Source organism: Gottfriedia luciferensis, assembly GCF_001712755.1.
Lineage (GTDB): Bacteria > Bacillota > Bacilli > Bacillales > Bacillaceae_G > Gottfriedia > Gottfriedia luciferensis_B.
Genome location: NZ_MDKC01000013.1, coordinates 173,014 through 230,684, shown reverse-complemented (window position 1 = coordinate 230,684; position 57,671 = coordinate 173,014). Strand labels below are relative to the sequence as shown.

Here is a 57,671-nt window from a genome sequence, read left to right as displayed (position 1 = left end):
GCTCCAAGTGCAGCAAGCTTTTCATGAAAATTTACATAACCACGATCTAAATGTTTTAATTCAGTAACACGAGTATATCCATCTACAACAAGACCAGCAAGGATAAGTGATGCAGCAGCACGTAAATCCGTAGCAGCTACTTCTGCTCCTTGAAGATCATTTGGTCCATGAATAATAGTTGATCGACCTTCAATTTTAATATTTGCATTCATGCGTCGGAATTCTTCCACATGCATAAAACGATTTTCGAATACTGTTTCAGTAATCATGCCTGTTCCATTAGCTTTTAATAGAAGTGCCATCATTTGTGATTGCATATCTGTTGGGAAGCCTGGATGAGGCATTGTTTTGATGTCTACAGGTTTTAAATTGTCTGTACCAATTACACGAAGACCTTCTTCCTCTTCGATAATTGTTACTCCCATTTCACGCATTTTCGCTACAACTGAGCTTAAATGTTCTGGAACCGCATTTTCAATTAGTACGTTTCCATTCGTAATTGCTGCTGCTACCATAAATGTTCCAGCTTCAATACGGTCTGGAATAATGTGATGAGTTGTACCAAATAATGTTGGTACACCTTCAATTCGAATAGTGCCTGTTCCAGCACCACGAACTTTACCACCCATTGCATTAATGAAATTTGCTAAGTCAACAATTTCAGGTTCTTTTGCAGCATTTTCAAGAATTGTTGTTCCTTCTGCAAGTGCTGCTGCAGACATAATATTTTCTGTTGCACCTACGCTTGGGAAATCTAAATAGATTTTAGCTCCTTTTAAACGACCGTTTGATTTTGCTTCTACAAAACCATTACCAACCGTAATTTGAGCTCCCATCGCTTCAAATCCTTTTAAGTGCTGTTCAATTGGTCTAGATCCAATCGCACATCCACCTGGTAGCGCTACACGTGCATGACCATTTCTTGCTAAAAGTGGTCCCATTACAAGAATAGATGCTCGCATTTTACGAACATATTCAAATGGTGCTTCAACATGTAAATCCTTTGAAGCATCAACTGTTACTGTATTATTTTTGAACCCAACCTCTGTATTTAAATTACGAAGAACTTCGTTAATCGTGTAAACGTCAGATAGAGTTGGTACGTCATGAATTATATTTTTTCCTTCACTAGCTAGTAGCGCTGCAGCAAGAACTGGTAAGACAGCATTTTTTGCACCCTCTACACGAACTGTGCCTTGAAGCTGTTTCCCGCCACGGACAATGATTTTATCCAAACTTTTCCCCTCCGTGTCCTAAAATAGATCTATCAATATTCTACTGTTATAATCGGTGTGCCAATAATAATTGTCGTTGATTTATCAACATTGTTTTCACGTATTGCAATTTGTAAATTAATTTTTTTGCCATTTGCAACCAGAGCGTCATTCCACTGTTCAGTATATGCTGAAACAGAGACGAATGCCCCTTCTTTTATTTCTTCAATTTTTGTTGCTTTAAAAGTCCCCAAAAAATCATTTTTTATACCCTGCAAAACACCTTCAAGTTTACCACCCATTGTCCCCTTTATACAAGTAAAAAAAGTAGGTTCTTTACTAAAAATATTTTCCAATGAGTTCTTGATCAGTTTATTTGTTTCTTTTTCAGCATGCTGGTCCCATTTAGTCCCACTAAGTTCATAAATTACATAGCTGCTGTTATTGCCAGTAGATGTAACAACGATTCTTTCTGTGACCAATTTATGGTTAAACGTACCAATTATTTTATTACCATTGTCAGTTTTCGTCCACTTAAAATTTTTAAAATCATTTTTATATTTACTGATTATTTTGGACACCGAAGTATTCATTTTAGCTTCTCTTGCGTATAAATTCCAACTTGTAACCGAAATGTCTTTTTTATTTAATACGTCTGCAAAACGGTTCAATTGGCCTACACCAGTGTCAGCCATACCGATCTTACCCCAATTAAAAAATAGTGCAGAAGCAAAAGTAATAGTAATTAAAAATAAGTACATAGTCTTTTTCATAAATAATCCCCTCTCTTACTTCCATTTTTCACAGGTAGAGAGGGGTTTATACGATACATCGTAACATACTTTTTGACAAATTATTTCAATAAATATGTAATGTTTTTTGTATATTGAAGATAGTCTAAGAAAAAACTACTTACAGCAGAGGAAATTGTAATCGTCAATAGCACCATAAAAAGTCGAATTTGGGCGACATGACCTTTTTTCATAATACTCTCCCACTTAATTGCGGTTAAAGCCCACCAAGTTAAAATAATGAAAAATAAATGGACAATTATTGCTAATAACGCTTCTGTCCCAACTAAAGCTTCCAATTTTTCGTCCTCTTTTCGCTCGATTTTTATAGAAAAACTTTCAGATTGCCTAGTTGCATTTTTAGCTTATGTTTTTTTAGTACAAGCAATTTCAAACAGTCTGAAAAACTAATTTTATACTTTTTCTACAAATTAAAAAGTGTAGGAATCAACCTACACTTTTAATTTAAATATATTTTACGCCATAAAGAAGTCTTTCACAATGTCTAGCTTATGAAATACATCTAATGCTAATGATGGTTTAATCCCCAATACAATTGTTAAAACAGCACAAACCAATACAACGAATAGATGTGTCTTAGGAAGTACAATTTTACGTTCTTCACCACTTCTAAAGAAAATATTTTGAAGGATGCCAAAATAGTAAAAATAAGATACTACTGTAGTTAAAAGTAGAATTCCACCTAATACATAATATCCTTTAACTTGCACGAAAGCCCCCAAGAAAATATTTAACTTCCCTATAAACCCTGCAGTTAATGGAATACCTGCTAGCGATAACACAAATATTGTCATTGTAATCGCTAAAAATGGATTCGTTTTAATTAACCCTGCAAATGATGATAAAGAGTCAGATCCCCTTTGTTGTTGTACATTGTAGACAATTGTTAAAATACCGATTGTCATGAATGTATAAGCTAATAAATAGAACCAGATTCCCTCAAACATGAATGGCGAAATACTTACAAATGCAACTAGAACATAACCACCGTGTGCAATACCTGAGTAAGCAAGTATACGCTTTAGACTGTTTTGTTTTAAAGCAATTGTATTACCAATAATCATCGATAACGCAGCCAATGTAGCAACAACTGGTTGCATTACTTCAAAAACAGATTTTTGTTCCTTCATCAATAATGCACCCGTGAAAATTGCTAAGAAGATGCGAAGTACGATAATAAACCCACCTGTTTTTGAAACTGTTGCTAAAAATGCTGTTACAGGGGTTGGAGCACCTTCATATACATCTGGAGCCCACATATGGAACGGAACAGACGCAAGTTTAAATGATAATCCAACAAATACTAGCACAAATGCTAAGATCATTAGAAATCCATTACTGCTCGGAATTCCTTGTTGAAGTGCCAAATTCATTTCAGTAATATTTGTTGTACCTGTTAAGCCATAAGTATAGCTTAGTCCGAATAATGTTATTGCAGTTGAAATACCGCCGTTAATTACATACTTGAGTGCAGCCTCAGAAGAGCCTTCTCTTCTCTTTTGAATGCCAACTAGAATATAAGATGAAATCGAAAGTAGCTCTAATCCAACAAATAATGTGATTAAATCACTACTTGAAGCCATATACATTGCTCCTATTAACGCTGTAATAAACAATGTGTAGTATTCTGAGCGCTCCGCAATCGATTTATCTCCAAGAGCAAGTAATAAAACTAAGATTGCTCCTATTAATAAAATCGTTTTAAAGAGAAGCCCAAATGAATCAAATTTAAATGATCCCGCTAATAGGCTTATTGGTTTATGTGAATAAAGCGTAATTAACCATACTAGTGATCCAACAACGCTTAGTAAACCAACCCAACCGACTATTTTACGACTCGCATTTTTAGGTAGTAAGAGTTCAAGGATTAATAGAAGAAGCGCAGCAGCTACTAGAATAATCTCAGGACCCATTGTTCCCCATTGAAATTCAGATAATGCTTTCCATGTCATCTTCTATACACCTCTAATCCCTTGAATGATAAAATCCACTGATGAAACAATCATATCGTTTACGAAAGCCGGGTACACACCAAGCAGGACAATCGCAAATACTAAAATAACTGAAGCGATTGCTTCACGTTTTGACAAATCAGTGAATGATGAAATAAATTCACTACTTTTACCGAAGCTTAATTGTAAAATTGCTCTTAAAATATAAGCTGCAGTTAAGATGATTCCTAACGTACCTACAGTTGCAATTGCTTTATGAGATTGGAAAAGACCAACAAATGATAGCCATTCTCCTACGAAACCTGATAGACCTGGTAATCCTAGCGATGCCATACCGCCAAAAAGTAATAAGCCGGCAAGTCTTGGAGTTGATTTTGAAAGACCAGAAATACGGTCAAAACTAGTAGTATCACCTCGGTTTTCTAACATGCCAACTATTAAAAATAGAAGTGCTGCAATTAAACCGTGAGATACAGATTGTAAAATTGCTCCTTGAATTCCAGCGCTATTCATTGCTGCTAATCCAATAATAACAATCCCCATGTGTGAGAAACTTGAATAGGCCAATACAGAACGTAATTCCTTTTGGATTAAAGCAATATAAGCCCCGTAAAGTAAATTAATTACACCAATAATCGCAAGAGCCGTCGACATTTTTTCAAATTGCTCTGGGAAAATCCCTAAAGCAAAACGAATTAAACCGTAAGTTCCAATTTTTAATAGGATACCAGCGTGAATGATTACTACAGCAGGATTTGCTTGAGTATGAACATTCACCATCCATCGATGGAACGGGAATAATGGTAGTTTGATTGCAAATGCAATTAATAAACAAATTAATAGAACCATTTTTAAATGCTCTGAAATTGGACTAATTGTTTGTTGTCCCATTGGAATGATATTAGCTAAAACTTCATAATTTGTTGTACCTGTGCGAGCAAATAGGACAGCAATAACAAATAATAAAAATGCTGATCCTAATCCGTTATAAATTAAGAATTGGTATCCAGCACGTTCACTATCAAATCGGCCCCATTTGCCAATTAAGAAGAACATTGGAACTAGCGTTAATTCAAAGAATAAGAAGAATAACACTAAGTTCTGAGCTGCAAATACCCCAAACATACCTACTTGTAAAATAAATAGAAGTTGATAGAAGCCTTTTGAGCCTTTATTAATAGAGTAACCTGCTATTACAGCGATTAAGGAGATAATACCAGTAAGTAAAATCATCACTAATGATAGACCGTCTACTCCAAGCTCAAACTTAACTTGAAACAATCTAGTTGATCCAGCGAAAAATTTTCCAAATGAAAACCAATCATATGAAATATTCCAATCTTTTAAACTAGAATGATTATGACCTGCTATATAAGCTAGTATAGTAACTGCAAATGATAAAACCGAAGTCAATAATGCCCAAAGCTTATAAGAATTCTTTGGCGCAAAAGAAACTAGTAATAATCCCAATAAAGGTGAGAAAACAACCCATAATAAGAAATGAGACATCATAAGTTGTACCCCCCTGTCACAACGATTGCTAATAAAATTAGAGCAAGACCAAGTAATGTGATAAATCCATAAGTTTGAACTTGACCACTTTGAAGCCTTGAACCAATTCCACCGACACTACTTACAATTCCTTTTACTAGAACTGCAAGCCCTTCAATTACAAAACGCTCAATAGCAAACATTACATGTCCAATTGCAAACATTCCTTTTACGATTGAACCGTTATATAATTCGTCAATATAATATTTATTAAGAAGAATTTCATAGAATAATCCATTTTCTTCTTGTTTAGTTTGCTGCACTTTTCTTCCATACATATTGTAAGCAAGCGTAATACCAGATAAAGAAACAAGCGTTGCTACGATCATAATCCAAACCGGTTCATGACTATGCTCTGCAATTGTAAATGGTGCTCCATCTAATAAAAACTCATTTAAGTGACGACCAAAGAAAGGTGTATTAATATAACCTGCGAATATTGCAAGGATCCCTAATAGTGACATTGGAAGGACCATTGACATTGGTGACTCGTGCGCACCTTTTGTCTTCTCTTCTCCAGTGAATACTAAGAAAAATAATCGGAACATATAGAAAGAAGTAAAGAATGCCGCAATTAAAGCTACTACGAATAAAACGTAATTTCCATTTTCCCAAGTTGCAGCTAAAATCTCATCCTTACTAAAGAAACCAGATAATAACGGTACACCTGTAATAGCTAATGTACCAATTAAGAATAGTGTAGATGTCCATTTCATTTTCTGACGTAATCCACCCATTTTAAAGATGTCTTGAGTGTGTACGGCATGAATAACACTACCTGCAGCTAAGAATAACAATGCTTTAAAAAACGCATGAGTTGTTAAGTGGAAAATGCTTGCTGTATAACCACCTACACCTAATGCAAGCATCATATAGCCTAATTGACTGACAGTAGAGTATGCTAGTACTCGCTTAATATCTCTTTGCACAAGACCAATACTAGCTGCAAAGATCGCAGTAAATCCTCCGACAATCGCAACTACCGTTAAAGCTGTACCACTAGCGATAAAGATTGGATAAGTTGTTGCTACTAAGTAAACACCGGCAGCTACCATTGTTGCTGCGTGAATTAATGCAGAAACAGGTGTTGGACCTTCCATCGCATCAGGAAGCCATGTATGAAGCGGGAACTGACCTGATTTACCCATTGCCCCTACGAAAATCAAGATCGCAATAAGTGTTAACATACCAGTACTCACTTGTCCACCTTGGATTACATTGAAAATTTGATCGAAATCAAAGCTCTTTGTTTTCCAAAATAAAAGTACCATCCCGATAAATAAACCAACGTCCCCTATTCTAGTCATAATGAACGCCTTTTTAGCCGCTGCTTTTGCTTCCTCTTTATAAAAGTAGAAACCAACAAGTAAAAATGAACCTAAACCTACTAACTCCCAGAATACATAAAGTTGTAGAATGCTAGGTGAAATGACAAGTGCTAACATCGCAAATGTAAATAAGCCTAAGTATGCGAAGAACACTGTAATTCGGTCATCCTCTTCCATATATGCTGTTGAATAAATATGTACTAATGTACTAACAAACGTAACGATTACTAACATTAACGAATTTAGTGCATTTACTACATATCCAACGTGAATATCGATATTTCCAATTGTTAACCAAGTGTATAGTTTCTGCACTGTATCCCCTTGTAGACGGTCAAATAAGACGAACAAGGAGATGATGAATGAGATTCCTGTTAAAGTTGCTCCTAAAATCCCACTACCTTTCTTTCCTTTTGTACCAGCTAATATTAGGATTAGAAAGGAAATTAGCGGAAGTACCGGAACAAGCCAAGCATACTGCATCATCAAATTCCACCTCCTATTTATCTTTTCAATGAATCAGCTTCATCGATATTGACTGTCTGACGATGACGATACCATGCAATTAGAATTGCCACGCCCACTGCAGCTTCAGCCGCTGCAACTGAAATCGTAAATAATGAAAAAATTTGCCCTGTTAACGACGGTGCTACCCCAAGCTTACTAAATGCTACTAAATTAATATTTGCGGCATTTAACATTAACTCAATACAAATTAACACGATTACTGTATTTCGTTTTGTTAATGCACCATATAATCCGATACAAAATAATATTAGCGCTAAAAGAAGATAAGCATTAATTGGAACTGAACTCATTCCTTCGTACCCTCCTCTTTTGAATCATCTGATTTTGCTAAAATGATCGCACCTACTAAAGCAATTAGTAATAAAACAGACATTACTTCAAATGGCACGATATGATTTGTAAATAATTGTAATCCAATATTTTTCGTATTATTTGTTGCTAAATCAACATCTGATTCGTCGATTGAAAGTCCATTTACACCTAAAAACATAACGACTCCAAATGCAACAATACCGATTAATGCCGCAATATTTCTCCAATTTCTTTTTGGTTTTTCACTTTCAATATCATGTTTCGTTAACATGATTCCAAAAATCATTAAGATTGTTACTGCACCTGAATAAATAAGAATTTGAACAACAGCTACAAATTCAGCTGATAGAAGGACATAAATCCCAGCAATACTAATAAATGTTAATACAAGTGAAAGCATCATATGCATAACTTTCGTTGAGTTTAACATCATTACGCCACCTAAAATGGCTGATAAAGAAAGAAGAAAGAAAGCAACTACAAAACCACTCATGCTTTATTCTCCTTTCGAATGTTTTGATCGTTTTCATCAAGCCATTGAAGGTCTTTAAACAATTCATCACGTGAATATTCAGCAAGTTCAAAGTTATTTGTCATAATAATCGCTTCTGTTGGACAAACTTCTGTACATAAATCACATAGAATGCAAATTTCGAAATTTATATCGTATGTGTCGATAATTTTTCCTTTTTTCGTAGGATCAGGATGTTTTTTTCCAGTTAATGTAATACAGTCTGTTGGACAAATTGCTGAACATTGATTACAAACAATACATTTTTCTGGATAAAACTTTTGAATTCCACGAAAACGATCTGGTAACGGAATCGGCTGATTTGGATAATCATATGTCACTTTCTCGCGCGTTAAATTTTGAAGAGTATATTTTAAACCTTTTACTAACCCAATCATGACTCACACCCCTTTAGATTGGTCTATTTGTTTAGAAGAACAAGCTTTTTACTAATGCAGTTATTAAAATATTAGCTAATGAAACTGGTAATAATACCTTCCAACCGAACTCCATTAATTGGTCAGCACGTAAACGTGGGAACGTTACACGGAACCAAATTAATAAATATAAAATTACACTAAATTTTAAAGAGAACCACACAGCTCCAGGAATAAAGTCTAGACCCGCAATTGGTTTCCATCCGCCTAAAAATAGAATCGTAATTAACGAACACATTGCAAAAAAGTAAACATACTCTGAAAGCATAAAGAATGCCCAACGGAATCCTGAAAACTCTGTATGATACCCTGCTACAAGCTCTGACTCAGCCTCTGGTAAGTCAAAAGGTGTACGGTTTAATTCAGCTACAGCTGCAATTAAGAAAACGATAAAAGCAATCGGCTGAGTTACAATGAACCATACATTATCTTGTGCATTAACAATATCATTTAAATTCAAGCTTCCAGTTAATAAAATAACACCTAATACGCTCATTACTAACGGAATTTCATATGAAATCATCTGTGCTGCTGCACGCATACCACCAATAAGTGAGTATTTGTTATTTGAAGCCCAACCCGCTGTGACAACACCAACTGTTGTTAATCCTGAAACAGCAATATAGTAAAGTAATCCAACACCTATATCAGCAAACTGTAAGTTCTCTGTGAAAGGTAGAGTTGCTAATACCATAAACGCTGGTGCAAATGCGATGATCGGTGCAAGTATAAATAATGGTTTGTCTGCCGCTTTCGGAATTGTATCTTCTTTTAAAAGTAGTTTTAATACGTCAGCAACAGTTTGAAGTAAACCATATCGTCCACCAACTTGGTTAGGTCCAATACGCCCTTGCATGAAACCCATTACTTTACGTTCTGATAGGATTCCAAATGTTACGAAACCTAAAACTACAAATAGAAAAATAACGCCTAAACCTAAATAGATGAGAAAATTTATCCAAGACGGTGTACTTTGTAGAAGATTTTCTATCATTATCCGTCTACCTCCCCAAGTACAATATCAATACCACCTAAAATAGTAATTAAGTTTGCGATGTTTTCACCTTTTAATAACTTTGGAAGAATTTGCAGGTTATAAAAAGATGGTCGTCTAAACTTCAAACGATACGGCTCTTTTTTTCCATCACTTGCAATATAGCAACCAATTTCTCCACGCGGTGACTCAATTCTAACGTATCCTTCACCTTTTGGGGCCTTGATGATTTTAGGAACTTTTGCTAAAATATCACCTTCAGCAGGAAATTGTTCAACAGCTTGTTCTAAAATCTTTAATGACTCTTCAATTTCTAGCATTCTGCACATATATCGATCCCATGCATCGCCAACTGTTCCCACTGGGACATCGAAATCAAAGCGATCGTAAATAGAGTATGGAGCATCTTTTCGTAGATCATATTTAACACCAGTACAACGAAGATTTGCACCACTTAATGAAAAATTAATTGCATCTTCTTGTGAATATGCACCAATACCTTTTACACGATTAATAAAGATTTCATTACCGGAAACTAAATCGTGATATCCTTTTAATTGCTCTCTCATATAAGGAATAAATTCTTTTACTTTTTCAATCCAACCTTCAGGAGCATCCCACTTAACCCCACCAACACGCATGTAGTTAAAAGTCAATCTCGCTCCACAAAGTTCGTTTAATAGATTGATAATCATTTCACGCTCACGGAAAGCATAAAGGAATGGACTTACTGCCCCAATATCTAGAAGGTTTGTACCCCACCAAACTAAGTGACTAGCAACGCGCCCTAATTCCATTGAAATAACGCGTAGATACTCTGCGCGATCTGGAACTTTAATATCCATCATTGTTTCAACAGCGTGACAGATAACATAGTTATTTGTCATTGCTGATAGATAATCCATACGGTCTGTATATGGAATAATCTGTGTATATTGAAGATTTTCAGCGATTTTCTCTGTACCACGGTGTAGATAACCGATGACAGGTGTCGCTTCTTTAATGATCTCTCCATCAATCTTTAACACAAGACGAAATACACCGTGTGTACTTGGATGCTGAGGTCCGACATTTAATAGCATTTCTTCCGTACGAATCATGGCTTATCCTACACCCCCTCGTCAAATTGAACGTAATCTTTTCTTAGTGGATAGCCAACCCAATTATCTGGCAGCAATATACGCTCCAACTTTGGATGTCCTTCAAACTGAATACCAAGTAAGTCGTAAGTCTCACGCTCTGGCCAGTTTGCACCTTCCCATATTGGAGTAATACTATCAACAATAGGTTGTTCACGGTCTGCTCTTACTTTTAAAGCGATTCCATGTTTACGTTCATATGAATATATGTAAGAGTAAACTTCCATGTACTCAATAAAATCAGTTCCGTGTAATCCAGATAAATAAGTAAATTGTAGCTGTTCATTACTCTTTAAGAACTGTGCTACTTTAAAATAAGCATCCCTTTCAATTGTAAAAGTTGGATCATGTTTAGAAAGCGTATTAATAATTGCTTCCTCAATAACATCCGCTCCAAACTCTTTTTCAATCAGTGCCTTTACTTCATCTAACAAAGATTGATTATGAGAAGGTTTTACTTCTTCAACTGGAGCCTCTTTACCACCGTCTGTTTTACCTTTTGCCTTTGCCGCTGCTGCTGCTTTTGCCTTCGCAATTGCAATCGCCTTCGCTTTTGCTTTTGCCGCTTCATCGTCTGAACCAGCAGTGTCTTCTCCACCCGCTGCTTTTTGTTTTGCCAATGCCGCTGCCTTTGCTTTTGCTGCCGCTACTGCTTTTGCCTTTGCTGCTGCAATTGCTTTCGCTTTTTCATCATCTGCACCTTCTGTTGGACCTTCTCCACCTTCTGCTGCTTTTTGCTTTGCTAATGCCGCTGCCTTTGCTTTTGCTGCCGCTACTGCTTTTGCCTTCGCCGCTGCTAAGGCCTTTGCCTTATCTTCATCAGAAGCCGCCTCTTGCTCTTCTGCTTGAGCCTGTTCGCCTGATTCCGCTGCTTTTTGTTTCGCAATTGCTGCTGCCTTTGCTTTTGCTGCCGCTACTGCTTTTGCCTTCGCCGCTGCTAAAGCCTTTGCCTTATCTTCATCAGAAGGCTCCTCTGACTCTTCTGCTTCAGTCTGTTCGCTTGCTTCTGCTGCTTTTTGTTTTGCGATTGCTGCCGCCTTTGCCTTCGCCGCTGCCACTGCTTTTGCTTTCGCTAGTGCAAGTGCTTTCGCTTTTTCATCTTCTGAAGCTGGTTCCTCTTGTTTAACTTCATTTTCAACAGTAGGCTCCTCAACTACAGGTACTTCTTCTTTTTGAACTTCAGTATTTTTTGCAGCTTCCTTTTCTGCCTTCAACTGTTCCATTTTTCGTCGAGCCGCTTCTTTAGCCCTCTCAGCTGCTTCTTTCTTTAACTGTTCTTTTGACTTATCTTCACTCACTTATTCGTCACCTGCTTTCCAGTTTTAGCTTCGTAACGAATCTTCTCTTTCAATTTGTTAATACCATAAATTAAAGCTGCTGGATTCGGAGGGCATCCAGGGATATACACGTCCACAGGAACAATCTGGTCCACTCCTTTAACAACTGCATACGAGTTAACATATGGTCCACCAGCAGTTGCACATGAGCCCATCGCAATTACCCATTTTGGTTCAGGCATTTGATCGTATAAGCGTTTAACAATTGGCGCCATCTTTTTCGTAACAGTTCCAGAAACAATCATACAGTCAGATTGACGAGGAGAAGTACGGAAAAATGATCCAAATCGGTCTAAGTCATAATGAGATGAACCTACACCCATCATTTCAATTGCACAACAAGCTAACCCGAATGTTAATGGCCACAACGAGTTACTTCTTGCCCATGCCTTCACTTCTTCCAAAGTCGTGAAAAAAATATTCTTTTGGAGTTCTTCCATTTCAGCAACAGAAATCCCATCTAACTTCATAACCATTTCAACACCTTCTTCTTCCAAGCATAAATAAGTCCAAGTAATAGCATAAGAATAAAAATAATCATCTCTACAAAAGCAAAAAGCCCTAATTGATCATATGCAACCGCCCACGGATATAAGAAAACAGTTTCAACATCAAAAATAACGAATAATAGTGCAAAAATGTAATATCCAGCGTGGAAACGAACCTTCGCATCATGAAATGGTTCAATACCACTTTCGTAGGTCGTTGCTTTTGCTTCAGTTGGTACATTCGGTCTTAAAATTTTACCTATTACCGAGAGTGCGACAACTGGAAGTGCAATTCCTATAACTAGAAACACAACTACGATCACATAATTATTTAAATAAGCATTCACGAAACTTGTCCCTCCTCTAACTACAGAGCTCTACATTATATACTTATTATAAATATAATGTATTTTTCATTAATTTTTACTATTCAGTTTTGTAATCGTATCCATTATAACAAATGTGACAAAAACGTGTCGATATTTATTGCCATTAATCTGAAAATTGAATGATATAGTTGGAAAATAAATTCCATTATTCTTAATTTATCTTATATGTATGTCGTTCTAATAAATTTCTAATCTTTCAATTGTCATTACCAGTTACTAAAATTGTATATCAGTATAAGAGTTATCCACAAATCCACAGAAAGTTATTCACAATTCCCACAAGTTAAAATATAGTGATAATTGTCGAAAAAAAAACCAGTTCAATACATGAACTGGCTCTTTTTTAAGATGCAATCGTTTCTGAAGATTGCTGTTTATTTTGATTTTTAGATTTAGATTTAGGTTGTGCAATCTTTCTGCTCTTTTTACTTCCCATAAAGAATGAAAGCACTAATGCTATACCTGATAATACAGTTGCAAAAATAAATGCATCATTGATCCCATTGATAGATGCTAATTTAGACGCCTGGCTATAAAGGGTTGTAACTGCTAAAGCCCCACCTTGAGAAGGCGTTACTCCAGCTGCGCCAGCTAACTGTGCGCCTGTTTGATGAACCCAATCCATAATGAAAGAATTCGTTGAAGTTACTTCATTTGAAAAGTCAGCCATGTGGTTTGTCGTTTGAGTCGTCATGATTGTAACAAGGACTGCTGTACCTACCGAACCTGCAACTTGTCGTAGTGTATTTTGAGTTGCAGTACCATGCGAAATCATCTTAAGTGGTAACTTATTTAAACCAGCCGTCATAATTGGCATCATAATAAATGACATACCGAATGAACGTAAAGTATAGAAAAACATAATTTTTAAATACGGTGTATCAATAGACAATTTAGTGAACTCATAAGTTGTAAATGTCATAATAAGTAAACCAAAAATGGCTAAAGGACGGATACCATATTTATCAAACAATTTACCCGTAAGTGGCCCGAGCGCACCCATTATCAATGAGCCAGGAAGCAATAATAATCCTGCTCTAATTGGTGTAAACCCACGAATGTTTTGTAAATAAAGAGGTAATAAAATCATCCCCCCGTATAAAGCAGTCGTAACAATTAAGTTAATTAATAATGTGTAAGTAAACGAGAAAGATTTAAATACTTTTAAATTTATTAAAGGTTGTTTAGCAGTTAATTCTCTCCACACAAATAAACCTAAACTGATACAGGCAATTACTAAAGAAAGAACTACTTCAGTGCTACCCCAACCTTTATTACCAGCTTCACTGAATCCATATAATAAACTTCCAAACCCAAGTGACGAGCTTATTACTCCCCAAATATCCAAAGTTGGGAATGAACGTTTACGTGAAATGTGAAACCAAGCATTAGACAAAATAATTGAAATGACACCTAACACTGCCATCCCGTAGAATAAGAAATGCCAAGAATAATCTTGAACTACATAACCAGTTATTGTCGGACCAATAGCTGGCGCTAGAATCATTGCAATCCCCATTAATCCCATTGCTGCCCCACGTTTTTCAGGCGGGAAGATCGTCATAAAGATATTCATACCAAGTGGCATTAAAATACCTGCCCCGACAGCCTGAACTACGCGACCTGCCATCATAATTGGGAAGTTTCCTGATAAAGCACAAATAATTGAACCTATTGTAAAGGCAATCATTGAAAAGATAAATAATTTTCGATAAGTGAATGTATCAACTAAGTAAGCACTGACTGGAATTAAAATACCATTCACTAACATAAAACCAGTAGATAACCATTGTGCGGTCGAAGTCGTTACATTAAAATCTGCCATCAACTTAGGTAAAGCAACATTTATTAATGTCTGATTTAAAATAGACACGAACATTCCTAGTAATAGTACTGTCAAAACTTTTCCCATGCTAAAGCTCTGTTTTTCACTTGACTCAGATGGGATTGATTTCTTTTGAATTTCTTCAGTTTTTTCTATTTTATTCGGTTCTTCCGATTGGACCATTTCTTCTCTTTTATCTATTTTTAGGTCATTTTCTTTATTTCTTAATACGATTCGATTAATAATAAAGAAAACAATTAAGCAAAACCCTCCATATGCTATGATCATTCCTGTAGACATAGAAATTCCTCCTTACTTATGGATACGAACAGAAGCATTCATTCCTGGAACAATTTCAAATGACTTATTATGATCTAAAGCAATTCTTACAGGTACAACCTGCTCAACTTTCGTATAGTTTGCATTAGAGTTTCCAGAAGGTAATAAACTAAATGTATTTGCAGTTGTTAATCCAACAAATTCAACAGTACCTGTTAAAGTAGTATCTGGATATGCGTCAACATACACATCAACCACTTGACCTTTTTTCACATCTTCTACTTCAGTTTCTTTAATATTTGCAGTAACCCAAAGGTTATCTAAGTTATATGCATAACCAAGAGTTGAACCTGTTCCAACCAATTGATCTTTAATTGCATTTGCTTGAACAATCGTAGCATATGTTGGTACTGAAACTGATACTTCATGTGCAGTATCTCCAGCAGTTTGAGGCGCAGTTAAAACTTTCCCGATTGATTCATTTGGTGAAAATGTTTTTCCGAAAGTACCTGACCATGACTCAAGCTTACCAGCAGCAGGAGATGAAATAACAATTTGTTGCCCATCTATTTTTGCATTATCAGTTTTGATATAATTTGTTGATTGATCATAATAGTAATAACCAGCAAATCCACCAGCAACTAATATGATTAAAGTAATTATGTTAACAAACACCATTTTCTTCATGTTCCCCATAAATAAAATTCCTCCTAAATTTTTAATCGTTTCTCTATATAGGTAACAAAAGTAAAGCAACACATTGTCGTTTTACTTCTCATAGTTTTTAATTATAATTGATTTATAAACGTACTCAACCGTTAATAATTAAAAAATTGTTGTTTAAGCAACACTCTATCATTAACTGTTTGATTTCTTAAAGTTATTTAATAAAGGAGTTTTAAAATGAGCATAAAAAATAATCTTGACCCTCGTGTCATTCGCACTAGACAACTTTTACAAGATGCATTAATTACGTTACTATCAGATAAAGAATTTGAAGCGATTAGTGTACAAGATATAACTAAAAAAGCAAATGTGAACAGAGCAACCTTTTATAGCCATTACGAAGACAAATACCAAATGATCCGCCAAATCGTTAGAGAAAAACTAGTTGATTTGGACAGCGCCATGAAAAATGTAGATTTTAGTAACTATGACGGAAACCCAAACTCACTCGATGAAATGGCCTTAAAATCCTACTTCCACCTATTCGAACATATCGAAAAAAACAGTTACTTCTACAAAGTCCTACTAAAACGACAAGGACCAAATATTTTTAGAAGAAAACTTTACGAAGTATTATCAACAACGTTCGAAAAAGGCATTGCATTCATACAACCAAAGAAGAATAAATACCTTGTACCAGGTGACCTACTAATAAGCTATATATCAGGCGCAACCCTCAGCGTAATTTCATTTTGGGTTGAAAATGACATGCCATACACAAAAAAACACATGGCAGAATACCTTTTAAAAATCTCAAGAAATGGAGTTTTAACAACAGCGGGATTGGAATTAAACTAAAAAGAGGATTGCTGTGACAACTCGTCTAAATAGTGTGTTTTGTCTTTTTTGTTCCTGATGATGGTAGGTTTAGTTTACGTAGGAGTCTTGAAGCTGAGTATATTGAAGTTATATGTAGGAATTCGCGAAGTTGGCTATTTTTAATGGTATTTCCAATTAATAAATAAAAATCATATAACGAATGTAAATGAGCATCTTTTGAAACGTTGAAGCATTGCGGGCAATACCAAGAACCCTTAGTTCTGAGCTAGAATACAATTTACAGTTGTCACAAATTACGCCAGTCAATAATTCATTTTTAGATATATTGTATTTCTCGAGTATATTTTGATCTAGTAGTTGATTTTGTTTTATTAAGAGCTTTGCTAACTTACGAATTTCTTTAGATGTGAAAATGTTTATATGCAACTTTTTTTCTAATTCCTCAAGTTTTCTGTAGAGTGAATCTGAATGAATAACCGTGTTAGCAATCTGTATTACATTAGATGATGCTTTTATGATCGATTTAGAATTACTTAATACAACCCATGGAATTATTGGGTAATTCATAAACTTATTTTGCTCTAACCAACTTCGAAGTTGCCGTTTTTGCCGCTCAACTTGAATAATTGGGTTCATGAAAGCTTCTTCCTTTCCCTCATTCATTCGAATAAGTTGATTGAAACTTTGATCAAAGTAAAGTATTCCAACTAAATTCTTCACTTCAATAATTAAAATAAAGCTTGGTGAAAGAATTATTGTATCGATTTGAAAAAACCGTTTTTCGTTGTCTAACAATCTTAAATCTTGAATTATAATATACCGTTCTTTATTGAAAAAACTCAAATGATAATCTAGTGATTTTTCACCATGAAACCCCGCTTTAAATTTTGCAAGATCATCCTCTATTCTTAATCTTTGGTTGTGCTCTTTGGGTAATCTTCTAAGTAGAGCTTCAAGTTTCCTAATAGTCAATGGAACAGTTCTTTCTTTCAAAATCATTTAATCACCTCTTTTTTATTTTATGATAAAGTTCGACATAATTTCCGTGTCACCTCCTAATCTTGATTGTGAAAAGTTAAAGTGAATTGGTATCTATTCTTCAGTTTTTTTATATGTTTTAAAGCAATATTGCCTTATTTTAATTAATTTTCTTGAAATATCGTACTAAATCTAGTCAAAATAATAATCTACAAGGAAAATTTTTGATTAATTTTAAATGGTAATGTACTTTATTTGCGATTCTTCTACTTTATATAGCGATTTCCTTATAAATAATTGCTATTTTGCTTTTTTATTTGTGATTCACAAAATTTATTTGCGGTTTGCCATTTTTAATTGCTATTTTCAATTTTTAATTGTGATTCTTCAATTTTATTTGCGGTTTTCATAATTTATTTGCGCACTTGTTTGAGTTATTGTCGATACTCATGATTTTATTTACACCGATCAGTTTTTCCTTCACTTAATTAAATTTATTTGCACGCTCAACCTAGTTATTTGCACTTTAATTATCCTTAATTGCACCCATCATCCTACTAACGACCCCACCCAACCCCACTCCCATCCAACAAAAAAAGAGCCCCAAAAAGGGCTCTATTTTTAATTACTTATATTGTGCTACGTTTAAACGGTTCATTGCTTTGTGTAAAGCAAGTTCTGCACGTTTGATATCTGTGTCAGGTCGTCTTTCTTGTAGACGTTTTTCTGCACGTTTTTTTGCTTCTACTGCGCGCTCAACGTCGATTTCAGTTGATGCTTCAGCAGATTGAGCCAATATTGTAACGGCTTCAGGTCGAATTTCAATGAATCCGCCACTAACTGCAACGTAATCAGTTCCAGCTGGTGATTTAATTTTAACAGGTGCTGTTGCTAACGGTGCCACAGTTGAAATGTGTCCAGGTAAAATACCTAGCTCACCGCTAGTTGCTTTCGTGCTAACGAATTCTGTTTCGCCTTCATAAGCCGGTCCATTCGGAGTGACGATACTGACTTTCATTGTCTTCATAGTGAACTCCTCCTGTCTAGCTTCGTGAGCTAATCAAGTTCATTCAAATAGAATGATGAACAAGCCTTTCGATTAGACAATTATTATACTAATGTTTTTGCTTTTTCTACTACTTCTTCAATGCGTCCAACAAGACGGAATGCATCTTCAGGAAGAGTATCATATTTACCTTCTAAGATCTCTTTGAATCCACTAACAGTTTCTTTAACTGGTACGTAAGAACCTTTTTGTCCTGTGAATTGCTCCGCAACGTGGAAGTTTTGAGATAAGAAGAATTGAATACGACGAGCACGAGCTACGACTAATTTATCTTCTTCTGATAACTCATCCATACCTAAGATTGCGATGATATCTTGAAGTTCTCTATAACGTTGTAAAGTTGATTGTACTTGACGAGCTACTTCATAGTGCTCTTCACCAACGATTTCTGGGTTTAATGCACGAGATGTAGATGCTAATGGATCTACCGCTGGGTAAATACCCATCTCAGATAAACGACGCTCTAAGTTAGTTGTTGCATCTAAGTGAGCGAACGCTGTAGCTGGTGCTGGATCCGTATAGTCATCGGCAGGAACGTAAATCGCTTGAATCGAAGTTACAGAACCTTTGTTTGTTGAAGTGATACGCTCTTGTAATTGACCCATTTCAGTAGCAAGAGTTGGTTGGTAACCTACCGCAGAAGGCATACGACCTAATAGGGCAGAAACCTCAGAACCTGCTTGAGTGAAACGGAAGATGTTATCGATGAAGAATAACACGTCTTGTCCTTGCTCATCACGGAAATATTCAGCCATTGTTAAACCAGTTAAGGCAACACGTTGACGTGCACCAGGTGGCTCGTTCATTTGTCCGAATACCATCGCTGTTTTCTTGATAACACCAGAGTCGCTCATTTCGTGGTATAAGTCGTTACCTTCACGAGTACGCTCACCTACACCAGCGAATACTGAGATACCGCCGTGCTCTTGTGCGATGTTGTTAATTAATTCTTGAATTAATACAGTTTTACCTACACCCGCACCACCGAATAGACCGATTTTACCACCTTTGATGTAAGGAGCTAATAAGTCTACTACTTTGATACCAGTTTCAAGGATTTCTACTTTTGTAGTTAATTCTTCAAATTTAGGTGCTTGACGGTGAATTGGGTCGCGACGTACGTCTTCTCCAAGTTCTTCGTCTAAGTCAATGTTATCACCTAACACATTAAATACGCGTCCTAATGTAGCGTCTCCAACTGGAACCGAAATTGGTTTCCCTGTGTTAACTGCTTCCATTCCACGTACTAATCCATCAGTTGAAGCCATTGCAACTGTACGAACAGTATCGTCACCTAAGTGAAGAGCAACTTCTAATGTTAAATCAATGTTTACTTCGTTTGCGTCGCCCGCTTCTTTACGAACACGTAACGCATTATATATTTGTGGTAATTGGCCGTTTTCGAACTTTACGTCTACTACTGGACCTAATACCTGAGTAATAATACCATTGCTCATCGCTTTTCCTCCTAGCATTGTTTCATTAAAAGCCGTTCAATTTATATAGCCGTTGTAAGCAGATTAGCCAAGTGCTGCTGCTCCACCGACGATTTCAGTAATTTCTTGTGTAATTGCTGCTTGACGCGCACGGTTATAGTGAAGAGTAAGCTTACTAATAACTTCTTTCGCATTATCAGTTGCACTTTTCATCGCTGTCATACGTGAAGCGTGTTCACTAGCTTTACTGTCTAATAATGCACCAAAGATTAAGCTTTCTGCATATTGAGGCAGTAACACTTCTAAGATTTCATCATCAGATGGTTCAAATTCGTAATTAGTTGTTGCCTTACCTGTGTCAATATCTGTTAAAGGTAATAGCTTTTTCTCAGTAACTTCTTGAGAAATCTTACTTACGAAATGATTATATGATAAGTAAAGCTCATCAAAAATGCCGTCTGTATACATTTGAACTGTACGATTAGCAAATTTTTGAATATCATCGAATGAAGGTTGATCTGGAAGCCCAAGAACCTCTTCAACGATTGGGTAACCTAAACGCTTAAAGTAGTCACGTCCAACTCGACCTAGTACAATAATTGCAAATTCATCATTTGATTTATGACGCTCTTTAATTGTATTTGTTACCGCACGTAATACGTTACTATTAAATGCACCCGCTAAACCACGGTCAGAAGTGATGACAATGTAACCAGTCTTTTTAACTGGACGAGTTACTAGCATCGGATGTCTACTGTTTACGCCTTTTGCCACGCTACCAACTACCTCTTGCATTTTTTCCATGTAAGGAACGAATTGCTTAGAGTTTTGCTCAGCACGGTTTAATTTCGCAGCAGATACCATCTCCATCGCTTTTGTGATTTGGCTTGTCTTTTTTGTTGAATTAATTTTTGTTTTTATATCGCGTAATGATGCCACAGGTTTTCACCACCTTTTGGTAAACAGTTAAATGAAGGACGAGCTAGAGCCCGATCCTTCAAATCCAGATATTTAAATCGCCTTCTTATTTAGAAGCAATAAAGTTCTTTTTAAAGCTTGTGATTGCAGCGTCAAGGTCAGCTTCGTTTGGTAATTTACCAGTATCACGAATAGCATCTAAAAGACCTTTTGCGTTAACGTCCATCCAAGCTAACATTTCTTCTTCAAAACGAGTAATGTCTTCAACTGCTACGCTGTCTAAGTGACCACGTGTTAACGCATATAAAGAAGTTACTTGTTTTTCTACTTTTAACGGTTTGTGTAAACCTTGTTTAAGGATTTCAACTGTACGAGCACCACGGTTAAGTTTAGCTTGAGTTGCTTTATCTAAGTCAGAACCGAACGCAGCAAATGCTTCAAGCTCACGGAATGACGCTAAGTCAAGGCGTAGAGTACCTGCTACTGATTTCATCGCCTTAGTTTGCGCTGAACCACCAACACGTGATACAGAAAGACCTGCATTGATCGCTGGACGTACGCCAGAGAAGAATAAGTCAGACTGTAAGAAGATTTGTCCGTCAGTAATCGAGATTACGTTTGTTGGAATATAAGCTGAGATATCACCAGCTTGTGTTTCGATGAATGGTAATGCAGTTAATGAACCGCCACCTAACTCATCATTTAACTTAGCTGCACGCTCTAATAAGCGAGAGTGTAAGTAGAATACATCCCCTGGATATGCTTCACGACCTGGAGGACGTTTTAATAGTAATGAAAGCTCACGGTAAGCTACCGCTTGTTTTGATAAATCATCGTATACTACTAATACGTGTTTACCATTGTACATAAACTCTTCACCCATCGTTACACCAGCGAAAGGAGCTAAGTATAACATTGGAGCTGGAGATGAAGCAGGTGCAGTTACAACGATTGTGTAATCTAATGCGCCATGCTTACGTAAAGTTTCAACAAGTCCACGAACTGTTGATTCTTTTTGACCGATTGCAACATAGATACAGATCATGTTTTGGTCAGCTTGGTTAAGGATTGTATCGATAGCAACAGCTGTTTTACCAGTTTGACGGTCACCGATGATTAACTCACGTTGTCCACGTCCGATTGGTACAAGAGCGTCAATCGCTTTGATACCTGTTTGTAAAGGCTCATGTACTGATTTACGTGCCATTACACCTGGAGCAGCATTTTCAATTGGACGAGATTTTGTCGTTTCGATTGGGCCTAAACCATCAACTGGTAGACCTAATGAGTTTACTACACGTCCTACTAATGCTTCACCAACTGGAACTTGCATGATGCGTCCAGTACGACGAACTTCGTCGCCTTCTTTAATGCCTGTGTAAGGTCCTAAGATGATAATACCTACGTTGTTTTCTTCTAAGTTTTGTGCTAGTCCCATAACGCCGTTAGAGAACTCAACTAGCTCTCCAGACATACATTGGTCAAGACCATGAGCACGAGCGATACCGTCACCAACTTGGATAACTGTACCAACATCACTAACTTCTATTTCAGTTTGGTAATTTTCGATTTGCTTTTTAATCAGCGCACTGATTTCTTCAGCTTTGATGCTCATGCATTTCACCCCTATCTACAAACTATTTTGCGATTAATTCACGTTCAATTCGAACAAGTTTATTTTTTAAACTGCCGTCAAAAATACGGTTTCCAACACGAACTTTATAACCACCAATTAAAGATGGGTCAATTTCGTTTTTCAAACGTATTGAGTTTTTACCTAATTTAGAAGCGAATAACGCTCCAATTTTATCTAGTTCTTCAGAAGACATTTCCGTTACAGAGTAAACTGTTGCATCTGCAATATTACGAGTTTCATTCGCAATTTTTACATATTCAGTTACTAAGTTAGAAATAGTGCTCATTCGCCCACGATCGACTAATAAACATACTAGATTTAATACCGTTTCAGAGATTGAAGCAAACGTGTCATTTAAGACAGACTTTTTGCTTTCTTTTGTGATACCAGGGTGTTGTAAAAACTTATTTAATTCTAAGTTTCCTACATACTCCTTTTTCACAACTTGTAAGTCATGTTCAACAGTTTCTACTAAATTTTGTTCAGTTGCTAATTCAAAAAGAGCGTTTGCGTAGCGTTTTGCAACTAATTCGTTACTCATTTAGCTTCGCCTACTTCTTTAAGATATTGATCAAAAATAGCAGATTGGTCTTCAGACTTCACTTCTTTTTCAAGTACTTTAGAAGCAATTAATACAGATAATGAAGCCACTTGTTGTTGAACTGATTGTACTGCAAGCTCTTTTTCACGTGTAATTTCACGTTTAGCACTTTCTTTCAAGTTTTCAGCTTCTGCTTTTGCTGCTGCAACGATTTCTTCACGTTGTACATCAGCTTGCTTTCTAGCTTTCTCAAGAAGCTCACGAGCTTCAGTTCGAGCAGCAACTAACTCTTGCTTTTGCTCTTCAACTAGTTTCATTGCATCAGCGTTGTTTTTCTCAGCTGAGTCTAATTGATTAGCGATGTGATCTTCACGTTGTTTCATAATTCCCATTACAGGTCCTAATGCATACTTACGTAATAAAGCAAGTAGGATTAAGAAGATTACTAATTGAAACGCTACATCGCCCCAAGGTATACCATGTCCGTTTGCTTCACCGATTACGAATAATGAACCGTTTAACACAAGCCTTCACTCCCTTCGAGGGTATCTTTTAATAATTTTTCTTTTTTATAACATAGCTTTGGACTCTTACCGACCTTAGCTTTAATTTCAAAATTCAATCTTTACAACAAAAGTGTCATAAAGGAATGGCGAAGTAAATGTGAACACAAACTTCGCCATTTTTTAACTACTTGTATAAATCTTAAGCTTTACCAAATGCCATGAATGCGATAACTACCGCGATGATTGGAAGTGCCTCAACTAATGCAACCCCGATGAACATTAAAGTTTGAAGAGTTGAACGTAATTCTGGTTGACGAGCAACACCTTCTACTGTACGTGATACAATTAAACCGTTACCAATACCTGCACCTAGTGCACCTAAACCTATTGCGATTGCCGCTGCGATTAAAGCCATTTTAAATTTCCTCCTTCTTAATCATAAGAAATATATTTTTTTTTATAATTTTTATCTAACTACCAATTTTAATGAGCAGATTAATGCTCGTCCGCCACTTTATGTGACAAGTAAACCATTGTTAACATTACGAAGATAAACGCTTGGATTGAACCAACGAATACAGAGAATCCCTGCCATACGATCATTGGTATTGCCGCTGCAATTGTCCAAAGAACGCCTTCTCCTGCGCTTGCTGCATAAGCATGTGTACCCATTGTTGCAAGTAAACCTAGTAAGATTTCCCCCGCGTAAATGTTACCGTAAAGTCGAAGACCTAGCGTTAATGTGTTTGCTAATTCCTCAATAATTTTTAATGGGAATAAGAATGGCATTGGTTGGAAGAATGTTTTACCATACGCTCCAAAACCGCGCATCTTAATACCATAATAATGTGATAAACCAACTATAAAGATTGCTAATGATAAAGTAATGACTGGGTCTGATGTAGGTGATTTCCAAACTGAGTTTCCATCGAATGAGATATCGAATGGTAGACCTAACATATTTGAAACAAATATGTACATAAGTAATGTCACACCTAGTGTAAGGAAGCGACCACCAGTTTCCCAATCCATTGTACTGTTGATAATGCCTTTAACGAAATCTATAACCCACTCTAAAAAGTTTTGCTTTCCTGATGGGCGTATTTGTAGACTTCTTGCGCATGTAACTGCGATGATAAAGACGATTACTGCAGCAATGGTAGTCATTAGAACATTTGTTAACGTAAAATCTAAACCAATAAATTTAAAACCATAAGTGCCGTGTTCCAATTTATTCACCTCTCTTCCTTGCAAAAGACGTTTGTTGTAATGCAAAATGTATCATAATGACAAGGTGTCCTGTCATTAGTCCCGCAGTTAGTGCCGGTATGCTCACAAAATTTTCATACCGAAGCGCGATGACCATAGCTAGAGCCACCGCTGAAAGACAAATTACAGTACCTAAAGATCGAACTTTTTGTTGCTTTAAAACTCGGTCAAAGAAGGTATTTATCTTTCTGTGTAGAATCCATATACAATAAAAGCTAGTTACTGTTCCGAGAATATAGCCTGTGAATATTGTTTTATAGTCGGTAAATGCCCAACCTAAAACAGCTAAAGCAATGATATACAACATATCTCGTGTGAATCGTCTAAAATTATCTTTTTGCATGTAACTAGTCCCCTGGTGTGAATTGCTTAACTAATTTAAGCGTGCCATAGATTCCAGTAAATAATCCTAACAGTAAAAAGATGATCATAAATACTGGTACTGGCCAATTAAAAAATGAATCAATCCATCTTCCTAAAAAGATGCCTATGAGAATAGAACCGACAAGCTGAGCTAGAATGGAAGACATGAGTGCCATTGCTTTAAGAGGATGTTGATTGTTGTTTTTCATACAAAATCCCTCCATGTCAATTTTCATTCTCCAAAAAATTGCCAAAAGTCTTATCATGGTTAATTCTACAACAAATATCTGCTAAAATCTCTAAACATTGAAAACGTTCACAAATTGTTCACAAAACGTTCAAAAAATTTTAATAACATAGTATTTACATACATTGAAAACCCTTTTAAACATTCATGTTAAGCATACAATATGTTACAAAAATGTGTCAATTACCTAAATTAAAAAACTATTAAAAAATACTTACCAATTTTTAGTCTTCAACATAAATTTTAGCGACATTGACGTAAGATTCCGTTGCACTTTCATATTGTTTACGTTTATAAAATATCACAAACTTATAAATTCCACTTTTAGGAAAATCTTTTAAAACTAATTCCTTTTTGATAATCCCCCTCTTACTGTTCTCCTGCTCATCAATTACACCTAACAAACGGAATGTTTCTGATTCAAAAACAGCAATTTTGTATTCCTCAACCTTACTTGGTAAATAGAGTTCATATTTATAGCGATTTTTACCTTTCACTCTTCCAAAGTGAAATCCCATTACTGACGGAAAATTCGGTTCTCCTTGTAATAATAAAAACGGCATTCTTAAATTTTCATCATCATTTGTGCTGAACGTTATTGCCCCATCATAAAATCCATCTCTTAATAATTTCGTATCAACTGTTGCAGTAAGATTAATCTTTTTGCTAGTGTGTGCTGGAATTGTAAAAGGCTTCGGTAATACCCATTGTATTCCTGTGGCTGGCTGATTATTTATAGCCGTAACTTGTTTTGGCATATTTGATTTATTCGATATTCTTACGACAAAATCTTTCTTAATTTGTAAATCGGTTTTTCTAGTTACTCCTAAAGATAAAGACGTAGGGAATAATGTTGTCTCAGTCTCAAGTGCCTTTTCTATATCTAATCTTCCAGCCCCTTGTTCGTACGCATGATACATCTTTTTATTATTCTTATATAATGGTGTTGCTGTATTGACTAGCACACTTTTTAAATCGTCCATACTCCAATCTGGGTGCAGTTGTCTTACTAGAGCAGCTGCTCCGGCAACATGTGGACTTGCCATACTCGTTCCTTGAAGCGCTAAATACCCACCCGGAATTGTACTTTTTATTTGTACACCTGGAGCTAATAAATCCGGCTTCATTTGCCAAGTACCTGTTACCGGCCCTCTAGAGCTGAAATCTGCAAGAATATCAACCTTCTTTTCATGTCCAGTCTTAGCTTCCACTTTACTTTTCTCAATGATTTTCTTAATCATTAAGCCTTCTTTTCTTGAGATAGTCGCAGCTGGAACAGTAAATTTTCCTTTAATTTGTCCGATGAAATTTCCATCAATATTATTAAAGACAATAACGGCCTTAGCACCAGCATCTTGAGCATTTTTTACTTTATCAGTGAATGTAATTTTTCCCCTTTCAAGCAAGACAATTTTATCTTTTACTCTTTTTAAATCACGCTTTTCACCATATTTCTTAAATACAAATCGCCCATTTAAACCTTTACCCCATTTAGCCGATCCTATCATAGGACTAATAATTGTCTCTTTATTTTTCACGTGGATAGATGGGAAAAGAACAGGTGGATAGCTCGCACCAACTGTTAAAGCCTTTGATGCAGTAGCGGGAGACCCAACAGTCCATAGTCCTGGTCCAGAGTTTCCAGCAGCCGTAATTGCAAGTACACCCTTCTCTACTGCCTTATCTAACGCAATACTTGTCGGCCAGTCTGGTCCGTTGACATCATTTCCTAGCGATAAATTAATAATATCTACTTTATCCTTCACTGCTCGCTCAATTGCAGCCATAACAGTTTCAGATGTACCAACGCCACCAGGGCCAAGAGCACGGTATGCATAGATTGTAGCTTTAGGGGCTACACCTTTTCTTTTTCCATTTGCCGCTATTACACCAGCTACATGGGTACCATGAAATGTGCTTTTTTCTTCAAGCTTAGTCTCCATTGGATCTTTATCTAAATCAATTGTATCGTAACCGCCACCATAATTTGATTTCAAATCAGGATGCCTGTAATCTACACCAGTATCGATTACTCCTACCTTAACGCCTTCACCAGTAATCTTTCTTCCCCTTTGATCCTTATATAATTGAGCTTCGTCCGCTCCAATAAAAGGGATACTATCTTCTAAATGAGCTCTATAAGTTGTAACAAAGTGCATATCATTTACTAACGGCATTTTAGCTAACTGTGATAACTCTTCAAGAGAACCCGATACAGAAAAACCATAATACGTCTCAGTGTATTGTTGTCTTACGGTTACATTAGGGAAACGTTCAGCAATATATTTTATCGCCTGTGTAATCATTCCATCTTTAACCGAAATTAAAGCTACTTGTTTTTGTTGTTCATGTGCATTTACATATACATCTTTAAATGGAAATAGTAAAAAAACTAAACAAATAATTATTTTAAGAAAGTAATTTTTCATTCAATGCAGGTTCTCCTTTTTATAAGATATTTTCTTTTTAGCTTTCTCACTAATCGTTCATTCATGTATAAAAAGGTAATTTTCTCTAGAACCTACAAAGTTTTCAAAAATAAAAAAAGACTAACTCTAGGTAAAGCATTAAGCTTACCTAAAAAGTTAGTCTTTTTTTATTATCATTAATTTTTTAATTCAGGTTGGTTAAACAACTGGAATCTTTTATTTGTAACATACGCTTTAATCTCATGTATGACAAAATACAAAATAGAAGCTCCTAAAACTACGATCCATGCATTTGAAATTACCGTCTCCTGCCAAATCCCTAAAAGCATAAAAAATGCAGGAAGAGTAATTGTAGTCCAAGATTGTATCATTGCAACGATTCCAGTGTATCGTTCTATTTTCTTACCTAATACTAGGCCAGCAAAGAATAGATACCATAAATATGCCCACATAACCCATAATAGTCCACTTACAACATCATGAATAATAGCGAAGTTCACGAAAGCCCAAAGTACAGACATGATGGATACCCAAAGTGAGAACCAGCCTAAGCCTGTTCCATTAAAACCTTTAAGATTTGTAAATCCATTATATAAATAAGTAATACCAAAAAAGAAAATACTTGCCGTATTAAATAATTCCCACTTACCAGCACCTAAATGCATTAATAAGTAGATAGGAAAAAGGACTTGTAATGTACCAACAAATAAGTTTAATAAAGCTGCACTTTTTGCATTCGCTTTATTTAATAAAACAAGACTATTTAAAAATAGAGTTGCACCAGATAAAAGTAAACCTACAGCTCCCATAGTGACTTGTTAAAAAGAAAATTGTTAAAAATTCACTTTTTAACCCAACCCTCCTACTTTAAGATTAGAAAAAAAAATACAAGCGCCTGATCTAAGTCAAACGCTTGGATTAAATTATTTTAAAACGATCCCTACAATAATTGCCGTTAAAACACTTACTAATGTTGCACCAAATAATAATTTTAAACCGAAACGAGCGACAACATTACCTTGTTTCTCATGTAAACCTTTAACCGCACCTGCAATAATACCAATTGATGAGAAGTTAGCAAATGATACAAGGAAAACTGACACAATTCCTAAAGTACGAGTTGAGAACTCTTTACCATGTTTTGCTAAATCCATCATTGCAACGAACTCATTTGAAACAAGTTTTGTTGCCATAATACTACCTGCATCAACCGCTTCTTTAAATGGTACACCCATAATGAAAGCGAATGGAGCAAAAACATAACCTAAAATCCCTTGGAATGAGATTCCAAAAATCATATCAAAAATATTATTAATTGCACCAATTAATGCAACAAAACCGATTAACATTGCTGCAACGATGATTGCTACTTTGAAACCATCTAAAATATACTCACCAAGCATCTCGAAGAATGTTTGTTTTTCTTCTTCTTGTACCGTTAAGATATCTTCTTCAGGTGTAACAGTGTAAGGATTAATAATTGAAGAAATAATAAATCCGCCAAATAAGTTTAATACAATTGCCGTTACTACATATTTTGGTTCAACCATCGTCATATATGCACCTACGATTGACATAGATACTGTTGACATTGCTGATGCACAAAGAGTATATAAACGATTTTTTGGTAAATGACCTAATTGTTTTTTTACTGAAATAAATACTTCAGATTGTCCTAAAATTGCAGATGCTACTGCATTGTAAGACTCTAATTTACCCATACCATTGATTTTGCTTAAGATTAACCCAATGTATTTAATAAAAAACGGTAAAATCTTTGTGAATTGTAAAATACCGATTAATGCAGAAATAAATACGATTGGTAATAATACTCCTGTGAAGAATGGGAAAGCACCTTCATTTGCCATACCACCAAATACGAAATTAACACCTTCACCAGCGTATTCTAATAACTTTCCAAATCCGTTAGAAATCCCTTTAATTAAAATTAAACCTACTTCTGTATTTAATAATAAGAACGCTAAAATGATTTGAATAACGACCATGATTACAACTGGACGATATTTAATGTTTTTACGATCACTACTAGCGATGAATGCTAGACCGAAAACAACTAGTAATCCAACAAGAGCTATAATATATTTCATGTTTCTCCCCCGAAAATCCAATAAATTTATTTTTAATTAATATAAGCGCTTTCAAAACGAACACAACTTTTTATTTGTTGGATGTCTGACATCATATAGAAGTTAGATGTCAGACAAGGATTAACCTTGTAAATCTTTTGAACTAAATGATCCAGGAAGTAATTCCTTAACAGTTGTTTCAGCGATGTCACCTTTTAAGTTAGTTAAGTATACTTTTGTATTTTCATCACTAAATTCTGCGATAACTTGTCTACATGCACCACATGGTGAAATTGGGCCTTCAGTATCCCCTACTATTGCGATTGATTCGATCTTTGCCGACCCGTTACCCGCAGCTACCGCACTAAATATAGCAGTTCTTTCTGCACAATTTGTTAGTCCATAAGAAGCATTTTCAACGTTACATCCTGTATAGACTGTTTGGTTATTCAATAAAATTGCTGCACCTACTTTAAACTTTGAGTAAGGAGCGTATGCGTTTTCACGAGCCTTTAAAGCTTCGTTGATTAATGATTGTGTATTCATATTTATCACCCTTTAACGATTGTTAGGTAATTCTTGATTAAAGTGTGTGAGTTTTGTCTTCGCTTTACCATATTACCAACGTAAGAGCTAAAGAGCAATAACTCACTCACTTTTTTTTATTTTAAAATTATTTTGAAATTAATAAGCTGTGTTTGCTTCTTCACCTTGAACGAGTTTAACACCTGAACTTGTTCCGATACGGTTTGCACCAGCAGCTACTACATTTTCTACGTCTTTTAAGTTACGAACACCGCCAGAAGCTTTAACGCCTACGTTTTCTCCAACAGTTTTACGCATTAATGCAACGTCTTCTGCTGTTGCTCCACCAGTTGAGAATCCTGTTGATGTTTTTACAAAGTCAGCACCAGCTTTAACTGATAATTCACACGCTCTAACTTTTTCTTCGTCAGTTAAAAGACAAGTCTCAATTATTACTTTTACTAAAGCTTTGCCTTTAGCAGCTTCAACAACTGCTCGTACATCTCTTTCAACTAATTCGTCATTTTTTTCTTTTAATGCAGAAATATTGATAACCATATCAACTTCCTCGGCACCATTTTCAATTGCGTTTGTCGTTTCAAATGCTTTTACTTCAGGAGTGTTTGCTCCTAGAGGAAAACCAATTACCGTACAAACCTTTACAGAAGAATCCTTTAATAATTCACTTGCATAAGAAACCCAAGTAGGATTGATACAAACTGATGCAAAGCTAAATTCTTTTGCTTCCTCAGCTAGTTTTGCAATTTCTTCTCTTTTTGCGTCAGCTCGTAATAATGTGTGGTCTACTAATTTTGCGTAATTCATATATAGTCGCTCCCTTAATGGTTTTAGTATAAAAAAATGTTTATTTACTAAGTTACTTTGAATATGTCTATACTATAACATCGCTATGAAATTTTGTAAAACACTAATTGAACTTATGTTCAAGGATAATTTTACCTATTAAATAGAAGAGAGGTTGTCTCATAAGTCAGATTAACTGACACAAAAGACACCTCTTTTTTAATTGTAAAAATATCCAATTTCAAGGGTCACTACTATTTTTTAAAAGCTGACTAGTAGGGAACATGACATAGGAAAAGAACAAATTCTTTTAGTTACTTAATCTCTCCCTTGCTTATTCCTGTTCTAGTAATCTTTTTGCAGTAAATTGATCGGTTATTAGTATGTTTGCATATTTACCCATTAAAGCACCATGAATAGCGTTTATTTTTCTTTCTCCACCAGCAACTAAAATTGACTTTTCTTTACTTCTTAGTTCATCTAACTCAATTCCAATCGTACGTCGATCAAGAAGTTCAGAATAAATATTTCCTTCTTTATCAAAAAAACGTGAGCATATGTCTCCAACTGCAAATGTTTGTAAATCCGTCTCTTCCTTCTCGTTTAAGTAGCCAACTTTAAATAACAGGGCATCTTTTTTAACAGTTCCTACGGTAAAAATTGCGACATTAGATTGTTTTCCCAAAGCGATTAGTCGACCAATATGGCGATCTTCCTCGACCATTTGTTTTACTTGTGGATTATCAAATATAACCGGTAGTGGTAAATATCTTGGAACGGTGTTAAATGCTTCGGCAAACAAATTTACCGTTTCAGATGCATAAGTATTCGTTTTAGAGTAACTTACTCCACCGTTTAGCTGTATTACTTCTACACCCTTTACTTGTTTATTGCTTAACTTCGTTGCAATATGATACATCGTTGTTCCCCAAGTTACCCCTACAACGTCACCATCATGGACTAAATCTACTAACACATCCGCAGCTTTTTTAGTAATTGTTTGCAAAACTTCATTGTAGTCATCAATAGGTGAATAGCAAACTTCAACAGATTGTAAATTATATTTCTTCTTCAACTCTCGGGCTAAATCTTGATTTCCTTCTAGGGGGTCAATAATTTCAATGCGTACATATCCTAATTCCTTAGCTTGTTGAAGTAATCTAGATACAGTTGGACGAGAGATTCCTAATTGTGTCGCTATCTCTTGTTGACTAAAGTCAGAATCATAGTATAGTCTTGCTGCATCAATTATTAACCTTTGTTTTTCAAGTGACATTCCCTAATCCCCTTTAACTTGCCAATCCTTATTTCACGTTCAAATTTTTAATTATTATACCCCTTTTAAATAAAAAAAGCTCTCCTATGCTAGGAAAGCTTTAAAAATGTAATTACTTTGTACCGAATAAACGATCTCCAGCGTCACCAAGACCAGGAACAATATAACCATGATCGTTTAATTTTTCATCAAGGGCAGCTATGTAAATATCAACATCTGGGTGTGCTTTTTGTAAAACTTCAACACCTTCTGGAGCTGCTATTAAGCACATAAACTTAATATTTTTAGCACCTCGTGTTTTTAAAGAGTTAATCGCTTCAACTGCTGATCCACCTGTCGCAAGCATTGGATCAATTACAATGAAATCACGCTCTTCTACATCCGTAGGAAGTTTAACATAATATTCAACCGGTTTTAATGTTTCTGGATCGCGGTATAATCCAACATGTCCAACTTTAGCTGCTGGGACTAATTGAAGGAAGCCATCAACCATCCCTAAACCTGCACGTAAAATTGGTACAATCCCTAATTTTTTACCAGCAATAACTTTCGACTTTGCAATTGCTACTGGCGTTTCGATTTCCACTTCTTGTAGTGGTAGATCGCGTGTGATTTCAAATGCCATTAAACCTGCAACCTCATCAACTAGTGCACGAAATTCTTTTGTTCCAGTGTCTTTTTTACGAATTAAAGAAACTTTATGCTGAATTAACGGATGATCAAAAACGTATACTTTACTCACTTTTATCGCTCCTTGCAAATACTTAGTAATTTATTATTCTTAAAAAGAATACCGAAAGCGGTTAAATAATTCAAGCCACTTCATACAATCACTTTGAATAAATTTAGATCTTTTTACATACAAAGCTCGATATTTCCTTTTTTTACTAATCTACTTGCTATTTTGACCCATTTTGATTAGAAAAACTCCTCTTCCTCATTATTATAAGTCAGAGAAGTTTTTCTCTTACACACCAAAGAGAGAACCAATTGGTTCCCTCTTTGGTGGTATAGTTAAGATGCTTTACTGAAATTATTGTCTGATCCTTTTGGAGTGAAAAAAGTTTTTCTATTAGTAAACTTGCTAATATAATGATCTAATCCGATACGTCCTGCATTTGAACCAGCAATGATTATAAAGATTCCTAATAAGACCATTTGTGGATTCGTGCTAGTTGTACCACTAAACATAAATGCGAAGTTCATCATTAAACCAAAGAACATTGCTGTTTTTGTAAAACATCCAAGAATAAGTCCAAGTCCGATTGCGAATTCTCCAATAGGTACTAAAAAGTTAAATAAATCGATGTTTGGTATTGCAAAGTTTGTAAGGAAGTCAGCCCACCAGCCCTGAACTGCTGGATGTTCACCTGAGGCACTTTTAACTGCAAATCCTAAAAATCCTGAAGCATCGAATCCGCCAGTTGATAACTTACCCCAACCTGCATGGATCCACTCATAACCTAAATAAAGACGAATAATAGTTAAGAAACCAGATGCAATTTTATTAGTTCTTAAAAAATTAATAAACATAATTTTTTGCCTCCGTTTGGATAATTTTTAATTGCTGTTTACATGAATTATTGTACTCTATTTCAAATAGTAAATGTGAAATTATTCACAAGTTTATATGAACTTTTTGTGAATTTCATCACAAATTTTTTATAAAAATAAAGCTATCTTTAGTATTACTGCACCTTCAATGTTGAAAATACAGTTCTAAAGATAGCTTAGTTTATACTTTATTTATTAAAACGTAGGATATAATTCGTATTTGCTTGATAAAGCATTAACTCGATTACGAGATGCTTCTAGTACTTCTTGATTTTCGTGGTTTTTTAATGTTTCAGCAATAATTGATGCAATTTCATCCATATCTTCTAAAGTAAATCCTCTTGAAGTTACAGCAGCAGTACCGATACGGATACCACTTGTTACAAACGGACTTGCTGGATCAAATGGAATTGTATTTTTGTTACATGTAATACCAACTTCATCTAATACATGCTCAGCGACTTTACCAGTTAATTCTAATGAACGTACGTCAATTAAAATTAAGTGATTATCTGTGCCACCAGATACTAAATTTAAGCCGTGAGATTTTAAAGCTTCTGCTAAACGAGCAGCGTTATCAATGATCGCTTGTGCATACTTTTTAAAATCTTCTTGTAATGCTTCTCCAAATGCTACAGCTTTTGCTGCAATTACGTGCATTAATGGTCCACCTTGAATTCCAGGGAAGATTGATTTATCAATCGCTTTTGCAAATTCTTCTTTACATAAAATCATACCACCACGTGGTCCACGTAATGTTTTATGAGTAGTTGTTGTAACAAAATCAGCATATGGAACTGGATTCTGATGAAGGCCTGTTGCGACTAAACCAGCGATATGTGCCATATCAACCATTAAGTAAGCTCCAACTTCATCTGCAATTTCTCTGAATTTTTTAAAGTCAATTGCTCTTGGATAAGCACTTGCACCAGCTACAATTAATTTAGGCTTATGTGCTTTAGCCTTTTCTAGTACATCTTCATAGTTGATAACTTGAGTTTCTGGATCTACTCCATACTCAACGAAGTTATATTGTACCCCACTGAAGTTTACTGGACTTCCGTGAGTTAAATGACCACCATGTGATAAATTCATACCTAATACTGTATCACCATGTTTTAAAATAGTGAAATAAACTGCCATATTCGCTTGAGCACCTGAATGAGGTTGAACATTTACGTGTTCTGCTCCGAAAATTTCTTTTGCACGGTCTCTTGCAATGTTCTCTGTGATATCTACATATTCACATCCGCCATAGTATCGTTTACTTGGATATCCTTCAGCATATTTATTTGTTAATACTGAACCTTGGGCTTCCATTACTGCTTCGCTAACAAAGTTTTCAGAAGCAATTAACTCGATTTTAGTACGTTGTCTACCTAACTCTAACTGTATTGCCTCATACAATGATGGATCTTGCTTTTTTAAATTTTCCACAGTTATATCCCCCTTTTTATAAAACACGAACATTACTAGTATAAATTTACTATATTATTCGATAAAACGACCGAATTCCTTTCTATTTTACCATGTTTTGCATTAAAAATGAAAGATATATCTTTCAAAAAACTAACATTTAACTATTCTATTATAATAAAAAGCGCTTTATTTCACGTCTTCATCTATTGAGTAAACTGCACGTGCTCCACCAATCAACTTTGGACGAGTCTTTGCCGCCGTTATATGAGCTTGTCCAACTTGTTTAATACTTGTTCTTAAAGGAACTGCTACGTGCTTTAAATGCATACCGATTAAAGTATCTCCAATATCAATTCCTGCATCCGCTTTAATGTGTTCAACAATTACAGCATCATGTATATGTCTAAATGCGTATGAAGCAAGTGCTCCTCCTGCGGTACGAACTGGTATCACAGTTACCTCGTCGAGTTGTAATCTTTTTGCCGTCTTTCTTTGAACAACTATTGCTCTATTCAAATGTTCACAGCATTGAAATGCTAATTGTACTCCTGTTTCATCTTGAAAAGCCTTAATCTCATTAAATAAAACTTCCGCTACTTCTATTGTTCCTGAAGTTCCAATTCTTTGCCCACTAACCTCACTAGTGCTACATCCAATGACTAAAACATGGTCACTTGTAAAACTTACATGATCATTTAGCTCGTTTAATAATGTTTTTATTTGCCCGGCTACTAACTTTAACTCTTCATTCATTTATTTTGCTCCTTTCGTAGAATAATTCACTAAATTCTATTACACATTATTAAAAAAGCCGATAATCTTCACATTATGTTTTGGATTAACGGCTTCTTGTTTAAGTTTTATAATTGATGATTTTTTTCGTAGTCTTTAATTTTGTTTACTCGATTTTCATGTCGACCGCCTTCAAACTCAGTTGTTAACCATATTTTTGCAATATCTCTTGCCAAACCAGGTCCGATTACTCGTTCCCCCATAGCTAGAATATTCGTATCATTATGTTCACGAGTTGCTTTTGCACTGAAAGTATCATGTACTAATGCACATCGAATTCCTTCAACTTTGTTTGCGGCAATTGACATACCAATTCCTGTCCCACAAATTAATATTCCACGGTCTACTTCTCCATTTGCAACTTTTTGTGCAACTGGGAATGCATAGTCTGGGTAGTCTACAGATGTACCACACTCACAACCATAATCTTCGTATTCAATACCCATTTCATCCATTAAATTCATGATTTCTTGACGAATATTTAATCCACCATGATCAGATGCTATTGCTACTTTCATTAGATAACCCCCGTATTGATCTCTTTGATTGAATTTTCTTCTGTATTGAATTAACTTCAATTTCTATCTTACACTATTATGTTCAGATTTAGGGCATCTAATTAACATCCAATCACTGTTTAAATTAATATTCGTTCGGTTTCTGTACAATCTGTTTTACCAACTCTTCTAATTCCGTCAAAGTATTTTCATATGTTGTTAATGACCCTCCATATGGGTCAGAAATATCTTTAGCTTGACCGTTTATATATTCATAAAATGTAAAGATTCTATCCTTATATTGAGGAAACTTAGAAACTAACATTTGTTTATGGCTCAATGTCATTGATAAGACTTTCGAAGACCATTCTAAAAGATCTTCATTTATTTGCTGCGAGGAATGATTTGTCTCGATCCCTTTATTTTTTAGTGCCAATATTGCATTTTGAGAGGCAGGGTCGCCTGACATAGCAAATACTCCAGCAGACTTGACCTGATAGAGCTCATTCCCATGATGTCTTAATAGCGCTTCTGCCATTGGGCTTCTACATGTATTTCCGGTACAAACAAATAATATATTTTCCATCTTAATACCTCACCCTCATTTATCTGAACGTTTTATTTAATCTATTTTACTAAAAAGTAAAAGGATGGGGCAATTGTCTCCAATTTTCTCCATCCTTAGCTCTTATTCACCATATGTATCTTTTAAGAAAAAAATAATAGTTTTATACCGAAAATCAATAAGAATGAACCACCTAATAGTTCTCCAAATTTACCGAGTTCCTGTTCTACTCTTCTTCCTAAAAGTAATCCTGCCCAAGTTAAAATCGTACTAATAATACCAAATAGTAAAATGGTTAGCCATGTTTTAGCACCGAATGTTCCTAAGCTAATTCCAACTGAAAAGCTGTCCACACTTACACTAAATGCAAAAAGAAGTAAACCTACTCCTGTTGGTGAATATTTATTTTCTTCTTTACCAAATAAAGTTGAATAAATCATGTGAAAGCCTATTCCCATTATTAATAATCCGCCGAGTAATACAGCAAATCGTCCCAGATTTTCGGATAACTCATATCCAATGATCATTCCTAGTAAGGGCATTATTACATGAAATAGTCCGATTACAATGCCAATATGAATGATCTGTTTAAATTTTAGTTGGATAACGCCCATTCCTAACCCTACTGAGAATGCATCTAAACCTAGCGCAGATCCCATAATACTTAATGTAATTAGTTCATTGATTAACGAGCTACTCATGCTTTCCCCCCTAGGACTTGCTATTAAAAGATATGCACGTCCTACAAATCATATGAGGGAAATTAATATAATTTTTCAGACTGTTGACAAACGCTCGCTTTCTTCGTTACTTCGCCTGTCTGAAAATAAAGTTTTTGGGCTTTGTTTATAGACGAAAACAATAGTAGCCCGTTCTATTCCTGTATAACCGAATGTCCACAAGCTTTCCACAGACGATTCATAATGGCAATTCCAATACCTTCATAAGGGAAAGTTTCGCAATAAATGATATCAACGTGTTCTTCATTAAATTGACGTATACAATCATATAATGCTGCTGCTACCGTTGATAAGTCACTACGTTTTCCACATGTAAGAACAACATCTGCATCATATTTCGTTGCATTTTCTTCCGTTGTTAATATCCCTACTCTTTTTCCTTCTGTTTTGGAATTGTGTATAAGTTTGTGCATAAACTCAATACTTCCATTTACAAGATGCATTTGAGCATCTGGTGCATAATGTTTATATTTCATCCCCGGTGATTTTGGTGCTTCATTCTCCTTCATTGTTGCTGGATCTACTTCCACTGTAGGAATTATTTCTTTGATCATTTCTGGTGTAATACTACCTGGTCTTAATATTGTAAAAATATCTTGGGAACAGTCAATAACTGTTGATTCCAATCCGACTCCTGTACTACCACCATCTACAATACCTACAATTTGTCCATTTAAATCTTCAAATACATGCTTAGCAGACGTTGGACTAGGTTTGCCTGAAGTATTTGCACTTGGTGCTGCTATTGGCAAATTACAAGCTTCAATTAACGCTAAAGCAACTGGATGATCAGGCATTCTTATTCCAACAGTGGATAACCCTGCCGTTACATATTTTGAAACATGTTTTTTACTTTTTAAAATTAACGTTAATGGTCCTGGCCAAAAAGCATCCATGAGTTTTTTTGCATTTAACGGAATTTCTTCAACTAGATGATCTAACTGTTCTTCGTTGGCAATATGTACAATAAGGGGATTATCACTTGGTCTACCTTTTGCTTGGAAGATTCGTTGAACCGCTTCATCCGAAAGAGCATTTGCCCCTAATCCATAAACAGTTTCTGTTGGAAAAGCGACAACTTGTCCTAACTGTAAATTTTTTGCTGCATCCACAATCTGTGGGTAAACTTCTTCTTTATTCACAGGATTATCCACATACCATATTTTCGTTTCCATACGTAGCACCTCTCTCTAGAGTGAATAATAGTGTATATTTTACAAATTTAGACATTATCCAAAGAATGAAAAGCAAGTTTTATCCACAAATTGTGGACAAAACTTGCTAATTTGTGGATAACTTTGTGTATAGTTCTTTTTGATAAACTAATACTTCTTCATTCGTAATAGTAGTTTGGTAATGCTTCATTTCTTTAATACTGTTTGAAACATTTTCCTGTTCGACTTGCCCAAAACCTAGTAAAAGGAATAAGTCTTGAACTACATGCTGCCTTGTTAATAAATATACTTTACTAATCATTTCATCTTTTAGTTTTTCAAGAACACTTTGTAAAAAGAGTACCATATGCTGTGAGTAAATGGTAGGTGCAACTACTAGTGATCTTAATAACGCTTCTTCTCCATCTTGTTCATATCCTATTACAGCTTGTGCTTTCCCAAACTCATCTTCCATTATGAAAAAAGATTCCTGTTGCTCCTCAAGTCCGTTTGTAGATAACCCTGCTTGTCCTAAGAATGAAAAAATTGTTTCAAAATCATCCTGAATCGCTGAACGTATTTTCATAAAATAACCTCCCTAGTATGCTTGTAATACTTTATGCACATAGGGAGATTGCTAGAACTAAAATAATTGCTTTAACATTTGTACAAAGAAGCTCTCTACCTTAATATCTTCTTTTGGTTCATCACCAGGTAGAGTGGAAGCTACAACCGCATCTTCACTGCTCTTGACCTCAGCATCATCCTGTAAAGATGATTCATTGTTTTGTTTTGTTGTAGCAATAGAATCAACATCACTTAAACGTAATGCTTCTTGTTGTTTAAACTCATTTTTTGCTTCATTTTTTGGTTCGCTTTTTGGTTCACTTTCGATTTTTGTTTCATGATCAATCCTTTGTTGCGATTGTAGTGACTCTTTACTTAAAGTTGCATCACCGTTTGAAAAATCTAGGAAACATAATGGTGGGAACAATACGCACCACCAGTTTGCCCCTTGTCCTGCACCAAGTTTAATTAAAACCGCTTCGTAGTCACCAGCAGGATATAAGAAACTACCATATAATTTTGTAGGGAATTTAACTTTTTTAGAGTAAGTAATTGTAAATGGTTGATTTGAACCTTCTTCTTTAATAACACGTGCAACCGTTTTTTGTAAGTCTGGAATATGACTTTTAATAACCTTTTGTCCTTCTTCAAAAGTTGTTAAATCTTTTACCCAAGTATTAATTTGAGCATTAACTTCATCTCTAACTTTACGTTTAAGAGCTTGATCTTCACTAGAATCGCTATTTGCTAGAATTCGTAGTCGTACAGCTTTCTTAGGAATTACGACCATCTCATTACCTTTTGCATTTGTATCTCGAAGTGGCATTAATACTGATGAACTAATCAATAATATGATAAATAAAGAAATAATTTTATATGTTATTTTTGTTTTATTTTTAGTTTTCATTCTCTCCACCATCCCTCTAGGAACAGTGTAGACAATTTGATTATTTCTTAAACACTAGTATTCTATTTTTTTTAATAGATTCTTTATTAGATTAGATAGTAAACGATGATTTCCAGTTCAGGCTACCCGTTTTTCAGTTGTGCAGTTGTTGAGCTCCTCATAGATAAAAAGGTTATCCTAACTGTTCTATTAACTATCAATTGAAAAAGAAATTGTGAATTAAAATCAGTAAAAACCTTAAAAAGCTTTGTTTATTTCCTAGATATCTTTCAATTCTTTTTTCTCTAACAGTTTATCTGCTCTTTAATATATTTCATATACAACGAAACAATATCTATATCTGATACTGTATATAATGTTCTACTTCCTACTACGTCTTCAATTTCATTTAGGATCAGTTGGTTGTTTGCATCGAACATGAAGTCAATTCCTACGAAGTCGAAATCAAAGTGATCTACTATTTTCTGAATAAGTTCTTTTTCATTTCGGGAAAGCTCGTAAAGCATTGCGCCTCCACCTAGTGAAAAATTCGCTCGAAAGTCTTTTTCTGAATATCTTAAAACAGCTGCAATAATTTCTTTACCGATAATGAAAACTCTTAAATCCCTACCTAACTGCTCTGCAACGTTTTGAATTAATAGTTCATCGAAATTTGAGTTCTGTACTATCTCCAGTAACTCTTCTTGATTATTTATAAAATATACTTCACTTCCGCCTCTTCCTGTGCAATTTTTAAGTACACAAGGGAAATGGACTGTATCTAGAGATTTTATAATTGTACTTTTTTTATAATAAAATGTGTCTAGCATTGGAATACCTAGTCTAGAAAGCTTCTGGTGTGTAAGAAATTTGTGATTGACCATTGTTGAAATCGCCTGGTTATTAAATGTTCTGATTCCCATTTCTTCAAAGTGGGAAGATAATATTTGTGATATGGTCCTCATGATTACAAAAGCCGGTTTGCTTAATTCTTTACCTCGATAGTAAAGTATATTAACACCATTTCGAGTACCTATTACAATATCATCTGTATATAGTAACTTTAACTCAAATCCATTTTCCAATGCTCCGATTACTAGCCAGTCGATATACGTTCTGTTTCTTTCTGCATCTGCTTCGGAATAGATTAACCATCCAATCATACGTTTTTCTCCAAGTCCCATATAATATAATCAATAATATATTTCGTTGTATCCACGTCTGTACATAGATAAATATTTTTGAAATGTGCATTTGAGTTAACTTCGCATATATATGTTTTTCCATCTTCTCCAAACAATAAGTCAATCCCTGCGAAATCAGCTCCCAATATTTCGGAGCATTGAAGTGCTAAATTGATCTGCTCTTCTGTCGGCTCATACTTATACATTTTTCCACCGTTTGTAACATTTGCCCGAAAATCTGATTCAGATTTTCTTAACACTGCTGTTACTACTTGTTTACCTACTACTTGGATACGAATATCAGTCCCTCTACTTGATTCTATAAACTCTTGATAAATATGCGGTTTGTGCTTTAGTTCGTCTACCTTCTTAAAAAAGTCTTCTCTATTCTCAACTAAATAAACTTGTCTACCGAATGAACCGAATGACTCTTTTATTATTAAAGGAAAACCTAATTCCTGTATAACTTCATCGTAAAAATCATAATTTGTTAAATCACAATTAGGGAATAATAGCGGAGCCGTAATTGTTTTTGGCATAGGTATATTAAAGTTAGATAATGCTTGAAAAGTTAAAGCCTTATCATCACAGACTTCTATCGTTCTCGCAGAATTATATAGTTTTAGCCCCATATTTTCTAAATGCCTTGCTAAATGAACATCCTTGTCCCAAAAAATTACAAAATCAGGTCTCTCATTCGCGAATTTCCCTTTTAAAATTGCTTGACCCTTTTCAATTACTGGGATTAGTTCATAATGTTTAACTAAGGAAACGTCTATTCCTTTTGCGATTGCTGTATCTTGTAACCATTCGAAAAGTTCAGTAAATTTTGTAGCTGTAATATGACCATTAAATACAATCCAACCTTTAAACTTTTTCATTCTAACTATCTTCTTTCGTAATGTTTTTGTTTTTTCTTGATTGAAATTTTCCTCATCTTTTACAACTTTAACACAAAAAAAAGAATCGTAATACATGGACTTTTTCTAGTCAATATCATTACGATTCACTATTTAAATTAGCCATTTACCATATAAACCATACGGTCTTTTCCATTTATATCAAAAACAACTTCAACATTTGAATTCGGATAAGCTTTCCTTAAAATGTCTGCAACCTGTTCACCTTGATTGACACCTACTTCAAATGCAACCAATGATTTTTCTTTTAATACTTGAGGTAAGTCATTTGCAAAACGGCGGTAAAATTCTAGACCATCTTCGCCGCCTACTAAAGCACGGTATGGTTCATGATCCTTAACTACTTCATCTAAACCCAACCAATCCTCATGCGGAATATACGGCGGATTTGATACAACAATATCAACTTTCTTGTTTTCTTCAATAAAGTAATTCAGTAAATCATTGTGAATAAAGTGGACATTTGCCTGTAACTCTTGCGCATTTCGTTTAGCGACTTGAATAGATTCTTCTGCAATATCGACTGTATGAACTGTTAATTGTTTATTTTCAAGCGCAAGTGAGATTGCAATCGCCCCACTACCTGTACCTACATCTACTAGTTCAAGTTGTTCTGTATTCTTCCAATGCTTTTGAATACGATGCAATACACCTTCCACTAACTCCTCTGTTTCTGGTCTTGGAATTAGTACTTCTTCATTAACGAAGAACTTTCGGCCATAAAAGTATTCATATCCTATTAAATACTGGATTGGTTGGCCCTTAACGTGCTTGTGAACCAATTCTTGAAACTGCATCCAATCATTCTCTTCTAAGTCTTCTCTCATATTCAGCAATAATTCTGTTCGATTGTAGTCCAAAAGATGTTTTAATACAATTTCACCCACATTTTCATCACGACCATGTTCTTGTAAAAAAGAAGAAGCCCATTTTAGGGCTTCATATATTTTTGTTGTCATTATTGACTTTGTTCCATGCGTTTTGCTTGATCATCCATAATTAACGCATTAATAATTTCGTCGATTTTACCTTCAACGATTTGATCAAGCTTTTGAATTGTTAATCCAATTCGGTGGTCAGTTACACGGTTTTGTGGGTAGTTATAAGTACGGATACGTTCAGAACGGTCACCTGTACCTACAGCTTGCTTACGATTTTGATCGTATTCTGCTTGTACTTCTCTTTGGAATTTATCATAAACCCTAGCGCGAAGAACCTTCATCGCTTTTTCTTTATTCTTAATTTGTGATTTTTCATCCTGACATGATACAACAGTATTTGTTGGAATATGAGTTAAACGCACTGCAGACATCGTTGTATTTACTGATTGACCACCAGGACCACTTGAAGCAAATGTATCTACACGAATATCTTTTTCGTGAATTTCAATTTCAACTTCTTCAGCTTCTGGTAAAACTGCTACTGTTGCAGTTGAAGTATGAATTCGTCCACCTGATTCTGTTTCAGGAACACGTTGAACACGGTGTGCACCATTTTCAAATTTTAGTTTTGAATATGCACCTTTACCATTTATCATAAAGATAACCTCTTTAAAGCCACCTAGCTCTGTATAGTTACCTTCAATGATTTCTGTTTTCCATCCGTTAACCTCAGCAAAACGGCTGTACATACGATATAACGTAGCAGCAAATAATGCAGCTTCGTCTCCGCCCGCAGCACCACGAATCTCAACGATAACGTTTTTATCATCGTTAGGATCTTTAGGAATTAAAAGGATTTTTAAACGTTCTTCTAGATCCTTTGATTCGTTTTCTAAATCATTTAATTCTTCTTTAACCATTTCGCGCATATCAGCATCAAGCTTCTCTTCAAGCATAGCTTTTGCATCTTTAATTTGCTCTTTAACTGATTTGTATTGACGGTATACATCAACCGTTTCTTGTATGTCTGATTGTTCTTTTGAGTATTCACGTAACTTTTTTGAATCGTTTATAATTTCCGGGTCACTAAGTAAATCGTTTAATCTATCATAGCGATCCTCTACAGCTTGTAATCGATCAAACATAATTTTCACCTCGACATTTTCGTCTTAAATATATATCGAAAAAAGCGATTCTAAATCGCTTCTTTAATTCTAAATTCTAAGGTAAAAGCGCGTATAGCACTTTATCCACAATTATTATTCTTCAGTTCCGAAAGCTAGCTCTTCGATCATATCTCAGTCAGAGCTGGGCGAGCTTTCTCCACATTTCTTAGTATATGGTCTTAATAGCTAATTTTCAACCTACAGTAAAATTAATCGTTCTGACTTTGAAGTGCTCGTTGAATTGTTTTCGTTGGTACTTCGTGACAGTGACGACATCTTGGTTCGTATGATTCAGATGCTCCTACTAAAATAATAGGGTCTTCAAATAAAGCTGGTTTACCATTTATTAATCTTTGTGTTCTACTTGCAGGTGATCCGCATGAAGCGCAAACTGCGTTTAATTTCGTTACATGTTCTGCAATTGATAATATTTCAGGCACTTTACCAAATGGTAAGCCTCTAAAATCCTGGTCTAAACCTGCACAAATCACACGTTTCCCAGAGTTAGCAAGTTGCTGAACTACCATAACTATTTCATCGTCAAAGAATTGAATCTCGTCAATTGCAACTACTTCAACTTCTTCTGTAACGTATTTAAGTATATGTGATGAGTGTGTTACTGCATAAGCAGGTACTTTCATACCTGTGTGAGACACCACTTCTACTTCACTGTATCGATTATCAATTGATGGCTTGAATGTAACACAGCTTTGCTTAGCAAACTGCGTACGACGAACACGGCGAATTAGTTCCTCTGATTTTCCAGAAAACATACTTCCGCAAATCATTTCAATCCAACCATTTTTTTTCATCATAAAGAACATTATGTGTCTCACCTTTCTATATCAGTACAAAGACTATTTTATTATTTATTTTAAACGCTGGTTAATTCAGCACTATTTATAATTCGTGTAAGTATCTTGAGTATTTATATAAAAATTCACTAAATTGAATTAGACTTATATGTTATTTGACTATAAATGCGTAAAAAAAGCAGGCAAAGTAGCAATAACTCGCCTGCTTTTCATCAATATTACTTAAGGCCGTATTTTTTGTTGAAACGTTCAACACGTCCTGCAGCGTTAGCAAATTTCTGACGTCCAGTGTAGAATGGGTGAGAATCAGAAGAAACCTCAACTTTGATTAGAGGGTAAGTTTCGCCATCTTCCCATTCGATTGTTTCGTTAGAATATTTTGTTGATCCGCTTAAGAATTTGAAACCAGTGTTAATATCCATAAACACTACTTTCTTGTAATTAGGATGAATATTCGCTTTCATGTTTTTCATCTCCTTCCGCCCTGAAATCCTTGAAATCAGAGTTATAAGAAACCATGTGTATACCACATAGTTTACATTTCACATACAAATGAAATTATAGCAACTAACCCGGGAGAATGCAACCCACTATTTCTCTTTCAGATTGCTTATATCTTCCATCTATTTTATTTATTAGATACAGGCGTTTTTCTACTTTCTTCAGTCATCGTATTGAAGAAATCTTCATTTGTTTTCGTTTGACGAAGCATTCTGAAATAACGTTCAACAAAGTCTGGGATATCAGACATAGTTTTTCGCATTAACCATAGCTTGTCCAGATGATCTTTTGGTATTAATAGATCTTCTTTACGTGTTCCAGAACGACGAATGTCAATTGCAGGGAAGATACGACGTTCAGCTAATGAACGATCTAAGTGAAGCTCCATATTACCAGTACCTTTGAACTCCTCATAAATAACATCATCCATACGTGAGCCAGTGTCGATTAGAGCAGTTGCTAAAATCGTTAAACTTCCACCTTCTTCGATATTACGTGCAGCACCAAAGAATCTTTTTGGTCTATGGAATGCAGCAGGATCAATACCACCTGATAACGTACGACCACTTGGTGGAATAACTAAATTATACGCACGAGCAAGCCTAGTAATACTATCCATTAAAATAATTACATCTTTCTTGTGCTCTACTAGTCTCATAGCGCGCTCTAATACTAGTTCAGCAACCTTAATATGACTATCAGGAGTTTCGTCGAAAGTCGAACTTACAACATCTCCTTTTACAGAACGTTCAATGTCCGTTACCTCTTCTGGTCGCTCATCAATTAGCAATACAATTAGTTCAGCTTCTGGGTGATTTGTCGTGATGCTATTTGCAATTTCTTTTAATAACTCTGTCTTACCGGCTTTTGGAGGGGCAACAATTAAACCACGTTGACCAAATCCTACTGGGGAGATCATATCAATAATTCTTGTAGAAAACTTAGCAGGAGATGTTTCAAGCTTCATTTGTCTATTTGGATATAATGCAGTTAATCCCGGGAAGTGAACTCGTTCTTTAGCATTCTCAGGATCATCTCCATTGACTGCTTCTACTTGAAGTAGACCAAAGTATCTTTCATTTTCCTTCGGTGGGCGTACTTTTCCAGAAACCTTATCACCATTTCGCATATCAAAACGACGAATTTGAGATGCAGAAATATAAATATCTTCTGAACTAGGTGAATAATTAATTGGACGTAAGAATCCATATCCTTCTGATGGGATAATTTCTAGTACACCTTCCATGAACATTAATCCATCTTTTTCAGCTTGCGCTTTAAGGATTGCAAAAATAAGTTCTTTTTTCGTTAATTTGCTGTAATACGAAATTTTCATTACCTTCGCGTGTTCATACAAATCTTTTAATTTCATGTTTTCTAATGCAGAGATTGTTAAACTCATATAACACCACTCTTTACTTTTATTCGTTCAAATTAGGGTTTTCTTAATTCGGAAGGTTATTTAGAAGGTTTTTTGAAGGAAACTTACATAAAGTATTACTCTTTAGTGTAACCTTTTCCCCTAAAAATATTCTAAGTAATTAGAATTAATAGGTTTACTATCTATTGAGATTATAATTCGAAAGAGTTTTTTATGCCAACTATTTTTCGACTAAACTATTTAATGACTCTTCCTCTTGGTAAATAAAGGAAAGAGTCATTATTTTACTAAATTAATATCTAGGTTCCGATTTCGTTAACAAAGAATTTTGAATCATTATTAACCCTCATCAAAACCAAGCTTTTTTACGGATTGATTATTTTATAACTAGGTTTGGTTTTTTGTTTAGGCTGTGACGTCCATCTACAAAACGAACAGTTCCTGATTTAGCACGCATAACTAATGATTGCGTAGAACCTACATTCCCTTTGTATTGTACACCTTTTAGTAATTCTCCATCAGTTACACCAGTAGCAGCAAAAATTGCATCGTCACCCTTAACTAAATCGTCCATATATAATATACGGTTTGGATCTTCTATACCCATGCGTTTGCAACGTTCGATCTCTTCTTCATTTTGAGGTAATAACTTCCCTTGAAGTTCTCCACCTAAGCATTTTAAAGCAACTGCAGCGATAACTCCTTCTGGCGCTCCACCGCTTCCAAATAAAATATCAACACCTGTGTGATCAAAAGCTGTGTTAATTGCACCCGCAACATCACCATCGTTGATCAGTTTAATTCGAGCACCTGCTGAGCGAATTTCTTCAATTAATTTCGCATGGCGTTCTCTATTTAATACTGTTGCAACAACTTCATTAATATTTTTTCCTTTTGCTTTTGCTACAGCTGTTAAGTTATCAAGAACAGATGCATTGATATCAACTTTACCAACCGCTTCAGGTCCTACTGCAAGTTTCTCCATGTACATATCAGGAGCATGCAATAAATTGCCATGGTCAGCAATTGCAATAACTGCTAAAGCATTCCATCCACCAGATGCCACGATATTTGTACCTTCAAGTGGGTCAACTGCTACGTCCACTCTTGGACCATATCCATTCCCAAGTTTTTCACCGATATAAAGCATTGGAGCCTCGTCCATTTCCCCTTCTCCAATTACAACTGTTCCCTTCATAGGAATCGTATCAAATACGTCACGCATTGCTGTTGTAGCAGCATCATCTGCTTCATCCTTTTTACCTAAACCCATCCATTTTGCAGATGCTAGTGCTGCTGCCTCAGTAACACGTACTAACTCCATTGATAAACTTCTTTCCATTCCAAACTCCCCCTTTGATGTAAATGAAAACTATCTAATTATGTTATGAGTATGTAAACACCCAATTTTACGCATTTTTTAATTGTTCAACTTCTTGCTTGGTTAGCTGAACACGCCAAACATTAGCTCCTAATCCTAAAAGCTTTTCAACTAAATCCTCATATCCTCTGTCAACATGCTCTAATCCAGTTAGTTCTGTTTTACCTTCTGCAATCAAGCCTGCTATAACTAAAGCTGCTCCAGCACGTAAATCACTTGCCTTTACACGGCCGCCTTGTAACTGTGAAGGGCCGGAAATAATAGCCGTACTACCTTCGACTTTAATCGTTGCACTCATTCTTCTAAGCTCATCAATATGCTTAAATCTTGCACCATATATTGTATCAGTAATAACGGCTGTCCCATTTGCTTTCGTTAACAGCACAGAAAACGGCTGCTGTAGGTCAGTTGGAAACCCTGGATAAACTAAAGTTTTGATATCTACTGATTTTAGTTCTTTATTTGATCCTGAAACGATAATTTGATCGTCATTCGTATCAATATCTATATTCATTTCTCTCATTTTCGCAATAAGTGATTCCAAATGGTGTGGAATAACATTATCAACAATAACCTTGTCCCCTTCTTGCACAGTTGCAGCAGCTAATATTGTATAAGTTCCTGCTTCAATGCGATCAGGGATAATTGTATGTGTGCAGCCAGATAGTGATTCTACTCCATCAATTCGAATTACATCTGTACCAGCACCTTTAATTTTAGCACCCATACTTGTTAATAAAGTAGCTACATCGACAATCTCAGGCTCTTTTGCAGCGTTTTCAATAACAGTTCTACCATTTGCTAAAACCGCTGCTAACATGATATTAATCGTTGCACCAACACTTACTACATCTAAGTATATACGTGCACCTTTTAGTTCTTCTGCCCTTAAATAAATTGCACCTTGCTCATTTGTTACTTTTGCACCTAATGCTTCAAAACCTTTTATATGTTGATCAATAGGTCTTGGTCCAAGGTAACAGCCTCCTGGTAAGCCTATAACCGCTTGCTTAAATCTACCTAACATTGCACCCATTAAATAATAAGACGCTCGCAATTTTTTTACCTTCCCACTTGGAAGTGGCATTGCAACCATATTTGTTGGATCAATCATTATTTTTTCATCAGATACTTCTACTTGTCCACCTATTTCCTCTAAAAGGTCACATAGTGTTTGAACATCTGAAATAGAAGGAACTCCTTCAAGTGTTACAGGTGAGCTTGCTAAGATAGTTGCTGGGATTAAAGCCACTGCACTATTTTTGGCACCGCTAACACGAATTGTCCCTTTTAAAGGTATACCGCCTTCTAATACAAGCTTTTCCATAGTATACTCCCTTCTAAATGAGCAGAAGAAAATAGTAGAGAAGTATAGTTTTTAAACTTCTCAACTGTCGAATAGTTTCTACCTATTTTCTCCAAAATTCTACTTCTCTAATCTTAGTTTATACGAGAGCTACAGTCTAATGTAAAGACTTTTGCTTCGGTTTTGTTATTTACAATATCTTGAAATTCAATAAAAATTGAGTAAAACCTTTAAATGAATTTTGATTAGCGAATAAAGTAGAAATAGATATTTGGTAAATTCTTAAACTAGACCTAAACTAATTCTAATCATTATTATCTTATATCTTCAAGTCTAAATGAAAAAACAGTTAATTTTATTGCTAAAAATGGCTTTGTTAAACAAGAAAACCGTCTAAACATAATTTAGACGGCTTTAATTTATTATAATATATCATATTTTAAGCTAAAAAACTTAAAATATTATGCTTTGTTGCTAGTACCGAACTCACGGATTTTGCCAGCCACTGTTGCGATAATTGCTTCGCGACCTGGTCCAAGAACTTTACGTGGATCGTATTGTTTTTGATCATTTGCAACAAATTCACGAACAGCTTTATTGAAAGCAATTTGGTTCTCAGTGTTTACGTTAATTTTTGCAGTTCCACGAGCGATTGCTTTTTGAATTTGTTCAGTTGGGATTCCAGTTCCACCGTGTAAAACTAATGGTACGTTCGTCTCGTTACCGATTTGTTCCATTTCGTCGAAACCTAATTTCGGTTCACCTTTGTATGGTCCATGAACAGAACCTAAAGCTGGAGCTAAGCAATCAATGCCAGTACGCTCAACTAGTTCTTTACACTCTGCTGGGTCAGCATAAATAATGTCTCCAACAACGTGATCTTCTTGTCCACCAACAGTTCCTAATTCAGCTTCTACAGATACACCATGAGAGTGAGCGTAGTCTACAACTTTTTTAGTTGTTTCAACGTTTTGCTCAAATGGATCGTGAGAAGCATCAATCATAACTGAAGTAAATCCAGCGTCGATTGCAGCTTTACATGCTTCGAAGCTTGAACCGTGATCAAGATGAATTGCTACAGGTACAGTAATTTTTAAATCAATTAATAAACCTTCTACCATCTTTACAACAGTATTAAATCCACCCATGTATTTAGCTGCACCTTCAGAAACACCAAGAATTACAGGTGATTGTTCTTTTTCAGCTGCAGTAAGAATAGCAAAAGTCCACTCTAAGTTATTAATATTGTATTGACCAACAGCGTATTTACCTTCTTTTGCTTTATTAAGCATTTCAGTCATAGATACTAAAGGCATTTTAAGCCCTCCTTATATACTCTTTTATGAAAATTAATCTGCACCCATAATTTTACTAACAAGAATATAATGCTACAAAGTGTTCTTTATTATGTAAATTATAAGGTATTTATATCACAACATAAGAATACAAAAAATGAAATGAAAACACAACAAATATCATCTAATGTTCGTATTATCGTAACATTTTAGACAATTAAACATTGTTTCTAACGGTTTTATCGGCTATTTCCGAAAACGCTTTCAGTTAATGGGTAAAAATAAAAGCAGATGGTCCGCTACCCATCTGCTATTTTACTGCTGAGATTGTGGTTGTGAAGTATGTTCTCTAACAACCTTTTTAATTTCATCAATATCAAATGGTTTTGGAAAATATTGTAGTGCTCCTAATTTTTTAGCTTCTTCAATAATATCGAGTTCACCATAAGCCGTCATCAAAATAACTTTAATATCTTTATTAATTTCTTTGATTCGCTTTAGAATCTCCACTCCGTCCATACCTGGTATTTTCATATCAAGAATAACTAAGTCGGGACAATCCTTCACTACAATATCAATTGCTTGAAAACCATTAGCTGCCTGAAATACCTCATAGCCTTCTTTTTTGAAAATTTCGTGTAAAAGCAAACGAATTCCGTACTGGTCGTCTACTATAAGTAATTTACTTCCCAAAAATAGTACCACCTTTCTAAACCAGATAACCTTGCTTAAAAAAATACAAATTCCCCTAAATTTTTACATTCTACTTAAAAACCTTTTTTCCTGCATTAGTTTGAAAAATTTACAAAAAATTACTTTTTTAATTTTTTTTGTATCTATCTAAATTACAGTATAATGGTTAGACCATACTTTTATAAGAGGGAGTATTATTTAATGTTAAAAATTTTTTCGACACAATTGAATGGGGTTTTTCAAAAAATAGTTAAACAAGAGGAAGTATTTGAAGATGCTTCACGTTTCCTAGCACAGGCAGTTATAGGCGAAGGATGCGTTTATGTACATGGCACAAAAGAATTTGCTGGTATTGTTTCAGAAATAACTGATGGAGCAGAACAAAACGACTCAATTAAACCTTTGTTGATTAACGGCGAAATCCAGCCATTATCCCCAGTAGATCGAGTACTTTTATTTACAAGACAGACGGATGATCAAGAAGCTATTCTTCTTGCTAATAAACTATTAGAATCAAACGTTGGATTAGTAATCGTCTCTACTACGATCAATGGTGAAGACCATTTATCAGAACTAGCTGATGTATTTATTAACTATGAATTAACAAGAAAGCTTGTTCCAACTGACGAGGGAGACCGAATCTGTTTACCTACCCTACTTACAGGATTATTTATTTATCACTGCCTACTACTTACAATGAGTGAAATCCTATCAGATTTCGACTGAAAAACAATTCTAAAATAACAAAAACACCCAACAGGATTTTAATAAAATCCTGTTGGGTGTTTTTTATTTTCTTATCCTCGGTTTTGTAGTGATGCTCCTACAAAATCTCTGAATAATGGTTGTGGTCTATTTGGACGAGAAATAAACTCTGGGTGGAATTGTGAAGCTACAAACCATGGATGATTTGGCAACTCAATAATTTCTACTAAACGACCATCAGGGCTAGTACCTGAGAAGATAAATCCTTCTTGTTCCATTTGTTGACGGTATTCATTATTGAACTCATAACGATGACGGTGACGTTCGTAAACAACTTCTTCCCCGTAAGCTTCGTATGCTTTTGAACCTTCAACTAATTTACATGGATATAAACCTAAACGTAATGTACCACCTAAATCTTCTACATCTTTTTGTTCAGGTAATAAATCGATAATTGGATAGTTAGTAGTAGGATCAATTTCTGCTGAGTGAGCACCTTTCAAGCCTAAAACATTTCTAGCAAATTCAATTGACGCAATTTGCATACCTAGACAAATTCCTAAGAATGGTACGTTATTTTCACGAGCAAATTGTGCAGTTAAGATTTTGCCTTCTACACCACGGTCTCCGAATCCACCTGGTACAAGAATTCCATCTACATTGCTTAAAAGTTCGTTTACATTAGCTGATGTAACTTCTTCTGCATTAATCCATTTAATTTCAATTTCACTATCAAAAGCATATCCTGCGTGCTTTAATGCCTCTGCTACTGAAATATAAGCATCTTGTAATTCTACATATTTACCAACAAGAGCGATTTTTGTTGATTTAGTTAGGTTTTTAACTTTGTCTACTAAAGAAATCCACTCTGTCATATCTGCTTCATTTGTTTGTAGTTTTAAATGATTACATGCGATACTGTCTAATCCTTGTGCTTGTAAAGCTAATGGGATTTCGTAAAGAGTATCTGCATCTACACATTCGATCACATCTTTAGCATCTACATCACAGAATTGAGCAATTTTATCTTTCATTTCTTGTGGTACAGATGTTTCTGAACGTAATACGATAACATTTGGTTGAATACCAATGCTACGAAGTTCTTTTACACTGTGTTGAGTTGGTTTAGTTTTTAACTCACCAGCAGCTTTAATATAAGGTAGAAGTGTACAGTGAACATACATTACGTTGTCACGGCCTACGTCACCCTTAATTTGACGAATAGCTTCGATAAAAGGTAATGACTCGATATCACCAACTGTTCCACCGATCTCAGTGATAACAACATCAGCATTCGTTTCGCGACCAGCACGGAATACTTTATCCTTAATCTCATTTGTAATGTGTGGGATAACTTGTACAGTTCCTCCTAAGTAATCTCCACGACGTTCTTTTTGTAATACCGTAGAATAAACTTTACCACATGTTACATTGTTGAATTTAGTAACGTTAATATCAACAAATCTTTCATAATGACCTAAGTCTAAGTCTGTTTCTGCACCGTCATCTGTTACGAAAACTTCACCATGTTGGTATGGACTCATTGTTCCTGGATCTAAGTTAATGTACGGATCGAACTTTTGAATTGTTACATTTAATCCTCTATTTTTTAGTAGTCGTCCTAAAGATGCTGCAACAATCCCTTTACCAAGAGAAGAAACTACGCCACCTGTTACAAAAATATACTTTGTCATAATTGAGCCCCTTTCATTTTTAGCATTCGTATTTTATTTTTCCTTACAAGAAATTACAAAGCTAATCCTTTATAAAAAATTATTTAATAACATTTTGTATGCATGCTTTATTGTCATCCAAAATTGGGTTTTTTCATGCAAATTTTTAACATTTGAATCGAAAGCAAACATTTCATTTATTGTTTTATTACATTAAGTATTTGTAAAAAAACAAAGACGCCCCCTATTTAAAATAGGGAGCGTCAAAATATATTTCGTTCTTTTTAAAGAGCCCAATAAGAATTCTACTCATTCAGTACTTAAAAGTCAAGAACTTATCGTTCTTCTTCCTCTTCAAATTCATCTAATTCTTCTTCTTCTTCATCTTCTAGCTCTAAATCTTCATCATCTATTTCAAGATCTTCATCATCTTCATCGATTTCTTCGTCATCAAACTCATCAGTTTCATCATCATCAACTAGATCTTCATCTAACTCGTCTAATTCAAGTTCTTCCTCTTCAAAATCATCTTCTTCAGATGCGTCATAATCTTCGAACTCATCTTCTTCTTCTAATTGTTTACGTTTCTTCTTAGGTTTTGCAACAGGTAATACTTCTTCTTCTGCTTGATCGTATGGATACCAAGCACGTAATCCCCAGCGATTTTCACCTAAACATACGAAACGGCCATCAATATTTAATTCTGTATAAAATTGAGGAAGTTTTTCTAATAGTGCCTCTCTAGTTACACCTAAAACTGTTGCCATTTGGTCAACTAAATCGTAAAAAGAAATAGGTTCCTTTGTTTCAGAAAAAAGTTCATATGCTAATTCAATAAGCGATAATTCTTTTAATTGCTCTTCCGAGTATTGCTTTAAACTCAAGGTAAGCACTCCTTTAAAAATAATATTTTCACCATAATTTAATAACATTATGTATAAATTTTACTAGTTAGCTATAAAATACATATCTTTCATTATAAACAAAACTAAGTTAAATATGCTAGCACCTTGTCTATATTTTTCAATATTAGACTAATTTTTTGCGAAAATAGTAAAATGAGCGTCTAAAAGACGCCCATTCTACCTAACTCCAGTCACATGCCACTTATGCTGTCTTAAAGCAGGACAACCGGCTTTCACAATTCTTTTTTACATATTTCTACGGTATTGTCCGCCTACTTCATATAATGCTTGAGTGATTTGTCCTAAACTAGCAACGCGAACAGTATTCATTAGCTCTTCGAATAAATTGCCATTTTGACGAGCAACTTGTTTTAATTGTTCTAAAGCAACCTGTGCTTCTGATTTATGTTTCACTTGGAATTGTTCTACATGATCAATTTGCGATTGTTTTTCTTCGTAGCTTGATCTAGCGATTTCCATCGTATTAATTGATTCCATTTGTTCGTTAGGATTGATATAAGAGTTTACTCCTATAATTGGAAGTTCACCATTATGTTTAAGTGTTTCATAATAAAGTGATTCTTCTTGAATTTTGCCACGTTGATATTGAAGCTCCATCGCACCTAATACGCCACCACGGTCACTGATTCTCTCAAACTCTTTTAAGACTGCTTCTTCTACTAAGTCTGTTAACTGCTCAATGATAAATGATCCTTGGATTGGATTTTCATTTTTTGATAGACCATTTTCTTTTTGAATAATAAGCTGAATCGCCATTGCTCGACGTACAGATTCCTCAGTAGGAGTTGTAACAGCTTCATCATATGCATTCGTATGAAGTGAGTTACAGTTATCGTATAAAGCCAGTAATGCTTGTAAAGTTGTACGTATATCATTAAACGCCATCTCTTGAGCATGTAATGAGCGACCTGATGTTTGAACATGGTATTTAAGTTTTTGGCTACGTTCAGATGCACCATATTTTTCTTTCATCGTAACAGCCCAAATTCTTCTCGCTACACGTCCGATTACAGAATACTCAGCATCAAGCCCATTACTAAAGAAGAATGATAAATTATGGGCAAAATCATCAATTTTCATGCCTCGACTTAAATAATATTCAACGTAAGTGAATCCATTTGATAAAGTGAATGCAAGTTGTGAAATAGGATTTGCTCCAGCTTCAGCAATATGATATCCAGAAATTGAAACCGAATAATAATTACGAACACTATTATCAATAAAATACTGTTGTATATCGCCCATCATTTTTAAAGCGAATTCTGTTGAGAAAATACATGTATTTTGACCTTGATCCTCTTTTAAAATGTCAGCTTGAACAGTACCACGAACTTTTTGTAAAGTTACTCGCTTTATTTCTGTAAATTCTTCAACTGTTAAAATACGACCTAATTCTTTTTCTTTTATTTCAACTTGTTGATGGATAGCAGTATTTAAAAACATAGCTAAAATAATTGGTGCTGGACCATTAATTGTCATAGAAACAGATGTTGAAGGACTACATAAATCAAAACCATTATAAAGCTCAATCATATTATCTAAAGTACATACATTAACTCCACTCTCACCAATTTTCCCAAAAATATCAGGACGGATTGCTGGGTCTTCTCCGTATAGAGTTACTGAATCAAATGCTGTACTTAAACGTTTAGCTGGGTCATTCTCACATAGATAGTGGAATCGTTTATTCGTTCTACTTGGAGGCCCCTCACCAGCAAATTGTCTCTTTGGATCTTCATCTTGACGCTTGAATGGGAACACTCCAGCTGTAAATGGGTAATATCCAGGTACGTTTTCTTTTGCTACCCATCTTAATAAATCTCCATAATCTCGATAAGTAGGTACAGATACTTTCGGTATTTTTGTGCCCGATAAAGTTGTAGTTGTTAACTCAACTTTAATTTCTTTATCTCTAATTTTTTGAATTAGTTGATCTTGTGAATATGCTTCTTTAATCAATTTAAAATGATTTAGTGCTTGTTTTGTA

58 protein-coding genes and 1 pseudogene (2 of these 59 only partly in view) are annotated in these 57,671 nt (G+C 35.1%); 2 read left to right on the top strand and 57 right to left on the bottom strand.

What is annotated here, in order from left to right; genetic code table 11:
- The 16 genes and pseudogenes from murA to BED47_RS11295 form a co-directional block, all read right to left on the bottom strand.
- Nucleotides 1-1,235 carry the 5' portion of a UDP-N-acetylglucosamine 1-carboxyvinyltransferase gene (gene murA, locus BED47_RS11370; protein WP_025568969.1) on the bottom strand. 70 nt of this gene lie to the left of the window's left edge, so only the first 1,235 of its 1,305 coding nucleotides appear in the window; its start codon is at nucleotides 1,233-1,235; the stop codon falls past the left edge of the window.
- A gap of 32 nt (nucleotides 1,236-1,267) precedes the next feature.
- The gene (locus BED47_RS11365; protein WP_025568970.1) at nucleotides 1,268-1,987 is read right to left on the bottom strand and encodes a YwmB family TATA-box binding protein; all 720 of its coding nucleotides are present in this window, start codon (nucleotides 1,985-1,987) and stop codon (nucleotides 1,268-1,270) included.
- Between the two features lie 80 nt (nucleotides 1,988-2,067).
- Nucleotides 2,068-2,304 carry a DUF1146 family protein gene (locus tag BED47_RS11360; RefSeq protein ID WP_025568971.1) on the bottom strand — a complete coding sequence of 79 codons (237 nt, stop codon included), beginning with the start codon at nucleotides 2,302-2,304 and terminating at the stop codon, nucleotides 2,068-2,070.
- Between the two features lie 177 nt (nucleotides 2,305-2,481).
- Nucleotides 2,482-3,978 carry an NADH-quinone oxidoreductase subunit NuoN gene (gene nuoN, locus BED47_RS11355; RefSeq protein WP_025568973.1) on the bottom strand — a complete coding sequence of 499 codons (1,497 nt, stop codon included), beginning with the start codon at nucleotides 3,976-3,978 and terminating at the stop codon, nucleotides 2,482-2,484.
- Between the two features lie 3 nt (nucleotides 3,979-3,981).
- Complete coding sequence (locus BED47_RS11350) at nucleotides 3,982-5,490, bottom strand: complex I subunit 4 family protein (RefSeq protein ID WP_069033745.1); 1,509 nt, start codon at nucleotides 5,488-5,490, stop codon at nucleotides 3,982-3,984.
- Nucleotides 5,487-7,343 (bottom strand): NADH-quinone oxidoreductase subunit L, encoded by a 1,857-nt coding sequence (gene nuoL, locus BED47_RS11345; protein WP_069033744.1) that lies wholly within the window; start codon nucleotides 7,341-7,343, stop codon nucleotides 5,487-5,489. The genes BED47_RS11350 and nuoL overlap by 4 nt, the downstream gene beginning before the upstream one ends.
- A 17-nt stretch (nucleotides 7,344-7,360) precedes the next feature.
- Entirely contained in the window at nucleotides 7,361-7,675 is a 315-nt protein-coding gene (gene nuoK, locus BED47_RS11340) for an NADH-quinone oxidoreductase subunit NuoK (protein ID WP_025568976.1), read from the bottom strand.
- The gene (locus tag BED47_RS11335; protein ID WP_069033743.1) at nucleotides 7,672-8,190 is read right to left on the bottom strand and encodes an NADH-quinone oxidoreductase subunit J; all 519 of its coding nucleotides are present in this window, start codon (nucleotides 8,188-8,190) and stop codon (nucleotides 7,672-7,674) included. The genes nuoK and BED47_RS11335 overlap by 4 nt, the downstream gene beginning before the upstream one ends.
- Nucleotides 8,187-8,606, bottom strand: coding sequence for an NADH-quinone oxidoreductase subunit NuoI (nuoI, locus tag BED47_RS11330; protein WP_025568978.1), 420 nt, complete (start codon nucleotides 8,604-8,606; stop codon nucleotides 8,187-8,189). Before nuoI ends, BED47_RS11335 begins: the two co-directional genes overlap by 4 nt.
- A gap of 31 nt (nucleotides 8,607-8,637) precedes the next feature.
- A complete protein-coding gene (gene nuoH, locus BED47_RS11325; RefSeq protein WP_025671809.1) occupies nucleotides 8,638-9,639 on the bottom strand; it encodes an NADH-quinone oxidoreductase subunit NuoH in 1,002 nt (333 codons plus the stop codon).
- Complete coding sequence (locus BED47_RS11320; protein WP_025568980.1) at nucleotides 9,639-10,739, bottom strand: NADH-quinone oxidoreductase subunit D; 1,101 nt, start codon at nucleotides 10,737-10,739, stop codon at nucleotides 9,639-9,641. The genes nuoH and BED47_RS11320 overlap by 1 nt, the downstream gene beginning before the upstream one ends.
- A gap of 8 nt (nucleotides 10,740-10,747) precedes the next feature.
- Nucleotides 10,748-12,076, bottom strand: coding sequence for an NADH-quinone oxidoreductase subunit C (locus tag BED47_RS11315; RefSeq protein ID WP_069033742.1), 1,329 nt, complete (start codon nucleotides 12,074-12,076; stop codon nucleotides 10,748-10,750).
- Nucleotides 12,073-12,591 carry a NuoB/complex I 20 kDa subunit family protein gene (locus tag BED47_RS11310; RefSeq protein ID WP_056469321.1) on the bottom strand — a complete coding sequence of 173 codons (519 nt, stop codon included), beginning with the start codon at nucleotides 12,589-12,591 and terminating at the stop codon, nucleotides 12,073-12,075. The genes BED47_RS11315 and BED47_RS11310 overlap by 4 nt, the downstream gene beginning before the upstream one ends.
- Complete coding sequence (locus BED47_RS11305) at nucleotides 12,582-12,950, bottom strand: NADH-quinone oxidoreductase subunit A (RefSeq protein ID WP_056469320.1); 369 nt, start codon at nucleotides 12,948-12,950, stop codon at nucleotides 12,582-12,584. The genes BED47_RS11310 and BED47_RS11305 overlap by 10 nt, the downstream gene beginning before the upstream one ends.
- Nucleotides 12,951-13,404: 454 nt before the next feature.
- A pseudogene (locus BED47_RS11300) lies at nucleotides 13,405-15,117 on the bottom strand (DHA2 family efflux MFS transporter permease subunit); the annotation flags it as partial.
- Nucleotides 15,118-15,129: 12 nt separating this feature from the next.
- The gene (locus BED47_RS11295) at nucleotides 15,130-15,774 is read right to left on the bottom strand and encodes an HlyD family secretion protein (RefSeq protein WP_439097783.1); all 645 of its coding nucleotides are present in this window, start codon (nucleotides 15,772-15,774) and stop codon (nucleotides 15,130-15,132) included.
- Nucleotides 15,775-15,999: 225 nt separating this feature from the next.
- Here BED47_RS11295 and BED47_RS11290 point away from each other — a divergent pair, with 225 nt between their 5' ends.
- Nucleotides 16,000-16,620 carry a TetR/AcrR family transcriptional regulator gene (locus BED47_RS11290; RefSeq protein WP_025568608.1) on the top strand — a complete coding sequence of 207 codons (621 nt, stop codon included), beginning with the start codon at nucleotides 16,000-16,002 and terminating at the stop codon, nucleotides 16,618-16,620.
- A gap of 156 nt (nucleotides 16,621-16,776) precedes the next feature.
- Here BED47_RS11290 and BED47_RS11285 read toward each other — a convergent pair whose 3' ends face one another.
- From BED47_RS11285 to BED47_RS11100, 38 genes are all read right to left on the bottom strand, one after another.
- Complete coding sequence (locus BED47_RS11285) at nucleotides 16,777-17,601, bottom strand: nuclease-related domain-containing protein (protein ID WP_084006869.1); 825 nt, start codon at nucleotides 17,599-17,601, stop codon at nucleotides 16,777-16,779.
- 604 nt (nucleotides 17,602-18,205) lie between these two features.
- Nucleotides 18,206-18,607: a F0F1 ATP synthase subunit epsilon gene (locus BED47_RS11280; RefSeq protein ID WP_025568605.1), complete on the bottom strand. Its 402-nt coding sequence runs from the start codon at nucleotides 18,605-18,607 to the stop codon at nucleotides 18,206-18,208.
- Nucleotides 18,608-18,690: 83 nt separating this feature from the next.
- Nucleotides 18,691-20,103, bottom strand: a complete 1,413-nt coding sequence (atpD, locus tag BED47_RS11275) for a F0F1 ATP synthase subunit beta (protein WP_025568604.1) — start codon at nucleotides 20,101-20,103, stop codon at nucleotides 18,691-18,693.
- A gap of 63 nt (nucleotides 20,104-20,166) precedes the next feature.
- Nucleotides 20,167-21,021: a F0F1 ATP synthase subunit gamma gene (locus tag BED47_RS11270; protein WP_069033739.1), complete on the bottom strand. Its 855-nt coding sequence runs from the start codon at nucleotides 21,019-21,021 to the stop codon at nucleotides 20,167-20,169.
- Nucleotides 21,022-21,106: 85 nt separating this feature from the next.
- The gene (atpA, locus tag BED47_RS11265) at nucleotides 21,107-22,615 is read right to left on the bottom strand and encodes a F0F1 ATP synthase subunit alpha (protein ID WP_025568602.1); all 1,509 of its coding nucleotides are present in this window, start codon (nucleotides 22,613-22,615) and stop codon (nucleotides 21,107-21,109) included.
- 22 nt (nucleotides 22,616-22,637) lie between these two features.
- Nucleotides 22,638-23,177 (bottom strand): F0F1 ATP synthase subunit delta, encoded by a 540-nt coding sequence (locus tag BED47_RS11260; protein ID WP_025568601.1) that lies wholly within the window; start codon nucleotides 23,175-23,177, stop codon nucleotides 22,638-22,640.
- The gene (gene atpF, locus BED47_RS11255; protein ID WP_029715296.1) at nucleotides 23,174-23,677 is read right to left on the bottom strand and encodes a F0F1 ATP synthase subunit B; all 504 of its coding nucleotides are present in this window, start codon (nucleotides 23,675-23,677) and stop codon (nucleotides 23,174-23,176) included. Before atpF ends, BED47_RS11260 begins: the two co-directional genes overlap by 4 nt.
- Nucleotides 23,678-23,882: 205 nt before the next feature.
- Nucleotides 23,883-24,098: a F0F1 ATP synthase subunit C gene (gene atpE, locus BED47_RS11250; protein WP_025568599.1), complete on the bottom strand. Its 216-nt coding sequence runs from the start codon at nucleotides 24,096-24,098 to the stop codon at nucleotides 23,883-23,885.
- Nucleotides 24,099-24,178: 80 nt separating this feature from the next.
- Nucleotides 24,179-24,850 (bottom strand): F0F1 ATP synthase subunit A, encoded by a 672-nt coding sequence (atpB, locus tag BED47_RS11245; RefSeq protein WP_439097782.1) that lies wholly within the window; start codon nucleotides 24,848-24,850, stop codon nucleotides 24,179-24,181.
- A 64-nt stretch (nucleotides 24,851-24,914) separates the two neighbouring features.
- Nucleotides 24,915-25,295: an ATP synthase subunit I gene (locus tag BED47_RS11240; protein ID WP_025568597.1), complete on the bottom strand. Its 381-nt coding sequence runs from the start codon at nucleotides 25,293-25,295 to the stop codon at nucleotides 24,915-24,917.
- 4 nt (nucleotides 25,296-25,299) lie between these two features.
- Nucleotides 25,300-25,524, bottom strand: coding sequence for an AtpZ/AtpI family protein (locus tag BED47_RS11235; protein ID WP_025568596.1), 225 nt, complete (start codon nucleotides 25,522-25,524; stop codon nucleotides 25,300-25,302).
- 262 nt (nucleotides 25,525-25,786) lie between these two features.
- The gene (locus BED47_RS11230; protein WP_025568595.1) at nucleotides 25,787-27,991 is read right to left on the bottom strand and encodes a S8 family serine peptidase; all 2,205 of its coding nucleotides are present in this window, start codon (nucleotides 27,989-27,991) and stop codon (nucleotides 25,787-25,789) included.
- A 176-nt stretch (nucleotides 27,992-28,167) separates the two neighbouring features.
- Complete coding sequence (locus tag BED47_RS11225; protein ID WP_025568593.1) at nucleotides 28,168-28,800, bottom strand: AmiS/UreI family transporter; 633 nt, start codon at nucleotides 28,798-28,800, stop codon at nucleotides 28,168-28,170.
- A gap of 114 nt (nucleotides 28,801-28,914) precedes the next feature.
- The gene (locus BED47_RS11220; RefSeq protein ID WP_069033738.1) at nucleotides 28,915-30,099 is read right to left on the bottom strand and encodes a NupC/NupG family nucleoside CNT transporter; all 1,185 of its coding nucleotides are present in this window, start codon (nucleotides 30,097-30,099) and stop codon (nucleotides 28,915-28,917) included.
- A 120-nt stretch (nucleotides 30,100-30,219) separates the two neighbouring features.
- Nucleotides 30,220-30,624, bottom strand: a complete 405-nt coding sequence (locus BED47_RS11215; RefSeq protein ID WP_069033737.1) for a cytidine deaminase — start codon at nucleotides 30,622-30,624, stop codon at nucleotides 30,220-30,222.
- A 138-nt stretch (nucleotides 30,625-30,762) separates the two neighbouring features.
- Entirely contained in the window at nucleotides 30,763-31,428 is a 666-nt protein-coding gene (gene deoC / locus BED47_RS11210; protein WP_025568590.1) for a deoxyribose-phosphate aldolase, read from the bottom strand.
- Between the two features lie 313 nt (nucleotides 31,429-31,741).
- A complete protein-coding gene (locus BED47_RS11205) occupies nucleotides 31,742-32,683 on the bottom strand; it encodes a sugar-binding transcriptional regulator (protein ID WP_069033736.1) in 942 nt (313 codons plus the stop codon).
- A gap of 112 nt (nucleotides 32,684-32,795) precedes the next feature.
- The gene (gene upp, locus BED47_RS11200) at nucleotides 32,796-33,425 is read right to left on the bottom strand and encodes a uracil phosphoribosyltransferase (protein ID WP_025568588.1); all 630 of its coding nucleotides are present in this window, start codon (nucleotides 33,423-33,425) and stop codon (nucleotides 32,796-32,798) included.
- Nucleotides 33,426-33,697: 272 nt separating this feature from the next.
- A complete protein-coding gene (locus BED47_RS11195; protein ID WP_069033735.1) occupies nucleotides 33,698-34,216 on the bottom strand; it encodes a DoxX family protein in 519 nt (172 codons plus the stop codon).
- A gap of 216 nt (nucleotides 34,217-34,432) precedes the next feature.
- Complete coding sequence (glyA, locus tag BED47_RS11190; RefSeq protein WP_025568586.1) at nucleotides 34,433-35,674, bottom strand: serine hydroxymethyltransferase; 1,242 nt, start codon at nucleotides 35,672-35,674, stop codon at nucleotides 34,433-34,435.
- A 168-nt stretch (nucleotides 35,675-35,842) separates the two neighbouring features.
- Entirely contained in the window at nucleotides 35,843-36,409 is a 567-nt protein-coding gene (locus BED47_RS11185) for a TIGR01440 family protein (protein WP_069033734.1), read from the bottom strand.
- Between the two features lie 107 nt (nucleotides 36,410-36,516).
- On the bottom strand, nucleotides 36,517-36,966 hold the full coding sequence (gene rpiB, locus BED47_RS11180) for a ribose 5-phosphate isomerase B (protein WP_025568584.1): 450 nt from the start codon (nucleotides 36,964-36,966) through the stop codon (nucleotides 36,517-36,519).
- 124 nt (nucleotides 36,967-37,090) lie between these two features.
- Complete coding sequence (locus BED47_RS11175; protein ID WP_069033733.1) at nucleotides 37,091-37,531, bottom strand: low molecular weight protein arginine phosphatase; 441 nt, start codon at nucleotides 37,529-37,531, stop codon at nucleotides 37,091-37,093.
- Nucleotides 37,532-37,653: 122 nt separating this feature from the next.
- Nucleotides 37,654-38,211, bottom strand: coding sequence for a manganese efflux pump MntP (locus tag BED47_RS11170; RefSeq protein ID WP_069033732.1), 558 nt, complete (start codon nucleotides 38,209-38,211; stop codon nucleotides 37,654-37,656).
- Between the two features lie 173 nt (nucleotides 38,212-38,384).
- Nucleotides 38,385-39,425 carry an L-threonylcarbamoyladenylate synthase gene (locus tag BED47_RS11165; RefSeq protein ID WP_069033731.1) on the bottom strand — a complete coding sequence of 347 codons (1,041 nt, stop codon included), beginning with the start codon at nucleotides 39,423-39,425 and terminating at the stop codon, nucleotides 38,385-38,387.
- Between the two features lie 106 nt (nucleotides 39,426-39,531).
- Nucleotides 39,532-39,990 carry a hypothetical protein gene (locus tag BED47_RS11160; RefSeq protein ID WP_069033730.1) on the bottom strand — a complete coding sequence of 153 codons (459 nt, stop codon included), beginning with the start codon at nucleotides 39,988-39,990 and terminating at the stop codon, nucleotides 39,532-39,534.
- Nucleotides 39,991-40,047: 57 nt separating this feature from the next.
- Nucleotides 40,048-40,878 (bottom strand): stage II sporulation protein R, encoded by an 831-nt coding sequence (spoIIR, locus tag BED47_RS11155; protein WP_069033729.1) that lies wholly within the window; start codon nucleotides 40,876-40,878, stop codon nucleotides 40,048-40,050.
- Between the two features lie 284 nt (nucleotides 40,879-41,162).
- The gene (locus BED47_RS11150; protein ID WP_069033728.1) at nucleotides 41,163-42,020 is read right to left on the bottom strand and encodes an ATP-grasp domain-containing protein; all 858 of its coding nucleotides are present in this window, start codon (nucleotides 42,018-42,020) and stop codon (nucleotides 41,163-41,165) included.
- Nucleotides 42,017-42,922, bottom strand: a complete 906-nt coding sequence (locus BED47_RS11145; protein WP_069033833.1) for an ATP-grasp domain-containing protein — start codon at nucleotides 42,920-42,922, stop codon at nucleotides 42,017-42,019. The genes BED47_RS11150 and BED47_RS11145 overlap by 4 nt, the downstream gene beginning before the upstream one ends.
- Nucleotides 42,923-43,059: 137 nt before the next feature.
- Entirely contained in the window at nucleotides 43,060-43,920 is an 861-nt protein-coding gene (gene prmC, locus BED47_RS11140) for a peptide chain release factor N(5)-glutamine methyltransferase (protein ID WP_069033727.1), read from the bottom strand.
- Nucleotides 43,920-44,987: a peptide chain release factor 1 gene (gene prfA, locus BED47_RS11135; RefSeq protein ID WP_025671037.1), complete on the bottom strand. Its 1,068-nt coding sequence runs from the start codon at nucleotides 44,985-44,987 to the stop codon at nucleotides 43,920-43,922. Before prfA ends, prmC begins: the two co-directional genes overlap by 1 nt.
- A gap of 230 nt (nucleotides 44,988-45,217) precedes the next feature.
- Entirely contained in the window at nucleotides 45,218-45,832 is a 615-nt protein-coding gene (locus tag BED47_RS11130) for a thymidine kinase (RefSeq protein ID WP_069033726.1), read from the bottom strand.
- A 209-nt stretch (nucleotides 45,833-46,041) separates the two neighbouring features.
- Nucleotides 46,042-46,287: a type B 50S ribosomal protein L31 gene (locus tag BED47_RS11125; protein ID WP_025671035.1), complete on the bottom strand. Its 246-nt coding sequence runs from the start codon at nucleotides 46,285-46,287 to the stop codon at nucleotides 46,042-46,044.
- Between the two features lie 164 nt (nucleotides 46,288-46,451).
- Nucleotides 46,452-47,726 (bottom strand): transcription termination factor Rho, encoded by a 1,275-nt coding sequence (rho, locus tag BED47_RS11120; protein WP_069033725.1) that lies wholly within the window; start codon nucleotides 47,724-47,726, stop codon nucleotides 46,452-46,454.
- A gap of 355 nt (nucleotides 47,727-48,081) precedes the next feature.
- Entirely contained in the window at nucleotides 48,082-49,047 is a 966-nt protein-coding gene (glpX, locus tag BED47_RS11115; protein ID WP_069033724.1) for a class II fructose-bisphosphatase, read from the bottom strand.
- A gap of 67 nt (nucleotides 49,048-49,114) precedes the next feature.
- Entirely contained in the window at nucleotides 49,115-50,413 is a 1,299-nt protein-coding gene (locus BED47_RS11110) for a UDP-N-acetylglucosamine 1-carboxyvinyltransferase (protein WP_069033723.1), read from the bottom strand.
- Between the two features lie 440 nt (nucleotides 50,414-50,853).
- Nucleotides 50,854-51,708 carry a class II fructose-bisphosphate aldolase gene (locus BED47_RS11105; protein WP_069033722.1) on the bottom strand — a complete coding sequence of 285 codons (855 nt, stop codon included), beginning with the start codon at nucleotides 51,706-51,708 and terminating at the stop codon, nucleotides 50,854-50,856.
- Nucleotides 51,709-52,002: 294 nt separating this feature from the next.
- Nucleotides 52,003-52,380 carry a response regulator gene (locus BED47_RS11100; RefSeq protein ID WP_025671030.1) on the bottom strand — a complete coding sequence of 126 codons (378 nt, stop codon included), beginning with the start codon at nucleotides 52,378-52,380 and terminating at the stop codon, nucleotides 52,003-52,005.
- Between the two features lie 201 nt (nucleotides 52,381-52,581).
- On the opposite strand from BED47_RS11100, the gene BED47_RS11095 reads away from it, so the two are divergent.
- Nucleotides 52,582-53,106 (top strand): DUF2529 family protein, encoded by a 525-nt coding sequence (locus BED47_RS11095; RefSeq protein ID WP_069033721.1) that lies wholly within the window; start codon nucleotides 52,582-52,584, stop codon nucleotides 53,104-53,106.
- Between the two features lie 71 nt (nucleotides 53,107-53,177).
- Here the strand turns inward: BED47_RS11095 and BED47_RS11090 are convergent, their stop codons facing one another.
- The 3 genes from BED47_RS11090 to icmF all read right to left on the bottom strand — a co-directional run.
- Complete coding sequence (locus BED47_RS11090; protein WP_069033720.1) at nucleotides 53,178-54,779, bottom strand: CTP synthase; 1,602 nt, start codon at nucleotides 54,777-54,779, stop codon at nucleotides 53,178-53,180.
- A 314-nt stretch (nucleotides 54,780-55,093) separates the two neighbouring features.
- Nucleotides 55,094-55,642 (bottom strand): DNA-directed RNA polymerase subunit delta, encoded by a 549-nt coding sequence (gene rpoE / locus BED47_RS11085; RefSeq protein ID WP_069033719.1) that lies wholly within the window; start codon nucleotides 55,640-55,642, stop codon nucleotides 55,094-55,096.
- 267 nt (nucleotides 55,643-55,909) lie between these two features.
- Nucleotides 55,910-57,671, bottom strand: partial view of a fused isobutyryl-CoA mutase/GTPase IcmF gene (gene icmF, locus BED47_RS11080; RefSeq protein ID WP_069033718.1) — the 3' portion only. The gene runs 1,478 nt beyond the window's last position; only the last 1,762 of its 3,240 coding nucleotides appear in the window; the start codon falls outside the window, past its right edge — the gene reads right to left on this strand; its stop codon occupies nucleotides 55,910-55,912.

Bases quoted from the DNA above. Each gene is read 5' to 3' on its own strand.
- BED47_RS11160 (WP_069033730.1), bottom strand. From the start codon at position 39,990: ATGAAAATACGTTCAGCGATTCAGGATGATTTTGAAACAATTTTTTCA.
- BED47_RS11220 (WP_069033738.1), bottom strand. From the start codon at position 30,099: ATGAAATATATTATAGCTCTTGTTGGATTACTAGTTGTTTTCGGTCTA.
- BED47_RS11290 (WP_025568608.1), top strand. From the start codon at position 16,000: ATGAGCATAAAAAATAATCTTGACCCTCGTGTCATTCGCACTAGACAA.
- BED47_RS11285 (WP_084006869.1), bottom strand. From the start codon at position 17,601: ATGATTTTGAAAGAAAGAACTGTTCCATTGACTATTAGGAAACTTGAA.
- BED47_RS11310 (WP_056469321.1), bottom strand. From the start codon at position 12,591: ATGGTTATGAAGTTAGATGGGATTTCTGTTGCTGAAATGGAAGAACTC.
- BED47_RS11145 (WP_069033833.1), bottom strand. From the start codon at position 42,922: ATGAAAAAGTTTAAAGGTTGGATTGTATTTAATGGTCATATTACAGCT.
- atpD (WP_025568604.1), bottom strand. From the start codon at position 20,103: ATGAGCAATGGTATTATTACTCAGGTATTAGGTCCAGTAGTAGACGTA.
- deoC (WP_025568590.1), bottom strand. From the start codon at position 31,428: ATGAATTACGCAAAATTAGTAGACCACACATTATTACGAGCTGACGCA.
- nuoL (WP_069033744.1), bottom strand. From the start codon at position 7,343: ATGATGCAGTATGCTTGGCTTGTTCCGGTACTTCCGCTAATTTCCTTT.
- spoIIR (WP_069033729.1), bottom strand. From the start codon at position 40,878: ATGAAAACTAAAAATAAAACAAAAATAACATATAAAATTATTTCTTTA.
- BED47_RS11260 (WP_025568601.1), bottom strand. From the start codon at position 23,177: ATGAGTAACGAATTAGTTGCAAAACGCTACGCAAACGCTCTTTTTGAA.
- rpiB (WP_025568584.1), bottom strand. From the start codon at position 36,966: ATGAAAGTAGCAATAGCATCTGATCATGGTGGATTAAATATTCGTCAA.
- BED47_RS11350 (WP_069033745.1), bottom strand. From the start codon at position 5,490: ATGATGTCTCATTTCTTATTATGGGTTGTTTTCTCACCTTTATTGGGA.
- glpX (WP_069033724.1), bottom strand. From the start codon at position 49,047: ATGGAAAGAAGTTTATCAATGGAGTTAGTACGTGTTACTGAGGCAGCA.
- nuoK (WP_025568976.1), bottom strand. From the start codon at position 7,675: ATGAGTTCAGTTCCAATTAATGCTTATCTTCTTTTAGCGCTAATATTA.
- rho (WP_069033725.1), bottom strand. From the start codon at position 47,726: ATGAGTTTAACAATCTCTGCATTAGAAAACATGAAATTAAAAGATTTG.
- BED47_RS11105 (WP_069033722.1), bottom strand. From the start codon at position 51,708: ATGCCTTTAGTATCTATGACTGAAATGCTTAATAAAGCAAAAGAAGGT.
- BED47_RS11295 (WP_439097783.1), bottom strand. From the start codon at position 15,774: ATGGTGTTTGTTAACATAATTACTTTAATCATATTAGTTGCTGGTGGA.
- BED47_RS11215 (WP_069033737.1), bottom strand. From the start codon at position 30,624: ATGAATACACAATCATTAATCAACGAAGCTTTAAAGGCTCGTGAAAAC.
- BED47_RS11125 (WP_025671035.1), bottom strand. From the start codon at position 46,287: ATGAAAGCGAATATTCATCCTAATTACAAGAAAGTAGTGTTTATGGAT.
- BED47_RS11165 (WP_069033731.1), bottom strand. From the start codon at position 39,425: ATGGAAACGAAAATATGGTATGTGGATAATCCTGTGAATAAAGAAGAA.
- BED47_RS11235 (WP_025568596.1), bottom strand. From the start codon at position 25,524: ATGAAAAACAACAATCAACATCCTCTTAAAGCAATGGCACTCATGTCT.
- nuoI (WP_025568978.1), bottom strand. From the start codon at position 8,606: ATGATTGGGTTAGTAAAAGGTTTAAAATATACTCTTCAAAATTTAACG.
- BED47_RS11240 (WP_025568597.1), bottom strand. From the start codon at position 25,295: ATGCAAAAAGATAATTTTAGACGATTCACACGAGATATGTTGTATATC.
- BED47_RS11280 (WP_025568605.1), bottom strand. From the start codon at position 18,607: ATGAAGACAATGAAAGTCAGTATCGTCACTCCGAATGGACCGGCTTAT.
- prmC (WP_069033727.1), bottom strand. From the start codon at position 43,920: ATGACAACAAAAATATATGAAGCCCTAAAATGGGCTTCTTCTTTTTTA.
- BED47_RS11225 (WP_025568593.1), bottom strand. From the start codon at position 28,800: ATGGGAGCTGTAGGTTTACTTTTATCTGGTGCAACTCTATTTTTAAAT.
- atpA (WP_025568602.1), bottom strand. From the start codon at position 22,615: ATGAGCATCAAAGCTGAAGAAATCAGTGCGCTGATTAAAAAGCAAATC.
- BED47_RS11185 (WP_069033734.1), bottom strand. From the start codon at position 36,409: ATGAATGAAGAGTTAAAGTTAGTAGCCGGGCAAATAAAAACATTATTA.
- BED47_RS11335 (WP_069033743.1), bottom strand. From the start codon at position 8,190: ATGAGTGGTTTTGTAGTTGCTTTCTTTCTTCTTTCTTTATCAGCCATT.
- BED47_RS11205 (WP_069033736.1), bottom strand. From the start codon at position 32,683: ATGTCACTTGAAAAACAAAGGTTAATAATTGATGCAGCAAGACTATAC.
- BED47_RS11320 (WP_025568980.1), bottom strand. From the start codon at position 10,739: ATGATTCGTACGGAAGAAATGCTATTAAATGTCGGACCTCAGCATCCA.
- BED47_RS11170 (WP_069033732.1), bottom strand. From the start codon at position 38,211: ATGAGTAGCTCGTTAATCAATGAACTAATTACATTAAGTATTATGGGA.
- BED47_RS11175 (WP_069033733.1), bottom strand. From the start codon at position 37,531: ATGGAAAATATATTATTTGTTTGTACCGGAAATACATGTAGAAGCCCA.
- BED47_RS11110 (WP_069033723.1), bottom strand. From the start codon at position 50,413: ATGGAAAAGCTTGTATTAGAAGGCGGTATACCTTTAAAAGGGACAATT.
- prfA (WP_025671037.1), bottom strand. From the start codon at position 44,987: ATGTTTGATCGATTACAAGCTGTAGAGGATCGCTATGATAGATTAAAC.
- BED47_RS11130 (WP_069033726.1), bottom strand. From the start codon at position 45,832: ATGTTCTTTATGATGAAAAAAAATGGTTGGATTGAAATGATTTGCGGA.
- atpE (WP_025568599.1), bottom strand. From the start codon at position 24,098: ATGGCTTTAATCGCAGCGGCAATCGCAATAGGTTTAGGTGCACTAGGT.
- BED47_RS11365 (WP_025568970.1), bottom strand. From the start codon at position 1,987: ATGAAAAAGACTATGTACTTATTTTTAATTACTATTACTTTTGCTTCT.
- atpB (WP_439097782.1), bottom strand. From the start codon at position 24,850: ATGACTACCATTGCTGCAGTAATCGTCTTTATCATCGCAGTTACATGC.
- BED47_RS11150 (WP_069033728.1), bottom strand. From the start codon at position 42,020: ATGATTGGATGGTTAATCTATTCCGAAGCAGATGCAGAAAGAAACAGA.
- nuoH (WP_025671809.1), bottom strand. From the start codon at position 9,639: ATGATAGAAAATCTTCTACAAAGTACACCGTCTTGGATAAATTTTCTC.
- BED47_RS11090 (WP_069033720.1), bottom strand. From the start codon at position 54,779: ATGACAAAGTATATTTTTGTAACAGGTGGCGTAGTTTCTTCTCTTGGT.
- BED47_RS11195 (WP_069033735.1), bottom strand. From the start codon at position 34,216: ATGTTTATTAATTTTTTAAGAACTAATAAAATTGCATCTGGTTTCTTA.
- nuoN (WP_025568973.1), bottom strand. From the start codon at position 3,978: ATGACATGGAAAGCATTATCTGAATTTCAATGGGGAACAATGGGTCCT.
- BED47_RS11230 (WP_025568595.1), bottom strand. From the start codon at position 27,991: ATGAAAAATTACTTTCTTAAAATAATTATTTGTTTAGTTTTTTTACTA.
- BED47_RS11095 (WP_069033721.1), top strand. From the start codon at position 52,582: ATGTTAAAAATTTTTTCGACACAATTGAATGGGGTTTTTCAAAAAATA.